General features: G+C 67.9%; 54 protein-coding genes (2 of these 54 cut by a window edge). 28 read left to right on the forward strand and 26 right to left on the reverse strand.

All coding sequences use genetic code 11. The features are described from left to right. The 4 genes from H6900_06305 to H6900_06320 all read left to right on the forward strand — a co-directional run. Positions 1-231, forward strand: the 3' end of a protein-coding gene (locus tag H6900_06305; protein ID MCC0072887.1) for a GTP cyclohydrolase I FolE2. The gene continues 876 nt to the left of window position 1, outside the view; 231 of the gene's 1,107 nt are visible here — the last part of the coding sequence; its start codon lies beyond the left edge, outside the window; its stop codon occupies positions 229-231. Between the two features lie 7 nt (positions 232-238). Further along, positions 239-1,198 (forward strand): hexose kinase, encoded by a 960-nt coding sequence (locus H6900_06310; GenBank protein ID MCC0072888.1) that lies wholly within the window; start codon positions 239-241, stop codon positions 1,196-1,198. Positions 1,199-1,230: 32 nt separating this feature from the next. Then, positions 1,231-2,679 (forward strand): TrkH family potassium uptake protein, encoded by a 1,449-nt coding sequence (locus tag H6900_06315; GenBank protein ID MCC0072889.1) that lies wholly within the window; start codon positions 1,231-1,233, stop codon positions 2,677-2,679. A gap of 72 nt (positions 2,680-2,751) precedes the next feature. Further along, positions 2,752-3,336 carry a DUF1203 domain-containing protein gene (locus tag H6900_06320; GenBank protein ID MCC0072890.1) on the forward strand — a complete coding sequence of 195 codons (585 nt, stop codon included), beginning with the start codon at positions 2,752-2,754 and terminating at the stop codon, positions 3,334-3,336. A gap of 111 nt (positions 3,337-3,447) precedes the next feature. On the opposite strand, the gene deoD is transcribed toward H6900_06320, so the two are convergent. The 8 genes from deoD to H6900_06360 form a co-directional block, all read right to left on the reverse strand. Beyond that, positions 3,448-4,155, reverse strand: a complete 708-nt coding sequence (gene deoD, locus H6900_06325) for a purine-nucleoside phosphorylase (GenBank protein MCC0072891.1) — start codon at positions 4,153-4,155, stop codon at positions 3,448-3,450. A 63-nt stretch (positions 4,156-4,218) separates the two neighbouring features. Beyond that, positions 4,219-5,463, reverse strand: coding sequence for a Tm-1-like ATP-binding domain-containing protein (locus H6900_06330; GenBank protein ID MCC0072892.1), 1,245 nt, complete (start codon positions 5,461-5,463; stop codon positions 4,219-4,221). Next, positions 5,456-6,400, reverse strand: a complete 945-nt coding sequence (locus H6900_06335; protein MCC0072893.1) for a phosphotransferase — start codon at positions 6,398-6,400, stop codon at positions 5,456-5,458. The genes H6900_06330 and H6900_06335 overlap by 8 nt, the downstream gene beginning before the upstream one ends. Continuing rightward, the gene (locus H6900_06340; GenBank protein MCC0072894.1) at positions 6,397-7,635 is read right to left on the reverse strand and encodes an aminotransferase class III-fold pyridoxal phosphate-dependent enzyme; all 1,239 of its coding nucleotides are present in this window, start codon (positions 7,633-7,635) and stop codon (positions 6,397-6,399) included. Before H6900_06340 ends, H6900_06335 begins: the two co-directional genes overlap by 4 nt. 44 nt (positions 7,636-7,679) lie before the next feature. Next, positions 7,680-9,164 (reverse strand): aldehyde dehydrogenase family protein, encoded by a 1,485-nt coding sequence (locus tag H6900_06345; GenBank protein ID MCC0072895.1) that lies wholly within the window; start codon positions 9,162-9,164, stop codon positions 7,680-7,682. Next, positions 9,145-10,641, reverse strand: coding sequence for a tripartite tricarboxylate transporter permease (locus tag H6900_06350; GenBank protein ID MCC0072896.1), 1,497 nt, complete (start codon positions 10,639-10,641; stop codon positions 9,145-9,147). The genes H6900_06345 and H6900_06350 overlap by 20 nt, the downstream gene beginning before the upstream one ends. Positions 10,642-10,652: 11 nt before the next feature. Continuing rightward, positions 10,653-11,201 (reverse strand): tripartite tricarboxylate transporter TctB family protein, encoded by a 549-nt coding sequence (locus H6900_06355; GenBank protein ID MCC0072897.1) that lies wholly within the window; start codon positions 11,199-11,201, stop codon positions 10,653-10,655. A gap of 58 nt (positions 11,202-11,259) precedes the next feature. Further along, on the reverse strand, positions 11,260-12,201 hold the full coding sequence (locus H6900_06360; GenBank protein ID MCC0072898.1) for a tripartite tricarboxylate transporter substrate binding protein: 942 nt from the start codon (positions 12,199-12,201) through the stop codon (positions 11,260-11,262). Between the two features lie 144 nt (positions 12,202-12,345). On the opposite strand from H6900_06360, the gene H6900_06365 reads away from it, so the two are divergent. From H6900_06365 to rnr, 3 genes are all read left to right on the forward strand, one after another. Further along, positions 12,346-13,116: an IclR family transcriptional regulator gene (locus H6900_06365; GenBank protein ID MCC0072899.1), complete on the forward strand. Its 771-nt coding sequence runs from the start codon at positions 12,346-12,348 to the stop codon at positions 13,114-13,116. 10 nt (positions 13,117-13,126) lie between these two features. Further along, entirely contained in the window at positions 13,127-14,482 is a 1,356-nt protein-coding gene (locus tag H6900_06370; GenBank protein MCC0072900.1) for an aminotransferase class III-fold pyridoxal phosphate-dependent enzyme, read from the forward strand. An 85-nt stretch (positions 14,483-14,567) separates the two neighbouring features. Continuing rightward, complete coding sequence (rnr, locus tag H6900_06375; protein ID MCC0072901.1) at positions 14,568-16,790, forward strand: ribonuclease R; 2,223 nt, start codon at positions 14,568-14,570, stop codon at positions 16,788-16,790. Positions 16,791-16,906: 116 nt separating this feature from the next. On the opposite strand, the gene H6900_06380 is transcribed toward rnr, so the two are convergent. The 5 genes from H6900_06380 to H6900_06400 form a co-directional block, all read right to left on the reverse strand. Next, the gene (locus tag H6900_06380) at positions 16,907-19,831 is read right to left on the reverse strand and encodes a valine--tRNA ligase (protein ID MCC0072902.1); all 2,925 of its coding nucleotides are present in this window, start codon (positions 19,829-19,831) and stop codon (positions 16,907-16,909) included. Positions 19,832-19,893: 62 nt separating this feature from the next. Continuing rightward, positions 19,894-20,487 (reverse strand): TetR/AcrR family transcriptional regulator, encoded by a 594-nt coding sequence (locus H6900_06385; GenBank protein ID MCC0072903.1) that lies wholly within the window; start codon positions 20,485-20,487, stop codon positions 19,894-19,896. An 80-nt stretch (positions 20,488-20,567) separates the two neighbouring features. Next, positions 20,568-21,878, reverse strand: a complete 1,311-nt coding sequence (gene paaF / locus H6900_06390) for a phenylacetate--CoA ligase (protein MCC0072904.1) — start codon at positions 21,876-21,878, stop codon at positions 20,568-20,570. 3 nt (positions 21,879-21,881) lie between these two features. Continuing rightward, positions 21,882-22,316, reverse strand: a complete 435-nt coding sequence (paaI, locus tag H6900_06395; GenBank protein ID MCC0072905.1) for a hydroxyphenylacetyl-CoA thioesterase PaaI — start codon at positions 22,314-22,316, stop codon at positions 21,882-21,884. Beyond that, positions 22,313-23,119, reverse strand: a complete 807-nt coding sequence (locus H6900_06400) for a 2-(1,2-epoxy-1,2-dihydrophenyl)acetyl-CoA isomerase (GenBank protein MCC0072906.1) — start codon at positions 23,117-23,119, stop codon at positions 22,313-22,315. The genes paaI and H6900_06400 overlap by 4 nt, the downstream gene beginning before the upstream one ends. Before the next feature lie 129 nt (positions 23,120-23,248). Between H6900_06400 and H6900_06405 the strand changes: the two genes are divergently transcribed. Together H6900_06405 and H6900_06410 are read left to right on the forward strand one after the other, a co-directional pair. Continuing rightward, complete coding sequence (locus H6900_06405; protein MCC0072907.1) at positions 23,249-24,067, forward strand: NAD-dependent epimerase/dehydratase family protein; 819 nt, start codon at positions 23,249-23,251, stop codon at positions 24,065-24,067. Beyond that, positions 24,064-24,669: a sugar transferase gene (locus tag H6900_06410; protein MCC0072908.1), complete on the forward strand. Its 606-nt coding sequence runs from the start codon at positions 24,064-24,066 to the stop codon at positions 24,667-24,669. Before H6900_06405 ends, H6900_06410 begins: the two co-directional genes overlap by 4 nt. A gap of 91 nt (positions 24,670-24,760) precedes the next feature. On the opposite strand, the gene H6900_06415 is transcribed toward H6900_06410, so the two are convergent. Together H6900_06415 and H6900_06420 are read right to left on the reverse strand one after the other, a co-directional pair. Then, positions 24,761-25,399, reverse strand: coding sequence for a GntR family transcriptional regulator (locus tag H6900_06415; GenBank protein ID MCC0072909.1), 639 nt, complete (start codon positions 25,397-25,399; stop codon positions 24,761-24,763). Continuing rightward, positions 25,396-26,397 carry a phosphotransferase gene (locus H6900_06420; GenBank protein ID MCC0072910.1) on the reverse strand — a complete coding sequence of 334 codons (1,002 nt, stop codon included), beginning with the start codon at positions 26,395-26,397 and terminating at the stop codon, positions 25,396-25,398. Before H6900_06420 ends, H6900_06415 begins: the two co-directional genes overlap by 4 nt. Positions 26,398-26,521: 124 nt before the next feature. Between H6900_06420 and H6900_06425 the strand changes: the two genes are divergently transcribed. From H6900_06425 to H6900_06440, 4 genes are all read left to right on the forward strand, one after another. Then, the gene (locus H6900_06425) at positions 26,522-27,793 is read left to right on the forward strand and encodes an acyl-CoA dehydrogenase family protein (GenBank protein MCC0072911.1); all 1,272 of its coding nucleotides are present in this window, start codon (positions 26,522-26,524) and stop codon (positions 27,791-27,793) included. 173 nt (positions 27,794-27,966) lie between these two features. Beyond that, positions 27,967-28,749 (forward strand): SDR family oxidoreductase, encoded by a 783-nt coding sequence (locus H6900_06430; protein ID MCC0072912.1) that lies wholly within the window; start codon positions 27,967-27,969, stop codon positions 28,747-28,749. A gap of 14 nt (positions 28,750-28,763) precedes the next feature. Beyond that, positions 28,764-29,189, forward strand: coding sequence for a heme-binding protein (locus tag H6900_06435; protein ID MCC0072913.1), 426 nt, complete (start codon positions 28,764-28,766; stop codon positions 29,187-29,189). Positions 29,190-29,256: 67 nt separating this feature from the next. Continuing rightward, positions 29,257-30,015, forward strand: coding sequence for a gamma-glutamyl-gamma-aminobutyrate hydrolase family protein (locus tag H6900_06440; protein ID MCC0072914.1), 759 nt, complete (start codon positions 29,257-29,259; stop codon positions 30,013-30,015). A gap of 70 nt (positions 30,016-30,085) precedes the next feature. Here the strand turns inward: H6900_06440 and hemN are convergent, their stop codons facing one another. Next, entirely contained in the window at positions 30,086-31,441 is a 1,356-nt protein-coding gene (gene hemN, locus H6900_06445) for an oxygen-independent coproporphyrinogen III oxidase (GenBank protein ID MCC0072915.1), read from the reverse strand. Positions 31,442-31,492: 51 nt separating this feature from the next. Between hemN and H6900_06450 the strand changes: the two genes are divergently transcribed. The 3 genes from H6900_06450 (at position 31,493) to H6900_06460 (ending at position 33,209) form a co-directional block, all read left to right on the forward strand. Next, the gene (locus H6900_06450) at positions 31,493-32,248 is read left to right on the forward strand and encodes a Crp/Fnr family transcriptional regulator (GenBank protein ID MCC0072916.1); all 756 of its coding nucleotides are present in this window, start codon (positions 31,493-31,495) and stop codon (positions 32,246-32,248) included. A 144-nt stretch (positions 32,249-32,392) separates the two neighbouring features. After that, positions 32,393-32,935, forward strand: coding sequence for a hypothetical protein (locus tag H6900_06455; GenBank protein MCC0072917.1), 543 nt, complete (start codon positions 32,393-32,395; stop codon positions 32,933-32,935). Between the two features lie 130 nt (positions 32,936-33,065). Continuing rightward, complete coding sequence (locus H6900_06460) at positions 33,066-33,209, forward strand: hypothetical protein (GenBank protein ID MCC0072918.1); 144 nt, start codon at positions 33,066-33,068, stop codon at positions 33,207-33,209. A gap of 196 nt (positions 33,210-33,405) precedes the next feature. On the opposite strand, the gene H6900_06465 is transcribed toward H6900_06460, so the two are convergent. Then, positions 33,406-35,373 carry a bifunctional 2',3'-cyclic-nucleotide 2'-phosphodiesterase/3'-nucleotidase gene (locus H6900_06465; protein MCC0072919.1) on the reverse strand — a complete coding sequence of 656 codons (1,968 nt, stop codon included), beginning with the start codon at positions 35,371-35,373 and terminating at the stop codon, positions 33,406-33,408. Between the two features lie 360 nt (positions 35,374-35,733). Here H6900_06465 and H6900_06470 point away from each other — a divergent pair, with 360 nt between their 5' ends. Beyond that, on the forward strand, positions 35,734-36,222 hold the full coding sequence (locus tag H6900_06470) for a hypothetical protein (protein MCC0072920.1): 489 nt from the start codon (positions 35,734-35,736) through the stop codon (positions 36,220-36,222). A gap of 105 nt (positions 36,223-36,327) precedes the next feature. Here the strand turns inward: H6900_06470 and H6900_06475 are convergent, their stop codons facing one another. Continuing rightward, the gene (locus H6900_06475; protein ID MCC0072921.1) at positions 36,328-37,167 is read right to left on the reverse strand and encodes a universal stress protein; all 840 of its coding nucleotides are present in this window, start codon (positions 37,165-37,167) and stop codon (positions 36,328-36,330) included. 241 nt (positions 37,168-37,408) lie between these two features. Here H6900_06475 and ccoN point away from each other — a divergent pair, with 241 nt between their 5' ends. From ccoN to H6900_06520, 9 genes are all read left to right on the forward strand, one after another. Continuing rightward, positions 37,409-39,004: a cytochrome-c oxidase, cbb3-type subunit I gene (gene ccoN / locus H6900_06480; protein ID MCC0072922.1), complete on the forward strand. Its 1,596-nt coding sequence runs from the start codon at positions 37,409-37,411 to the stop codon at positions 39,002-39,004. A 12-nt stretch (positions 39,005-39,016) separates the two neighbouring features. After that, complete coding sequence (gene ccoO / locus H6900_06485; protein MCC0072923.1) at positions 39,017-39,742, forward strand: cytochrome-c oxidase, cbb3-type subunit II; 726 nt, start codon at positions 39,017-39,019, stop codon at positions 39,740-39,742. A 15-nt stretch (positions 39,743-39,757) separates the two neighbouring features. Then, the gene (locus H6900_06490) at positions 39,758-39,970 is read left to right on the forward strand and encodes a cbb3-type cytochrome c oxidase subunit 3 (protein ID MCC0072924.1); all 213 of its coding nucleotides are present in this window, start codon (positions 39,758-39,760) and stop codon (positions 39,968-39,970) included. Then, entirely contained in the window at positions 39,970-40,842 is an 873-nt protein-coding gene (gene ccoP, locus H6900_06495; GenBank protein ID MCC0072925.1) for a cytochrome-c oxidase, cbb3-type subunit III, read from the forward strand. Before H6900_06490 ends, ccoP begins: the two co-directional genes overlap by 1 nt. 187 nt (positions 40,843-41,029) lie before the next feature. Then, positions 41,030-42,523 carry a cytochrome c oxidase accessory protein CcoG gene (ccoG, locus tag H6900_06500; GenBank protein ID MCC0072926.1) on the forward strand — a complete coding sequence of 498 codons (1,494 nt, stop codon included), beginning with the start codon at positions 41,030-41,032 and terminating at the stop codon, positions 42,521-42,523. Beyond that, positions 42,520-42,996, forward strand: a complete 477-nt coding sequence (locus H6900_06505; protein ID MCC0072927.1) for a FixH family protein — start codon at positions 42,520-42,522, stop codon at positions 42,994-42,996. Before ccoG ends, H6900_06505 begins: the two co-directional genes overlap by 4 nt. A gap of 7 nt (positions 42,997-43,003) precedes the next feature. Next, positions 43,004-45,202 carry a cadmium-translocating P-type ATPase gene (gene cadA, locus H6900_06510; GenBank protein ID MCC0072928.1) on the forward strand — a complete coding sequence of 733 codons (2,199 nt, stop codon included), beginning with the start codon at positions 43,004-43,006 and terminating at the stop codon, positions 45,200-45,202. Positions 45,203-45,210: 8 nt separating this feature from the next. Then, positions 45,211-45,369, forward strand: coding sequence for a cbb3-type cytochrome oxidase assembly protein CcoS (gene ccoS / locus H6900_06515; protein ID MCC0072929.1), 159 nt, complete (start codon positions 45,211-45,213; stop codon positions 45,367-45,369). A gap of 80 nt (positions 45,370-45,449) precedes the next feature. Further along, the gene (locus H6900_06520; GenBank protein MCC0072930.1) at positions 45,450-46,061 is read left to right on the forward strand and encodes a superoxide dismutase; all 612 of its coding nucleotides are present in this window, start codon (positions 45,450-45,452) and stop codon (positions 46,059-46,061) included. 71 nt (positions 46,062-46,132) lie between these two features. Here H6900_06520 and H6900_06525 read toward each other — a convergent pair whose 3' ends face one another. From H6900_06525 to H6900_06540, 4 genes are all read right to left on the reverse strand, one after another. Then, positions 46,133-47,029, reverse strand: coding sequence for a hypothetical protein (locus H6900_06525; protein ID MCC0072931.1), 897 nt, complete (start codon positions 47,027-47,029; stop codon positions 46,133-46,135). Positions 47,030-47,060: 31 nt separating this feature from the next. Continuing rightward, entirely contained in the window at positions 47,061-49,970 is a 2,910-nt protein-coding gene (locus H6900_06530) for a hypothetical protein (GenBank protein ID MCC0072932.1), read from the reverse strand. A gap of 125 nt (positions 49,971-50,095) precedes the next feature. Continuing rightward, the gene (locus tag H6900_06535) at positions 50,096-51,025 is read right to left on the reverse strand and encodes a DMT family transporter (GenBank protein ID MCC0072933.1); all 930 of its coding nucleotides are present in this window, start codon (positions 51,023-51,025) and stop codon (positions 50,096-50,098) included. Next, positions 51,022-51,885 carry a LysR family transcriptional regulator gene (locus H6900_06540; protein ID MCC0072934.1) on the reverse strand — a complete coding sequence of 288 codons (864 nt, stop codon included), beginning with the start codon at positions 51,883-51,885 and terminating at the stop codon, positions 51,022-51,024. The genes H6900_06535 and H6900_06540 overlap by 4 nt, the downstream gene beginning before the upstream one ends. A 135-nt stretch (positions 51,886-52,020) precedes the next feature. On the opposite strand from H6900_06540, the gene pncA reads away from it, so the two are divergent. Next, positions 52,021-52,632, forward strand: a complete 612-nt coding sequence (gene pncA, locus H6900_06545) for a bifunctional nicotinamidase/pyrazinamidase (GenBank protein ID MCC0072935.1) — start codon at positions 52,021-52,023, stop codon at positions 52,630-52,632. 3 nt (positions 52,633-52,635) lie between these two features. Here pncA and H6900_06550 read toward each other — a convergent pair whose 3' ends face one another. Further along, complete coding sequence (locus H6900_06550) at positions 52,636-53,238, reverse strand: septation protein IspZ (GenBank protein ID MCC0072936.1); 603 nt, start codon at positions 53,236-53,238, stop codon at positions 52,636-52,638. Positions 53,239-53,303: 65 nt separating this feature from the next. Next, positions 53,304-54,275 carry a threonine dehydratase gene (locus tag H6900_06555; GenBank protein MCC0072937.1) on the reverse strand — a complete coding sequence of 324 codons (972 nt, stop codon included), beginning with the start codon at positions 54,273-54,275 and terminating at the stop codon, positions 53,304-53,306. 169 nt (positions 54,276-54,444) lie between these two features. Here H6900_06555 and H6900_06560 point away from each other — a divergent pair, with 169 nt between their 5' ends. Beyond that, positions 54,445-54,762, forward strand: a complete 318-nt coding sequence (locus H6900_06560; protein MCC0072938.1) for a DUF1311 domain-containing protein — start codon at positions 54,445-54,447, stop codon at positions 54,760-54,762. Here the strand turns inward: H6900_06560 and H6900_06565 are convergent. Together H6900_06565 and H6900_06570 are read right to left on the reverse strand one after the other, a co-directional pair. Then, a complete protein-coding gene (locus H6900_06565; GenBank protein ID MCC0072939.1) occupies positions 54,759-55,475 on the reverse strand; it encodes an NAD(P)-binding domain-containing protein in 717 nt (238 codons plus the stop codon). The two genes, H6900_06560 and H6900_06565, sit on opposite strands and share 4 nt — an antisense overlap. Then, on the reverse strand, positions 55,475-55,660 hold the end of the coding sequence (locus H6900_06570) for a cytochrome b/b6 domain-containing protein (protein MCC0072940.1). Its footprint extends 297 nt past the window's final position; 186 of the gene's 483 nt are visible here — the last part of the coding sequence; its start codon lies off the right edge, out of view; it ends in the stop codon at positions 55,475-55,477. Before H6900_06570 ends, H6900_06565 begins: the two co-directional genes overlap by 1 nt.

A 55,660-nucleotide genomic window follows, 5' to 3' on the forward strand; every position in this document is an offset into this window, starting at 1 on the left:
CAGGCCTTTGCCGAACTCAACGCCGCCAACCCGATCTTTGTCGAAGACGCGGCGCGGCTGTTCTGCCAGGTGCTGCAAGATGACCCGCGCGTGGGCGATTTCCGCATTGTCGCCAGCCATCAGGAAAGCCTGCACAGCCATGACGCGGTGAGCGTGCTGACCCAGGGGCCGACCTTTGCCGCCGACAGTCTGGACCCGCGCCTGTTCGCGACGCTGATTCACGTCGGCTGACCCGGGCATGACCGCGCTGCTGACCGTGACCTTGAATCCCGCGCTGGATATCGGGGCCTCGGTCGCGCGGATGCAGGCCGGACCAAAGCTGCGGCTGGACGATCCGGTGGCCGAACCGGGCGGCGGGGGTATCAACGTGGCCCGCGCGGCGGTCAAGCTGGGTGGCCGGGCCCGCGCCATCGCGGCGCTGGGCGGGGCGGCCGGGCAACGCATCGCGGATTTGCTGGCCGACAGCGGCGTCGAACTGGTCGCGGTTCCCGTGCCCGGCGAAACGCGCCAGAACCTCGCCGTGCTGGACCGCGCGGACGGTCAGCAGTATCGCCTGCAATTTCCGGGCCCTGTCTGGACCGAGGTTCTGGCCGCGTCGATGCTGGACCGCCTCGTGGCCGAGGTCCGATCGCTGGACCCCGGCGCCATCGTCATTTTGAGCGGCAGCCAGCCGCCGGGCCTGTCGCCCGCGTTTCCGCAGGATGCGGCGCGCCGGCTCGGGCCAGGGGCGCGGCTGGTCGTCGATACCTCGGGCCCGGCGCTGGCGCGGCTGATCGAAGCGCCGCAGCCCGGCGCGCGACCGCATGTGCTGCGCCTCGATCAGGCCGAATCCGAATCCGCCGCCGGCCACCCCTTGCCCGGGGTGCGCGAAAGTCTGGATTTCGCGCAGGTGCTGGTGGCGCGCGGGGTGGCGGATTGCGTCGTGCTGGCGCGCGGGGCCGAGGGGTCGGTCCTGGCCACCGCCATCGACCGCCTGCACGCCGCCCCGCCCCGCGTGTCCGTCGAATCGCGCATCGGTGCGGGCGACAGCTTCACCGCCGGCTTTTCCCTGACGCTGGCTGCGGGCGGCGACTGGGGCGCTGCGATGATTGCCGGCACTGCGGCGGCGGCGGCGGCGGTGATGACCCCCGGCACCGAACTGTGCCGCGGCGAGGATGCCCGCGCCCTGGCCGCGCGCTGCACCCTGAGCGTGGCTTGACACCGTCGGGTGCTGCGGCCAAGGGTTTGGCCATGATCGACGTCCGACCTGTCGCGAATATCATTGGCTGGCTGCTCGTGGCGCTGGGCACGATCATGCTTGTGCCACTGTGCGTGGACTTGTGGACCGACTCGCAGGATTGGCGGGTGTTCCTGGTTTCGTCGATCCTGACGGTGGTTGCGGGCGGGCTGCTGGTGCTGGCGACCGCCAACGCGCGCGGCACCGGGCTGACGATCCGCCAGAGCTTTCTTTTGACCACCGTGTCGTGGATGGTGATGCCGCTGTTCGGCGGCATTCCCTTTCTTCTGGCGCTGGACCACCTCAGCTTCGTCGATGCGATGTTCGAGGCCATGTCGGGCATCACCACCACCGGCGCGACGGTGTTTTCCGGGCTGGACTCGATGCCCCCGGGGGTCCTGCTGTGGCGTTCGACCCTGCAATGGCTGGGCGGTCTGGGGATCGTGCTGGTCGCACTGATCTTCCTGCCGGTGATGAAGGTCGGCGGGATGCAGCACTTCCGCTCGGAAGGGTTCGACACGATGGGCAAGGTGCTGCCGCGCGCGGCCGACATCTCGTGGATGCTGTTGCAGATCTATGCCGGGCTGACGATCCTGTGCGCGGCGGCGTTCCTGGTGTCGGGGATGAACGCCTTCGATGCGATCAACCACGCGCTGACGACGCTTTCGACCGGCGGGTTCTCGACTCGCGATGCGTCGTTCGGGGCCTATGGCCCCGGGGCCCATTGGGTGGGCGTGATCTTCATGTGGCTGGCCGGGCTGCCGTTCATCCGCTACCTGCAATTCATCAACGGCGCCTGGCAGCCGCTGTTCCGCGACATCCAGATTCGCGCCTATTTCCGCTGGACGCTTTACGCGGTCGGTGCGGTGGTGGGGTACCGGCTGCTGCACGAAACCGGCGATGTCGAGGAGATCGTGCGCGACACGGCCTTCAACGTGGTGTCGATGTTCTCGGGCACGGGATACGGTTCCGCCGACGTCGAGGCCTGGGGCGATTTCCCGATCCTGGTGCTGATCGTGACCGGCTTCATCGGCGCCTGCACCGCCTCGACGGGGTGCTCGATCAAGGTGTTCCGCTACCTGGTGCTGTTCGAGGCGATCAAGGCGCAGATCCGGCAACTGGTCTATCCCAACCGGGTGATCCCGCTGCATCTGGACGGCCGTCGGCTGGACGACGAGGTGGTGGTTTCGGTGGTGGTCATGTTCACGGCCTTTGTCGTGGGCTTCGGCGTGCTCACGGTCCTGATGTCGCTGACCGGGCTGGACATGCGGTCGGCCTTTACCGGCGCCTGGACGGCGATCTGCAACGTTGGCCCGGCCTGGGGCGCCGAGGTGGGCGAGACCGGCGCCCTCGATGCCTTTCCAGAGCTGTCGAAATGGCTGATGATCCTGGCCATGCTGATGGGGCGGCTGGAGATGGTCGCCGTGCTGGTGCTGGTGCTGCCGCGCTTCTGGCGGGGGTGATTGCGCAAGCTTCGGGTCGCGGGCGCGGAGGCTCGCGGGCAGACTGAGGCCCTCACCAACGCCGAGGGTCCCATGCGTCCGATCTTCCTGCCCCTGCCCGATGCCACCGCCGCCCATTACCGCTCTGGCGGTCCCGATGCCTATGGCCTGCGCCCCGAACGCCGCGTGGCGGATGGCGGCGCCATACCCTGCCGCCACAGCCTGCGCCTGCTGCCGGCCGGCACGCCCTACCTGATCGTTGCCCACCGCCCTTTTGCCGGGCTGAATCCCTATGCCGAAACCGGGCCGATCTTCCTGGCGGCCGAGGATACCCCGGGCGCCGCGCCCACCACCGAACTGCCGCCGTTTCTGACGGCGGCCGCGTATATCGTGCGCGGCTATTCGCTCGACGAGCGTATCGTCTACGGGACCGGCGCGGTCACGCCGACCGACAGGATCGTCGCGGCCTGCGCCAATCTTCTTGCGTGCGACGCGATCGCTTTCGTGCATGTCCGCTCGGCTACGAACAACTGCTTTCACGTTCGCGTCCAGCGCGACCACCCGGCGGAGGGTTTCGCCCTCGGCCGGGAGGCTTCCAGCCTCCAGCCCTCGGGCGACCCGGTGGGGGGCGCTGCCCCCCACACCCCCCGGGATATTTCGGGCACAAAGATCGGGTAATTCCTGGCTCAAGGCCCCCAATCATCTTGTCCGAAATACGCACGGGGATTTTCAAGGGGGGCGTGCCCCCCTTGAAGCGGGGGTGCGGGGGCGGCAGCCCCCGCCGCCTCGTCAACCCGCGAAAGCCGCGGCCAGCGCGATCTCGATCATGTCGCCGAACGAGCGTTCGCGATCCGCCGAGGGCAGCGATTCGCCCGTTTGCAGGTGGTCCGAGACCGTCAACACCGCAAGCCCGCGCCGGCCATGGCGGGCACAGAGGTTGTAGAGTTCCGCCGCCTCCATCTCGACCGCGAGGACGCCGTGCCGCGTCATGATCTCGTTCAGGTCGGGGCGTTCGTCGTAGAACACGTCGGACGAGTAGACATTGCCCACATGCACCGTGACGCCCTTGTCCGTCGCTGCCCGATGCGCGGCGCTGAGCAGGCCGAAATCGGCGCAGGGGGCGAACCCGAGGTCGCGGAAGATCCCTTTCGACGGGGTCGAGAGCGCGCTGCAGCTCATAGCCAGCACCACGTCGCGGATCCGGACCTGCGGTTGCATCCCGCCGGCCGATCCGACCCGGATCAGGGTCTGTGCCCCAAAGTCGCGGATCAGTTCGTTGGCGTAGATCGAAAAGGACGGCATTCCCATGCCCGAGCCATGGATTGTCACCGCTTGGCCCCGCCATGTGCCGGTATAGCCCAGCATGCCGCGCACCTCGTTCACCAGGCGCGGCTGGTCGAGAAAGGTCTCGGCCGCCCAGCGGGCGCGATAGGGATCGCCGGGCAAAAGCACGGTGGGGGCGATGTCGCCGGGTTTCGCGCCGATATGGACGGTCATGCAAAGCCTCCTGTTCGCAAGGTTCCCGAGGCTAGCAGTTTGACCGCCCGATAAAAAGTGTCCTCAGCGTGTCAGAACCCCTTCGGCGATCCAGTCGTCCACCACCGAGAGCGCGCTGTCCGAGAACAGGGGATCGTTGATATGTGCGTCCATCTCGATCAGCGTGACATTGGCGGGGCAGAAATCGCGCACCCCCTGGACAAAGGCCGCCAGCCCCTCGGGGTCGCTGAGGGGCCCCCCGGGGCGGTCCCATTCGTTGCCGCCCTGCGTGGGCAGCAGGAACACCACGGGCGCCCGGGCCAGGGCCAGCCGCTCGCACATCACGCGCGCCATTTCGCGGCGTTCGTCGGGGGTCATGATGACCGAGGTGAGCAGCCGGTTGTGGGCATGGGCCGGGCGGTCCTTCAGATGCGCGGGCATCTCGTGCCAGCCGACCAGGTCCACCAGGTCATAGCACCCGATGGACACGATCTGCGGGATACCTGCCTTGCCGGCGTTGGTCATGCGGTCGGGGCCGGCGCTGATGGCCGATCCGTGCAGGTGGTTGCCCACCTCTTGCGGGGCGAAATCCAGAACGGCGGCAAAGGCTCCTTCGGCGGCCAGCGATTCGAACGCCCGCCCGCCCATGCCGGTGGCGTGGAACACCGCGACCTCGAATCCGCGCGCTTCCAGCGCGGGTTTCAGCGTCACCATGTAGCGCAGCACGGTCTTGCCGAAACTGGTCATGCCGATCAGGGGCCGGTCGCGGGTTGGCCGTTCCACCGCCCGCGCGGCACCCAGCACTGCCCCCGCCGCCTGGCTGAGCGACGCCTTGCAGACCGAGTTCAGCCCGTAAAGCCCGCCGGCCCAGAGGATCATCTGCACATCCGCCGCCAGCCGTTCGGGCGGGATCATCGGCGAGAAGGACACCGTCGAGACGATGTATTTCGGCACGCCAAGGGGCAGAGCCGCGCAGAGATCCAGCGCCAGATCCGTGCCCATCGAGCCGCCCAGCACGACGACCCCGTCGAACGCCCCCTCGGCGAAGAGCCGCGCGGCCAGCGCCGCCGATCCGCGCGCCATGATCTGCATGGCCAGGTTCTCGTCCTCGCCGGCGATGGCCTCGGCGATCGACGATCCGCCCGCGTCGGCGACCTGGTGCTTGGAATAATCCACGGGTTCGCGCGGGTCGCCCAGGACGCTGACATCCATGGTCCTCACCGCGCCGCCCTGGGCGCGGATCACCTGGGCCAGATAGCCCAGTTCGTCCTGTTTGGTGTCGTAGGTGCCGACGATGAGGATGGTGCGGTCTGTGGTGGTCTCAGGCATCGGGGCCTCGCAGGTAAGCATGGACAAGGGGCATCGCGGTGCGGACGGCGCGCAATGAGCGCGCCCGCCCGCCGGGTTCGGTCATCCGGGGAATGATCCAGCCCAGATAGGTCAGCGCGCGCAACATCAGCATCAGGTCCAGCGTCGCCGCATCCACCGCGCGGCGGGTGGCATAGCCTGCGATCAACGCGGCGCGCAGGGCCGGATAGTCGGGGGCGGCAAGCTGGCGCAGCAGCACGGTTGCCAGGTCGAAATCGCGGTAGCCCCATCCGCCGTCGTCAAAGTCGATCAGGCTCAGGCTCTGGCCATCGACCATCACGTTCTCGGTGATCGCGTCGGCGTGGATCAGGCCGAAATCCAGCGCGTCGTGACGCGCGGCCAGGTCGGCCTGCGCGCGGTCCCGCGCGGCGTCCACGGCGGCACGGTCGGCGTCGGACAGATCCGGGTTCGTCTGGAACGGCCCCCACAGCGGTGCGTCGCCCAAAAGCCCGGGCCGGTCCCAGCGGGGGCGGGTGAACCACGCAGGCGGGGTCCAGCCGTCGGAGAGGTCGTGCAGGCGCGCCAGCAGCCCGCCCAGCCGGTGCATGTGGCCCGCGCGGTCCCCGATCCCGTCCAGGGCGCCCTGCTTGCCGACCATCTGTCCGGGCAGCCAGGTCAGCAGATCCACGGCGGTGCCGCCGACGTCTTCGACCAGGCGGCCATTCCGCGACGGCACCGGGCGCGGCACGGCCAGCCCCCCCCGGGCCAGCATCGCCATCCATTCCAGTTCCGAGCGCAGTTCATCGGCCGTGCGATACCCGGGGCGGTGCAGCCTGAGCGCATAGGGGCCGCCCGCACCCTCGGCGCGCCAGACGGCGTTCTCGCGCTGGGCGGCCAGCGTGATCGCGTCGGGCGAGAGGCCCCACAAAGGCGCCGCCTGATGCGCGAGGCCCGTCATGCCAGCGGTGTTGCGGTCATCACCGCATCCAACGTGTCGATCAACTGATCGACATGGGCCCGCGCGAAGGGCATCGGCGGGCGGATCTTCAGCACGTTGTAGTGGATTCCCAGGAAGTTCAGCAGCACGCCGCGTTGGCGCATCCCGTTGGCCAGCGCCTTGACATAGGCGGTCGCGGGGGCCTTTGTGCCCCGGTCCAGCACCATTTCGGCGCCGAAGAACAGGCCCGAGCCTCGCACATCGCCGATCGCCGGATGCCGCGTGGCCAGTTCGCGCAGTCCTGACAGGGCGTAGGCGCCGACCTCGGCCGCGTTGGCTTGCAGCCCTTCGTCCTGCACGACGCGCAGGGTGGCCATGGCGGCGGCGGCGCTGACGGGGTTGCCGCCAAAGGTGTTGAAATAGCGAAACCGGCTGCGAAACGCCTGCATCGTCTGGGCGGGCGCGACCACGGCGGCGACCGGGTGGCCGTTCGCCATCGGCTTGCCCAGGGTCACGATGTCGGGCGTCAGGCCGATCTTCTGGTGCCCCCAGAAATGACTGCCGACGCGGCCAAAGCCGGGCTGAACCTCGTCCGCGATGATGACGCCGCCGGCCTTGCGCACCACGGCGACCACGGGGTCCAGCCAGCCATGGGGCAGGGTGGGGAAACCTTCATTGGCAAAGAACGGATCGAGGATCAACGACGAGAACCCGCAGCCGCGGTCCTCGAGCACCGCGATCTGCTTCGCGACCTCGGCGGCAAAGGCGTGGGCGTGGGCCATGCCCGGCTCACCGCCCAGGGGGCGATAGCTGTCGGGCGCGGGCACGAATACGACGGAATCCCAATACCCGCCCGGCGGCGGGTTGGTCTGCGAAAGCTGGTGCACGGCGGTGGTGTTGCCGTGATAGGTGTGGTCGGTGGCGATCACGCCGGTCTTGCCGGTCAGCGCCTGCGCCATGCGCAGCGCCACGTCGTTCGCCTCGGAGCCGGTGCAGCACAGGAGCGCGGTGTCAAAGGGCGCGTCGAAGGTCGCGGTCAGGGCTTCGACATAATCGAGGATCCCCTCGTGCAGATAGCGGGTGTGGGTGTTCAGTGTGCCCGCCTGCCGGCAGATCGCCTCGACCACGCGGGGGTGGCAGTGGCCGACATGCGGGACGTTGTTGTAGCAATCCAGATACTGACGCCCGTCGGCGTCCCACAGCCACACCCCCTGACCCCGCACCAGATGCACGGGGTCTGTGTAAAACGTGGACATGTTGGGCCCGAGCAGCCGCGCCCGCCGTTCGATCAGGGTTTCGCTCACAACTGGATCCACGCGGTTTTCAGGTTCACGTATTTGTCCATCGCGTGCAGCGACTTGTCGTGCCCGTTGCCCGACTGCCGGTGCCCGCCCAGCGGCACGGTGTTGTCCGCCCCGCCATAGGTGTTGACGTGCACGACGCCCGCGTCGATGGCCCGCACCATGCGATGCGCGCGGCTGAGATTGCCGGTCCAGACGGCGGCGGCGAGGCCATAGTCGGTTCCGTTGGCGATGCGGACCGCGTCGGCCTCGGTGTCGAAGGGGATGACCCCCAGCACCGGGCCGAACACCTCTTCGCGGGCGATGGTCATGTCGGGGGCGACCCCGGCAAGGATCGTCGGCGCGAAATAGCTGCCGCCGGTCTCGGGCAGCAGGCGTTCCCCGCCGGTGACCAGCGCGGCGCCTTCGTCGGTGGCCTGCGCGACCATGCCGGCGACGCGGGCAAGCTGCATCTCGGAAGCGATCGCGCCCGCCTGGGTGTCCAGCCGCAAGGGGTTGCCGACCTTCATGGCGCGGGCCTCGGCGGCCAGAAGTTCGGTGAATTCCTCGGCCACGGCGCGTTCGACCAGCAGCCGCGAGCCCGCCACGCAGACCTGCCCCGAGTTGCGGAAGATCCCTGCCGCGCTGATCCTGGCGGCCTGTTTCAGATCGGGCGCGTCGGCAAAGACCACGTTGGGCGATTTGCCCCCCAGTTCCAGGTAGACGCGCTTCAGATTGGACCGCGCGCTATAGTCCAGCAACCGCCGCCCGACGCCGCCCGAACCCGTGAAGACCAGCACATCCACGTCGGGATGCAGGCCCAGGGCCTCGCCCGAGACCGCGCCCATGCCGGTGACGACGTTCAGCACCCCCTCGGGAAGGCCGCATTCGGCACAGATCTCGGCCAGCCTGAGCAGCGACAGCGACGCCACCTCGGAGGGTTTCAGCACCACCGAGTTGCCCGCCGCCAGCGCCGGCGCGATCTTCCACGCGCCGATCATCAGCGGGAAGTTCCACGGCACGATCGCGCCGACCACGCCCACGGGTTCGCGATGCACCAGGCCCAGAACGTTTTCGGCCGTGGGCGCGATCTCGCCGGGGATCTTGTCCAGCGCCTCGGCGTAATAGCGGAAGGTGCCGGCGGCGCTGCCGGGTTCGGCCTTGATCGCCATGGAGATCTCGGTGCCGTTGTCGCGCACGCCCAGCACCGCCAGCGCCAGGGCCTCGCGTTCGATGGCGTCGGCGATCCGGTGCAGGACCTTCTTGCGCTCGGCAGGTGCGGCGCGCGACCACAGCCCCGCGTCGAACGCGCGCCGGGCCGCGGCGACCGCGGCGTCCACATCGGCGGCGCCCGCGTCGGCGATGGTCGTCAGCCGCTGGCCGTCGATGGGCGAGGTGACCGGCAGAACGGCGCCGTTCGCCGCCGCGACCCACCGGCCGCCGATGAACAGCCCGCGCGCCGCGACCGGCGCCGCGGCAAGCGCGTCAATGCTGGATTGATCCATTCCGTTTTCCTTTCCAATCGCGCCACAGTCCCCAGACGTGCAGGCCCAGGACGATGCATATGAGAGAGAAGATCGCCATTGCAACCGGGCGGTCAATCCAGTCCGTCAGGCCGCGGATGCGCGGCAACGAGGTGCGGAACTTGGTTTCCATGATGCCGCCCAGCACCATCCCCAGGATGATCGGCACGATCGGCAGGTTCAGCCGCTTCAGCATCACGCCCAGCAGTCCGAACAGCGCCGCCAGCACGCAATCGATGGCCGAATTCCTGAGCGAATAGATCCCGACGAAGCTGAGGGTCAGGATGATCATCCCGAGATAGCGGTTCGGGATCAGCAGGACCTTCAGCAAGGGTTTTGTCGCCACCAGCAGGAACCCCAGCGCCAGAATGTTCAGCAGCGCCAGACAGATGTAAAGCGCCACGATGAAATCCATGTGGTCGCGGAACAGGCCCGGCCCGGGGATGACGTTGTGCACATAGAACACGCTCAGCATCATCGCCGTCAGCGCCTCGCCCGGGATGCCCAGCGCCAGCAACGGCACCATGGCGGCCGGCGGGACCGAGTTGTTGGCGGTTTCCGAGGCGATCAACCCCTCGGGGCTGCCCTTGCCGAACAGCTCGGGCGTCTTCGAGACGCTGCGCGCATGGCTGTAGGACAGGAACTGCGACGTGAACTCGCCCACGCCCGGGATGATCCCCATGATCGTGCCCGACAGCGACCCGACCACGGCGACGCGCAGGTTGCGGAACACCTCGGTCACGCCGTTCCAGACACTGCCGCTGATCGTTGGCGCGGCCTCCTGGTCGTCCTTGCCGACCAGCAGGACAAAGGCCTGCGACACGGCGAACAGGCCCAGCACCACGACGATCAGGTTCACGCCCTGATCCAGGAACGTCAGCTCAAAGGTGAACCGGCGGGTGTAGTTGTTGGCCTCCATCCCGATGGTGTTCAGGAACAGGCCGAACATCAGCAGCGCGCCCGCCGCCAGCGATTGGCCGCGATGCGCGACCACCACCAGAACGCAGCCCAGCAGCGCGGCCAGGAAAATCTCGCGCGAGCCGAACATCGGCGCGACCCGCGCCAGCACGGGCGACAGCAGGATCAGCGCGACGACCGCGAAGATGCCGCCAAAGAACGAGGCGCCAAAGCTCAGCCCCAGCGCGCGCGGCGCCTGGCCCGCTTGCGTCATCGGATATCCGTCATAGGTGGTCAGCGCGTTGACCGGCGTGCCGGGCGTGTTGATCAGGATCGACGGGATCGACCCCCCGAACAGCGCCGAGCCGTAGATGCCCAGCAGCAGCGTCAGGCCCACGATCGGGTCCATGCCAAAGGTCGCGGGCAGCAGGATGGCGATGGCGACCGCCGGACCCACGCCCGGGATCGCGCCGATGATGACGCCGCCGACCGATCCGACCAGCAAGGCCGCGATCACGTCCCAGCGCGACACGATGGCGAGGGCGGCTAGAAGGATGTCCACGGCCGGGCCCCCTATAGATAGATGACGAGGAAATTGCGCACGGCCTGCGGAAACACGTCATAGATCGCGCCCCCCGGGATGCGCACCGCGAGCACCGCCTTGAACATCACCACGATGACCACCGCGACCAGCGGCGCCAAGGCCAGACTGCGCCCGCGATAGCCCAGCCGCCAGGCCAGCGCCGTCATGAAGATCGCCGTCGCCGGCAGGTAGCCGATCCAGGGCGTCGCCAGCACATAGACCAGGAACCACGCCAGGTATTCCCCCGCGCGGGCCCACAAGGCGACCTCGGCCAGCACGTCGCCGCCGCCATTGCGGAGGTTGCGGATCAGGCAGGCGACCAGTTCGCCGATGCCAAAGACCAGCATCCCCACCACGGCGATCAGCGGCCACAGGCCCGGCTGGCGGCTCCAGGCCTGGCCGTCGATCCATTGCGTTTCGGTGGACCAGGCCAGCGCCAGCGCCACCGCGATCAGGAACGAGACCACCGCGAACACGATCTCGGCGCGATGGTGGGGCGGGTGCGTCAACTCGGACAGGTCGTGCTCGGGGTCGGTCATCGGCATCTCGTGTGGCCAACGGAAAACCCCGGCGCGCTGGGCGCCGGGGCCGGGATGGTCACTCGGCCAGCATCGCGCCGATATGGCCGACGGTGGCGATGTCGGCCTGGATCCGCGCGGCGGAATCGGCGGCGTTCATCCAGTAGATCTGCGCGCCGGTTTCGGCCGCGAATCGCTGCGCGCGATCGCTGGCGATGGTTTGCTGCGCGACGGCGGCGATGCGGTCGATCACCTCTTGCGGGGTGCCACGGGGCACGAACAGGCCGTTCCACAGCGAGATGCCCAGATCGGGGGCCAGTTCCGCCACGGTCGGCGCATCGGGGGCCAGCGCCAACCGGTCGCCGGTGATCGCGGCCAGGATCGTCACCTGATCGAGGCAGGGCATGATCAACTGGATCGTGGTGTTGATGACATCCACATCCCCCGAGGCCAGCGTGTTGCAATCGAGCGCGTCATAGGCCGCGTCCGCCCCCCAGGCGAAGCCCATCTCATGCGCCAGCGCAAAGCTGACCTGCGTGGGCGTCAGTTGCGCGCCGAAATGGCCCAACAGCACATCGTTGTCCTGCGCATAGGCGGCCAGTTCCTGCATCGTGTGATAGGGCGCGTCGGCCGAGGTCGCCATCACGAAGGGATAGGTCAGGAAGATGCCGACGGGCGCGAAGGGGTCGGGGTTCAGTTCCGGGATGCCGATGGTCGGCCCGACGACCGGCACGCCGATCACAAACGAGCCCACGGTCGAACCGTCAGCCGGCGCCGCCGCCACCTCGACCGCGCCGGGGAACGGGCCGCCACCGCCGCCCGGCCGGTTCAGCACCGCCGCCGGCTGGCCATAGGCGGCTTGGAAATCCTCGGCGATCATGCGGGTCAGCACGTCTTCCAGATCGCCCGGGGGCCACGGCACGACAAAGGTGACCGGGCCTTCCGGGTATTCGGCCAACGCCCCGCCGGCAGGGATGGCCAGCGCCGCCGCAAGGGCCAGCGTGAGGGGGGTTCTGTTCATGCGATCCTCCGAATTGGGTTTTGTGCTCATCGGTTCATTATTTACACCGATGTTTCAAAAACAGCTTGCGCGACCGATCGGATTCGGTCAAGACTTTTCTTGCACCTGCAATGAGCGTTTTTTCAGCGACCCGGGATCACCCCCATGCGCACTGTCGAGAAGGCCCTGAGATTGCTGGATTTTTACGATGGCCAGAACCCTGAGTTCGGGCTCAGCGATCTGGCGCGCCTGTCGGGAATCGACAAGGCGACCGTTCTCAGGATGCTGGGCGACATGGCCGCGACGGGGTTGGTCGATCAGGATCCCGAAAGCCGCAAATGGCGCCTGGGCGCGGGAATCCTGCGGCTGGCGCGCCTGCGCGAGGCGACGTTTCCCGTCACCCGCGTGCTGACGCCGATCCTGGAACGGCTGGCGTCTCTCACGGGCGAGACGGCCCATGCCTCGCTGATTTCGGGGCGGCAACTGGGCACCATCGGCATCGTCGAAAGCACCCGCTCGAACCGGGTGTCGCTGGAGCCCGGCCAGGTCCTGCCGTTGCACGCCACGGCCTCGGGTCTTGCCTACACGGCCTTTGCCCGGCCCGAGGTTCGCGCGCAACTGTTGGCCGCGCCGTTGACCGCCACGACCACGACGACGCCCACCGAACGGGCCCGCCTGGTGGACCTGCTCGATGCCGCCGGGCGCAACGGCTATGCCACCGCCGACCAGACCTTTGAGGACGAGGTTTTCGGCATCGCCGTGCCGATCTTCGGCGCCGACGGCTTTGCCACCGGCGCGCTGGCCGTGGCCAGCCCCATTTCCCGCATTACCGCCGACCACATGGCCGCGATCGTTTCCGCGCTGGCCCCCGCCGCCCGCGAGGCGACGCTGGGACTGGGTGGCCGTGTCCCCCCCAACCACCGTATCGCAATCTGAGGAGCCCACCATGCCGCGCGACGAGAATTTTCTGAAAGCCAACAACGCCCGCCACCTGTGGCACCCGATGGCCCATCCGGCCGAGAGTCAGGCGAACCCGCCGACCATCATCACCGGCGCGCAGGGCGTGCGCATCACCGACATCGACGGACACCAGGTCGTGGACGGCGTGGGCGGGCTGTGGAACGTCAACCTGGGCTATTCCTGCGAGCCGGTGAAGGCCGCCATCACCGCCCAACTCGATGCGCTGCCCTATTATTCGATCTTTCGCGGCACCTCGAACGACAAGGTCATCGAACTGGCCGAGGAGTTGAAGGATTTCTTCGCCCCCGACGGGCTGACGCGAGCCTTCTACACCTCGGGCGGGGGGGATTCGGTGGAGACCGCGCTGCGCCTCGCCCGCCAGTATCACAAAATCCGCGGCGAGGCCGGCCGGGTCAAGTTCCTGTCCCTGAAAAAGGGCTATCACGGCACCCATTTCGGCGGCGCATCGGTCAACGGGAACGCGAACTTCCGCACCGCCTACGAGCCGCTTCTGCCCGGCTGTTTCCACATCACCGCGCCCTATCCCTATCGCAACCCGTTCAACGAATCCGACCCCGCGAAACTGGCGCAACTGATCCTGGCCGAGCTGGAGGACGAGATCGCGTTCCAGGGCGCGGGCACCATCGCGGCCTTCATCATGGAACCGATCCTGGGCGCGGGCGGCGTGATCCCGCCGCATGAAAGCTTCATGCCCGGCGTGGCCGAGATCTGCCGCCGCAACGGCATCCTGCTGATCGCGGACGAGGTCATCACCGCCTTTGGCCGCACCGGCGCCTGGTCCGGCAGCCGGTTGTGGGGCGTCCAGCCCGACATGATGTCCACCGCCAAGGCCATCACCAACGGCTATTTCCCCTTTGGCGCGCTGATGATCGCCGAACACGTCGCCGAGGTCTTTGAAAAGGACGAAACCGGCAAAGCCGCCATCGGTCACGGCTATACCTATTCAGGCCACCCGGTCGGCGCCGCGGCCGCGCTGGCCTGCCTGGCCGAAACCCGCCGCCTGAAGGTGAACGAGAACGCCGCCGCGCGCGGGGCCGAACTCTTTGCCGGTGTGCAGGCGTTGCAGGCCAAACATGACGTGGTGGGCGACGTGCGCGGCGGCCACGGGCTGATGATCGCGCTGGAACTGGTCAGCGATCGCGCGACCAAGGCCGCACCGCCGAAAGCGGTGCCCGGCCAGGTGCAGAAGGTCGCCTACGAGGCCGGCGCGATGGTCCGCGTGTCGGGGCCTAACGTGATCCTGTCGCCCTCGCTGGTGCTGACCTCGGCGGACGTGCAGACCATCCTGACGGCGCTGGACGCCGGTCTGAAATCCGTCTGACCTGACGGGTTCCCGGGGGGCGTGCACGGCGCGCGCCCCCCGCTTTCCGCGTGACCTGTCCGGCAGCGCGTGGTAGCGGCTGGGCATGAGCCGATTGCCCTCGAAACCCGATCTGATCCGCTGGCTGTCCGAACAGGAAGGCCGCCCGACGCTGCGCGACATCGCCCGTGCCCATGGTATCAAGGGCGGCGCGGACAAGGTGGACCTGAAGCGCCTGTTGGCCGAGCTGGAATCCGAGGGCCATTATGTTCGCCGCAAGCGCCACTTCATCGACGGCGCGCTGCCGCCGGTGGGGATCGTGCGCGTGACCGGGCCCGACGCTCAGGGCGACCTGCTGGCCGAACCCGCCGAGTGGCGCAGCGACGCGCCGCCGCCCCGCATCCAGGTGATCGAACGCGCCGGGCAACCCGCGATGGGCGCCGGCGACCGGGTGCTGGCCAAGCTGACCGAGGTCAAGGGCGGCTATCACGCCCACCCGATCCGTCGCCTGCAAGCCGGGCCGCGCAACGTGCTGGGCATCTACCGCGCCGGGTCCGAGGGCGGGCGCATCCTGCCGATCGACAAGGGCGCCGACATGGAATGGCGGGTCGCCAGTGCCGATGCCGCCGGCGCGAAGGACGGCGAACTGGTCGAGGCCGAGCAGACCGGCCCCGCCCGGCTGGGCCTGCCGCGCGCGCGGGTGGTGAAACGGTTGGGCGATCCTGGCGCACCGCGCGCCGTGTCGCTGATCGCGATCCACCAGCACGGCATTCCCGACCGGTTCCAGCCCGATACCCTTGCCCAGGTCGCGGCGGCGCGGGAGCTGCCCCTGGGCCGGCGCGAGGACCTGCGCGACCTGCCCCTGCTGACCATCGACCCGTCCGACGCGCGCGATCATGACGACGCGGTCTGCGCCACGCGCGACGGCGACGGCTTTGCCGTCTGGGTTGCCATCGCCGATGTCGCCGCCTATGTGCGCCCGGGTTCGGCGCTGGACCATGAGGCCCGGGTGCGCGGCAATTCCACCTATTTCCCCGACCGCGTGGTGCCGATGCTGCCCGACCGGCTGTCGGGCGAGCTGTGCTCCCTGCACGAGGGGGTGGACCGGCCGGTTCTGGCGGTGTGTCTCAGCGTCAACGCGCAGGGCGAAAAGACCGCGCACCGCTTCACCCGTGCGATGATGCGCTCACGCGCCTCGCTCAGCTACGAACAGGCCCAGGCCGCGTTCGAGGGACGCCCCGACGCCCGGACCGCGCCGCTGGCCGAGGGGCTGGCCACCCTCCATGCGGCGTGGCGCGCGACCCTGGCCGCCCGCGCCGCGCGCCAGCCGCTGGACCTCGACCTGCCGGAACGGCGCATCGTTCTGGGCGAGGATGGCGCGGTGCAATCCGTCGCGTTCAAGGACCGGCTCGACGCCCACAAGGTGATCGAGGAATTCATGGTCATGGCCAATGTCGCCGCCGCCGAAGAGCTGATCGCCCGCCGCTCGCCGCTGCTGTTCCGGGTGCACGAGGAACCGGCGCTGGAAAAGATCGACGCCCTGCGCGAGGTGGCCCTGGGCGCTGGCCTGACGCTGGCCAAGGGGCAGGTGCTGCAAACCCGCCACCTGAACAGGCTGCTCGCTGACGCCGCGAACACCGAGTTCGACGAACTCATCAACATGGCCACCCTGCGGTCCATGACGCAGGCCTACTACGCCCCCGAGAACTTCGGCCATTTCGGGCTGGCGCTCAGGAATTACGCGCACTTCACCTCGCCCATCCGGCGCTATTCCGACCTGATCGTGCACCGCGCGCTGATCGCGGCGCATCGCTGGGGCGATGACGGGCTTTCCGATCGCGACATCGAATCCCTGGCCGAGACCGCAAAGCAGATATCGGATACCGAACGCCGCTCGATGGCTGCGGAACGCGACACCACCGACCGCTATCTCGCGGCCTTTATGGCCGACCGCATCGGAGCCAGCTTTGCCGGGCGGATCGCCGGCGTGGCGCGCTTCGGGCTGTTCGTGAAACTCGATGAAACGGGGGCCGACGGCCTGGTGCCGATCCGCTCGCTGGGCGACGAATACTTCCGCCACGACGCCGACACCCAGACGCTGACGGGCGAGAAGACCGGCACCACGCTGGGGCTGGGCCAGCGCGTCACCGTCAAACTGGCCGAGGCCGAGGCCCTGACCGGCGGCCTCGTCCTCGAACTGGTCGAGGTCGCCGGACAACCGCTCGCCCGCGCGCGGCGCGGCAAGGGCGGCCGCACCGCCCCCCGCAAGAGCTCGGCCGCGAAATCCGCAAAACACAATGCCAGGCGCAAACGCGAACGCCAGCGCTGAGCGGGTGCGCGGACGGCGCCCTTCTTTGTGCCGGAAATATCCTCCGGGGGTATCCAAAGGGGGTGGAAAACCCCCTTTGGCGGGGGGTGCGGGGGGCTGGCCCCCCGCCGCGCCCGTCACACCATCGCGCTGAGCTTGGCCAGAACCTCGCGCAGTCGCGCCGCCTCGTCGGCCTTCTCGGCCAGTTGGCCGCGCGCCTCCTCGACGACCTCGTCGGCCGCATTGGCGACAAAGCGCGGGTTGTTCAGCCGCCCTTCCAGGCCGCCGATGTCCTTTTCCAGCTTCTCCAGACTCTTGCCCAGACGCTGCGCCTCGGCGGTGATGTCGATCACCCCCTCCAGAGGCAACGCATAGGTGGCGCCCTCGACGGCGACGGTCAGCGCGGCCTTGGGCACCGTCTGGCCCGCGTGCAGCCCGTCGATCCGCGCCAGCCGCTCGATCAGCACCTGGTTGCGGGCATAGGCGGCCGTGGCGGTCGCATCCTGATCCACCACCAGCATCGGCAGCTTCAGCCCCACCGGCACGCGCATCTGCGCCCGCGACGAGCGCACGCTTTCGATGAGGTTCAGCACCCAGCCCATTTCGCGGTCGGCCTCGGGGTCGGCCACATCCAGCCCATAGGTCGGCCAGTCGGCGTGCACGCACATCGTGTCGCGCGGCCCCGTCAGCGACCACAGTTCCTCGGTGATAAAGGGCATGATCGGGTGCAACAGGATCACGCATTGATCCAGAACCCAGCGCATCGTCGCGCGGGTTTCCGCCGCCTCCGCGCCGTCGAACAGCGGCTTGGCGAACTCGACATACCAGTCGCAGACCTTGCCCCAGACAAAGCCGTAAAGCGCCTGGGCGGCATCGTTGAACCGGTAGCTGGCAAAGGCCTCGTTCACGGCCGCCAGGGTGCGCGCGGTCTCGCCGACGATCCAGCGGTTGACCGTGGCGGTGGCCTGCGGCACGCCGGGCTGCGGCGCGCCCTCGAACACGCCGTTCATTTCGGCAAAACGCGTGGCGTTCCACAGCTTGGTGGTGAAATTGCGATAGCCCGTGATCCGCTGGGTGTCCAGTTTCAGAACCCCGCCCAGACTGGCCATCGCCGCGTTGGTGAACCTGAGCGCATCGGCCCCGAATTCGTCGATGATCTCCAGCGGATCGACGACATTGCCCAGCGACTTGGACATCTTCTTGCCCTTGGCGTCGCGCACCAGGCCGTGCAGATAGACCGTGTGGAAGGGCACCTGACCGACCACGGCCAGCTGCATCATCATCATCCGCGCGACCCAGAAGAACAGGATGTCCTGGCCGGTGATCAGCACATCGGTGGGGAAGTATTTCGCCAGTTCCGGCGTCTGTTCTGGCCAGCCCAGCGTGCCGATCGGCCACAGGCCGGACGAGAACCAGGTGTCCAGCACGTCGGGGTCGCGGGTCAGGATTGCGCCGGGCGCCATGGCCTGCGCTTCGGCCTCGGAGGCGGCGCAATACTGGTTGCCCTGGTCGTCATACCACACCGGAATCTGATGCCCCCACCAAAGCTGGCGCGAGATGCACCAGGGTTCGATGTTCTCCAGCCAGTGGTAATAGGTCTTTTCGCCCGATTCCGGCAGGATGCGGGTCATGCCGGCGTGTTCGTCAAAGGTCCCCTCGCGGTCGGCCGCGCAGCCCTTGCGCACGGCGTCCAGCGCCGGGCCGACCAGTTTCGAGGTATCGACGAACCATTGCCAGGTCAGGAACGGCTCGATCACCACCTTCGAGCGGTCGCCAAAGGGCTGCATGATCGGCTTGTCTTCGACCAGGGGCACGCGTTCGAGATGTTCGGCGCGGGTCTCGGGGTCGATCGACTTGCGCAGCACGGTGACGGCCAGCCCCTCGGCGGTGACGGCCTCGATCACCGCCTCGCGCGCGGCGTAGCGGTCCAGGCCGCGCAGCTCGTCGGGCACCAGGTTGATCTGGCTGACATCGCCGGCCGGGTGTTCGCCGCGCGCGATCTGCCCGGCGATGGCCGCGCTTTCCGCGTAGGACAGGCCGTCGGCGCGCATCCGCGCCTTGGTATCCATGAGGTTGTAAAGCGGGATTCCGTTGCGCTGCGCCACGGCGTAGTCGTTGAAATCATGCGCGCCGGTGATCTTCACGGCGCCCGAGCCGAAATTCGGATCGGGGTATTCGTCGGTGATGATCGGGATCAGGCGGCGGTGTTCCCTGGGCCCCACGGGGATCTCGCACAGCATCCCGACGATGGGCTGGTAGCGCGCATCCGACGGATGCACCGCGACGGCGCCGTCGCCCAGCATGGTTTCGGGCCGCGTGGTGGCGATGCTGATGTAGTCGCGCGTCTCGCGCAGGGTGACGCGGCCGTCCTCGTCGCGCTCGACGTATTCATAGGTCGCGCCATTCGCCAGGGGATACTTGAAGTGCCACATGTGCCCGGCGACTTCGGTGTTCTCGACCTCGAGGTCCGAGATCGCGGTCTCGAAATGCGGGTCCCAGTTCACCAGCCGCTGGCCGCGATAGATGTAGCCCTTGTTGTAGAGGTCCACGAAGACCTTGATGACCGCGTCGTGGAAATTGCCCTCGTCGCCGGCGGGGGCGCCCGGGGCGCCCGACATGGTGAAGGCGTTGCGCGACCAGTCGCACGAGGCCCCCAGACGCTTCAACTGGTTGATGATGGTGCCGCCCGACTGCGCCTTCCAGTCCCAGACCCTGGCGGTAAAGGCCTCGCGGCCCATTTCGCGGCGGGTCGGGTTCGTCTTGTCCCTGGCCAGTTCGCGTTCGACGACCATCTGCGTGGCGATGCCCGCATGGTCCTGACCGGGCTGCCAAAGGGTGTCGAAACCGCGCATCCGGTGCCAGCGCACCAGGATATCCTGCAACGTGTTGTTGAAGGCGTGGCCCATGTGCAGGCTGCCCGTGACGTTGGGCGGCGGGATCATGATGCAGAAGGTCTCGTCGCGGCTGGCGTTCGCGCCCGCGCGGAAGGCGCCGGTGGCTTCCCATTGCGCGGCGATGCGCGCTTCGGCCTCGGCGGCGTTGAAGGTCTTGTCCATCGTCATCGGTCGTGTCCCCAGGGCTTTGGCCGGTGTTTAGCCAAGCGCGCGCCAAAGGGAAAGGGCGGCTAGCGCCCGACCCCGCCAATCCCGTCCAGGAGCAGGCGCGTGGCGATCTCGGCGTAATCCTCGCGCGTGACGGGGCCGCCCTCGCGGAACCACATGTAGACCCAGTTCAGCATCCCGAACAGCGACATGGTCACCGGCATCAGCAGCGGCGCGGGCAGGTCGGCGCGCACCAGCCGCAGCACATCCGAGAAGCGCCGCACGATCCGCCGCTCGATGGCGTGGATCTCGTCCTTTTGGGCGGCGGGCAGGGTGGGGGTGCCGTTCAACTGAACGACATGAAAGTTGTCGGCGTCGCGATAGGACTCGAGCACCGCCCCGACCAGCGCCCCAAGCCGCGCGCGGGGTTCGAGCGCGGGGTCGTCGGCCGCCGCGACGGCCTCGTCCAGTTCGCTCAGATGGGTGCGGATGATGTCGAAGATCAGCGCGTCCTTGCCGGGGTAATAGTGATAGAGCAGCGCCTTGGACACGCCCGCCTGGGTGGCGATCTGCGCCATCGAGGCCTTGTCCATGCCCTGTTCGGTCAGCACCGCGGCGGCGCTGGCCAGGATGGCACGTTGCTTGTCCTCGAAATCGGCGGCGCGGGTGCGGGCCATGGCCTCGGCTCCTGTTGGAACGGTGCAAGGGGGGCCGCGCCCCCCTTGCACCCGGGTGTCTGTGGGGCACGCCGGCGGCGTCAGCCCTTGGGCCGGTTGTCAACCACGCGCTTGGCCTTGCCCTCGGATCGCGGCGCGCCTCCGGGTTCATGCACGGTGATCCTGGTGGACACGCCGACCACCGACTTGATGTGATGCGCCAGTTCCTTGCTCGAGGCGGCGCGCGCGTCGTTTCCGGCGGCGGCGGCCGTCGCCTCGCAATGGACGATCATCGCGTCCATGCGGTCGTTGCGCACCAGTTCGATCTGGAAATGCGGTGCCAGGCCCGCGCATTTCAGGATCTGTTCCTCGATCTGGGTGGGGAAGACGTTGACACCGCGCAGGATGATCATGTCGTCCGACCGCCCGGTGATCTTTTCCATCCGCCGCATCGAGCGCGCCGTGCCGGGCAACAGCCGCGTCAAATCGCGGGTGCGGTAGCGGATGATCGGCAGACCTTCCTTGGTCAGCGAGGTGAACACGAGTTCACCCATTTCGCCGTCCTCGACGGGTTCGCCGGTCTCGGGGTTGATGATCTCGGGGTAGAAGTGATCCTCCCAGATATGCAGCCCGTCCTTGGTTTCCACGCATTCGTTGGCGACGCCCGGGCCCATCACCTCGCTGAGCCCGTAGATGTCCACGGCATGCATGTCGAAAGCGTCCTCGATCTCGCGGCGCATGGCGTTGGTCCAGGGTTCGGCGCCAAAGATGCCGACGGCCAGCGAGCTGTCTCGCGGGTCAATCCCCTGGCGGCGGAATTCATCCAGGATCGACAGCATGTAGCTGGGTGTCACCATGATGATGCGCGGCTTGAAATCCTGGATCAGCGTCACCTGGCGCTCGGTCATCCCGCCCGAGACGGGCACCACGGTGCAGCCCAGCCGTTCGGCCGCCGAATGGGCGCCCAGGCCCCCGGTGAACAGCCCATAGCCATAGGCCACGTGCACGATGTCCCCCGCGCGCCCGCCCGAGGCCCGGATCGACCGCGCGCCGCAATCGGCCCAGACATCGAGGTCGTTCCTGGTATAGCCCACCACCGTCGGTTTGCCCGTCGTGCCCGAGGACGCGTGAATCCGCAGGATATTTTCGCGCGGAACGGCAAACATGCCGAACGGGTAATTGTCCCGCAGGTCGGTCTTGACCGTGAACGGGAACCTGGCCAGATCCTTCAGGCTTTTCAGGTCGTCGGGATGCACGCCGTGGGCGTCGAATTTCTGCCGGTAGAAGGGCGAATTCGCGTAGGCGTGGTTCAGGGACCACTTCAGCCGTTCCAGTTGCAGCGCCGTGATCTCATCGCGCGAGGCGGTTTCGATCGGTTCCAGATCGCCGGGGCGGGGGGACAGGTCTTCCATGGGTTACTCCGTGGGTTCGGGCAGGTGGGTGCCCTTGACGGTGCGGGAATGGCCGCGGAACTCGGCAATCGGGGTGCCGGACTGATTGGTGACGCGCACGTCGTAGATGCCGCCGCGCCCCTGGCGCCAGACCTCTTGCGCGGTGGCGGTCAGCAGGTCGCCCTCGAACGCCGGGGCCAGGAAGCTGACCGCGGCCATCTGCGCCACGGTCCGCTGGTTGTAGGTGTTGCAGGCAAAGGCAAAGGCGCTGTCGGCCAGCGTGAAGATATAGCCGCCGTGGCAGGTCTTGTGGCCGTTGGTCATCTCGGGCCTAACGGTCATCGTCAGCGTCGCCTGACCGGGCGCGACGAAATCCAGCGACATGCCCAGATGTCGGCTCGCGTTGTCATCGGCCAGCATCGCCTGCGCGCTGGCCCGGGCAAGGTGATCGGGGGTCATCGTCCCGTAAACTCCGCTGGGCGTTTGTCGAGGAAGGCGGCCACGCCCTCGGCATAGTCGGCGCTTTCGCCGCAGGCTTTCATCAACTGTTCCTCCAGGTCCAGATGCGTGTCCAGCGACTGGTTCGCGGCGGCCTGGATCGCGCGCTTGGTCTGGGCATAGCCAAAGGTCGGCCCCTGGGCCAGGCGCGCGGCCAGGGCCCGCGCCTCGGTCATCAGCGCCGCGTCGGGCAGGCATTGCCAGATCAGCCCCCAGGATTCCGCCTGCTTCGCTCCGAGGGGCATCGCGGTCAGCGCCAGCCCCTTGGCGCGCTGTTCGCCCAGAAGCCGCGTCAGGTTCCAGCTGCCGCCGGTGTCCGGGATCAACCCCACCTTGGAAAACGACTGGATGAATTTCGCGCTTTCGGCCGCCAGCACCAGATCGCAGGCCAGCGCCAGAGACGAGCCCGCCCCGGCCGCGACCCCGTTCACGGCGGCGATCACGGGCTTGTCCAGCGCGCGGATCTGGCGCACCAACGGTGCCCAGAAATTGCGCACCGTCGCCCCCAGATCGGGCGGGCCATCCATCTTGCGTGGGTCGCGGTCGCCCAGGTCCTGCCCGGCGCAGAACCCGCGCCCCGCACCCGTCAGCAGGACAGCGCGCACCGCCGCATCCCCGGCGGCGCGGGTCAGCGCGGCCCGCAGCCCAAGGTGCTGGGCCTCGTTGAAGGAATTCAGCCGCTCGGGGCGGTTCAGCGTGATTTCCATCACGCCGTCGGTCAGGGTCACCAGAACAGGGGTGGCCGCGTCGTGCGATTCGCTCATGATCTCCTCCGGGCGCCGAGCCTGCGCTGCCTTGATCTTGCATAGGCCGACCGAGCGGTCAATCAATTTTCCGCCGGGTGCGGCGGTTCGGGATGGTGTTGCACCGGTCCGCGTGGCATCACCCCGGACATGCGACCGACCCCGCCGCCCCTGATGATCGCCGGAGCCAACAGCCGTGTCGGGCGGCTGCTGAAGGGCGCCGGTCTGCCCGCCGCCTGGGCCCAACGTGGCCCCGGCGCCGATCTGGACTGGCCGATCCTGGACGGGCCTGCGCCGCTGACGGACTGGTGCGCGCGCTACGGGGCGCCGGGCGCGCTGGTCGTGCTGGCAGGCGTCACACCGGGGCAGGGGGCGGCGATCGATGACAACCGCGCACTGGGCCTGGCGGCATTGCAGGCGGCGCGAGCGGCGGGGATCGGACGGGTGCTGCTGGCCTCGTCCTCGGCGGTCTATGGCCGGCACCGTGCCGAGCCCTGGGCCGAGGACGCCGCCTGTGTCCCGCCCTCGGCCTATGGGCAGGCCAAGCTGGCGATGGAACGTGCCTGCGCAGGGCCTGGCGTCACCATGCTGCGGATTGGCAATGTCGCCGGCGCGGACGCGCTGCTCACCAATCCGCGCCGGCCCCTGCTGCTGGACCGGTTCGCCGACGGCAGCGGCCCGGTGCGCAGCTATATCGGTCCGCAGACCCTCGCGCGGGCGCTGACCGCCCTGGCCCTGGCCCCCGCGCTGCCGCCGGTTCTGAACATCGGCGCGCCGCGGCCCGTGGACATGTCCGACCTCGCGCAGGCGGCGGGCCTGCCTGTCGAACGCCGTCCCGCGCCGCCGCAGGCCATTGCCCGGCTGACCCTGTCCATCGACCGGCTTGAAACCCTGATGTCCTTCGCTGATACGGACAGTTCCGCGCAGGGCCTGATCGCTCAATGGCGCGCCTGCCAGGAGGACCGATGACCCCGCTCAAACGCGCCTTCGACCTGTGGACGGCGGCCATGATCACCCCGTTCGTGGTGCCCATGGTGATCGTCTTCGGTCTGATCGTGCTGATCCGCGACGGCCGCCCGGTGTTTTACGGCGGCGAGCGGATGAAAACCCCGACCCGGGGCTTCCGGTTGTGGAAATTCCGCACCATGCGCGTCGATGGTGCGGACCGCGGCGTCTCGGGCGCGGACAAGGCGGACCGCATCACCCCCTTCGGCGCCTGGCTCCGGCGGCGGCGCTTCGACGAATTGCCGCAGTTGTGGAACCTCTGGGTGGGGGACATATCGGTCGTCGGCCCGCGCCCGCCGCTGCGCGAATACGTGGAACGCTTTCCGGCGATCTACAACCAGGTGCTGAAGAACCGGCCGGGACTGACCGGCCTCGGCTCCATCTATTTCAGCCGGCATGAAAGCCGGCTGCTGGCCCGCTCGACCTCGGCCCAGGAAACCGATGCGATCTATTGCCGGGCCTGTATCCCCAGAAAGGCCCGGCTCGACCTGATCTACCAGCAGAACCAGAGCTTTTGCCTGGACCTCGAGGTGATCCGCCGGACGCTCTTTCCTTCGGCCCGCTGACGCCAGCACAGGGCGCCGCGCACGGGGTTTCCAAAGGGGGGCGTGGCCCCCTTTGGCGCGGGGGTTTGGGGGGCGCGCAGCCCCCCAACGCTCACTCGCTTGCAAAGGCCGCGTCCGGCATCCCCGGCAAGGCGGCGATCAGCGCGCGCACATGACCCCGTGCCGCCGCCTCGGCCTCGTCTGGCCGCCCCGCCGCCACCGCTGTGACCAGCGCCCGCCGCGCCGCGCGCCCGGGCGGCCGGCTCGCCCTGAGCTGGGCCCGGATCAGATGCACCTGAAGCATCGGCAACAACCGCTCCAGTTCGGCATTGCCCGCCAGAACCGTCAGCGCCCGGTAATAGCGCGCCCTCGCCCGGGGCCGCTCGTCGTCGGCGGCCGCGTCGTAGTCCGCCGCGGCAGCGACCAGCGCCGCCGCATCCGCACCGCCCAGGACCGCCTCGGCCGCCTGCCGGGCGGCCAGGCCCAGCAGGGGATCCGTCACCCGCAGCACGTCGCAGGTCGCCCGCCGCGTGAGGTGGCGGATCTGCGCGCCCCGGTGCGGCGCCTGCACCACGATCCCCGAAGCCGCGAGCCGCCCCAGCCCCTCGCGCACCGTGGACCGCCCCAGCCCGGTGCGCGCCATCAGGTCGGGTTCGGCCAGTCTCTGGCCGGGCACATAGCGCCCCTCCGCCAGCCCCTGCAACACCTCGCGCACCAGCACCTCGGGCCGCGAGGGAGGGAGCGCGCTCACCGTTGCACCATGGCCCAGGCGATATCGGCCAGCGGCGCGGCAACCTTGCCCATCTCGGCCGCCTTGGGGTCGTTTGCGGTGCCTTCCTGCGCGCGCTTGGCGATGCCCTGGACGATGGCGGCAATGCGGAACAGGCTGAGGATGACGTAGAAATCGAAATTCGCCGGCCGCTGGCGGCCTGTCTTGCGGCACCACAGGTCGATATAGGCGTCCTCGGTCGGGATCCCGGAGCCGGCAAGATCGGTGCCGCCCAGCCCCCGGAAAATCCCCGGCACGATCCGCCAGACCATGACGTTATAGGCGAAATCCGCGAACGGATCGCCCAGCGTGGCCAGTTCCCAGTCCAGCACGCCCAGAACGCGCGGCTCGGTGGGGTGGAACATCAGATTGTCCAGACGGAAATCGCCGTGCGCGATGCGCACCTCCTCGGGCGCGGTCGGCAGGTTCTGCGGCAACCAGTCGATCAGCCGGTCCATCGCCTCGATCCGCACCGTTTCCGACGCGCGATACTGTTTGGACCAGCGCGTCACCTGCCGCTCCACATAGCCGCCCTGGCGGCCGAAATCGCCCAGCCCGATCGCCAGCGGATCGACCAGCGAGATACGCGCGATCGTGTCGTTCATCGCCTCGAAGATCGCGCCGCGCTGGGCCGGGGTCATGTCGGGCAGCCGCGGGTCCCACAAGGTGCGCCCTTCAAGATGCTCCATGACGAAGAACATCGACCCCATGACGCTGTCGTCCGTGCACAGGCCCAGCATCCGGGGCACCGGCACATCCGTCTGCCCCAGGGCCTGCATCACCCGGAATTCGCGGTCCACCTGATGGGCCGAGGGCAACACCTTGCCCACCGGCTTCTGCCTGAGAACGTATCGCCCCGATGCGGCGTCGATCCGCCAGGTCGGATTCGATTGCCCCCCCGTCAGCCGTGTCAGCGTGAGAGGTCCCCGGAACCCCGCGACATGCGCTTTCATCCAGCGGGTAAGGTCTGCTTCGGCCATCGCGCGCTCCTGCTGCTTTGCGGCAGGATGCCCGCAGCGGGTGGCTTTCGTCAAGCCGGATCGTCAGACGATCTTGTCAGATGCGATCCGGCGCGCTAGGCTTGCCCCAGCACAGGAGGAAACCATGGTCCCCGACAAATCCGCCCGCGTCCTCGATTACGAAGCCCGGCTCAAGGCCTTCATGGACGACCATATCTATCCCAACGAAGCGCAGTTCCTGCGCGAGGCCGAGGAACTGGGCCCCTTCGCGGTCTATCCGATGTTCGACCGGCTCAAGCCCAAGGCGCGCGAGGCCGGGCTGTGGAACCTGTTCCTGCCCGAGTCCGATCGTGGCGCCGGCCTGTCCAATGTCGAATACGGCTACCTGTGCGAGATCATGGGCCGCAGCCTGCTGGCGCCCGAGGTGTTCAACTGCAATGCCCCGGACACCGGCAACATGGAGGTGATCGAACGGTATGGCACCGACGAACACCGCGAACGCTGGCTGAAACCCCTGCTGAACGGCGAGATCCGCTCGTGCTTTGCGATGACGGAACCCGGCGTGGCCTCGTCCGACGCGACGAACATCGAAGCCGAGATCCGGCGCGACGGCGACAGCTATGTCATCAACGCCCACAAATGGTACACGACCGGCGCCTCGAACCCCAAGACGAAGATCTGCATCTTCATGGGCAAGACCGATCCCACCAACCCCGACCGTCACCGCCAGCAGTCGATGATCCTGGTGCCCATGGACACGCCCGGCATCACCGTGACCCGCTCGCTGCCGGTTTTCGGTTACTACGGTGTGCCCGACCGCGCGTCGGAAGTGCTGTTCGAAAACGTCCGTGTGCCGGCCTCGAACATCCTGCTCGGCGAGGGGCGCGGCTTCGAGATCGCGCAAGGGCGCCTCGGACCGGGCCGCATCCATCACTGCATGCGCACCATCGGCCTGGCCGAACGCCTGCTGGAAACGATGATCGACCGCACGCTGCAACGCGTCGCCTTCGGCAAGCCGGTGGCCGAGCAGGGCGTGACCCGCGAACGCATCGCCCAGGCGCGGATCATGATCGACCAGTGCCGTCTGCTGACCCTGCACGCCGCCCACAAGATGGACACCGTCGGCAACAAGGAAGCCAGGGCCGAGATCGCGATGATCAAGATCGCGGCGCCGACCATGGCCTGCCAGATTGCCGACTGGGCCATCCAGGCCTGCGGTGGCGGCGGCACCGGCAATGATTTCGGCACCGCGCTGGCCTATGCGGGCCTGCGCACCCTCAGGCTGGCCGACGGCCCCGACGAGGTCCACCGCGACCAACTGGCCCGCATGGAGATCAAGAAGCGCAAGGGCCTGAACCATCCGGGGTGGGAACCCATGGTCACCAGCCGCGGCCGCAACCCCGCGCTCGATGCGTAAGCGCGCGCCTGAGGGCCGCGTCGATTGCGTATTTGCAACAAGGTGAGGGGGCAGTTGAGAACAATTTGATTCAAAGTGTTCATCATCTTGTCCAAAATACGCTCGGGGGGTGAGCCCGAAGGGCGAGGGGGGCAGACGGCCCCCCTGACCGGGTTTCCACAAGGAGAGGCGTCATGACAGAGTTCACCGGCAAGACCGCCATCGTCACCGGCGCCGCTGGCGGCATCGGGCGGGCCACCGCCTTGCTGCTGGCACGCAAGGGCGCGTCGGTGGTGGCTGCGGATGTGAACCCGGCGGTGCGCGACACCGCGTCGATGATCCGCGACGCGGGCGGCCGGGCCGAGGCGGTGGTGACCGATGTCGCCACCGACGCCGGGGCCGAGGCCTTTGTCGGCGCCGCCATCGACCGCTTCGGCGGGCTCGACGTCCTGCACGCCAACGCCGGCATCACCGGCGGCCTGGTGCCCCGCCTGGACGAGGACAGCGCGACGTTTCTCGAGGTGTTGCGAGTCAACCTGCTGGGCCCCTGGGTGGCGATCCGCACGGCGCTTCCGCACATGACGCGGGGCGCGGCGATCGTGTGCACCGCTTCGGTCGCGGGGTTGCGGGCCGGCGCGGGGCCGATCGCCTATTCGGCCTCGAAGGCGGGGGTGATCAATCTGGTGCAATCCACCGCCATGGCGCTGAGCGGTCGCGGCATTCGCGTGAACGGAGTGGCGCCAGGGCTGATCGATACGCCGATGACCGCCTTGCTGTACGATGACGCCCGCGCCAAGGGGCGCGAGGACCGGATCGGGCAGTTGAATCCCACCCGTCGCGGCGGTCAGCCCGAGGAAATCGCCGAAGCGGTCGCCTGGCTGGCCTCGGATGCGGCCGGATATGTCAACGGGCAGGTTCTGGCCGTTGACGGCGGATTGTCGGCGCAGCATCCCTTTACGCCGAAGTGGTCGTTATAGAAAGGGGGGCGGACATGAGTCTGACACGGGACCAGGCGCGCGCCGCAATGGCGGCGGTCTTTGCGGCGGGGCGCGCCGGCGGGATGCGCCCGCTGGCGGTTGCGGTGGTGGACGCAGGCGGCCATGTGGTCGCCTTCGAACGCGAGGACGGCGCGCCCGTCGGCCGATTCGAGGTCGCCCGCGCCAAGGCCCATGGCGCGGTCATGATGGGCATGGGCGGGCGCGCGCTGGCCCGCCTGGCCGAGGGGCGGCCGGTCTTTGCCCAGACCCTGGCGGGGGTTTTTGACGGCAAGCTGCTGCCGGTGCCGGGTGGCGTGCTGTTGCGCGACGCCTCGGGCGCCATCGTCGGCGCGCTGGGCGTCAGTGGCGACACCTCGGACAACGACGCCGAGGCCGGGCTCGAGGGGGCCGTCGCGGCAGGGTTCACCGGCGAGGCGTGAGCCCCCTTTCCTTCACCCGTTCAGCGCATTAGGTTGGCCCCAACGCAGTCAGCCGCAGGAACGAGACATGCCGCGCAAGCGTCCGGTCGTCGGGGTTATCGGGAACAGCGCCCTCCTGAACGAATCCTACCAGGTGCACGCCGGGGGCACGATGAACTCGGTCGCCGTGGCCGAGGTCGCGGGCGCCATGCCGTTGCTGATCCCTGCCGATCCGCACTACGTCTCGGTCGAGGAACTGCTCGATGTCTGTGACGGCTTCCTGCTGACCGGCGGGCGGCCCAACGTCCATCCCGAGGAATACGGCGAGGAACCGACGCCCGCGCATGGCGATTTCGACCGGTGCCGCGACGCGATCACGCTGCCGCTGGTGCGCGCCTGCGTCGAACGGGGCCAGCCCTTTCTGGGTGTCTGCCGCGGCTTTCAGGAGGTCAACGTGGCCATGGGGGGCACGCTGTATCCAGAGATCCGCGACCTGCCGGGCCGGATGAACCACCGGATGCCGCCCGAGGGCACGCTCGACGAGAAATTCGCCCTGCGCCATACCGTCACCTTTACCGAAGGCGGGCCGTTCCACGGCCTGTTGGGCGCGCGCGAAGTGATGACCAACACGCTGCACGGGCAAGGGATCAAGGACCCCGGTGCGCGCATCGTCATCGATGGCTATGCCCCCGACGGCACGCCCGAGGCGATCTATGTCAAGGATGCCCCCGGCTTCACGCTGGCGGTGCAGTGGCACCCCGAATACAACGCCGCCGCCGACCCGGTCTCGCGCCCGTTGTTCGCGGCCTTTGGGCAGGCGGTGCGCGCCTGGGCCCAGGCGCGCTAGGCGCGTCCAGCACCCGTCGGAACCGCGTCGCGGTGGGGATCGGCAACCCGGACCCGGGGGTCCGCCCCCCTCAGATCGCCGAAGAATGCCCGGTTTTCGCCATCGCGTAGGCATCGAAATGAGTGGCGATCATGCGCGTCAGGGCGCGGCCCTCGGGGGGGATGGACAGCCCTTGCGAATCCACGGTGACGAAGCGGCCGAATTTCTCGGCCACGGGGGCGAACAGCGCCGACAGCGCGGCGCGCGTCAGGCCGAAATCGCGGGTGATCTCATCGGCCGAGATGCGAAAATCGCACATCAAGGCCTCGATGATCCGGGCGCGCAAGCGGTCCTCGCCCCGGAATGCGTGGCCGCGCGCCGTGGCAAAGACCCCCTCGCGCACCGCCTTGGTCCAGCCCGAGGTCGCCGCGTTCATCTGCGCATAGCCTTGCGGGAACCGCGAGATCGACGACGCGCCCAGCCCGATCAGCACCTCGGCGGTGTCGTCGGTGTAGCCCTGGAAATTCCGCCTGAGCGTGCCGTTGCGCGCCGCCACCGCCAGGCCGTCGCCGGGCCGTGCGAAATGGTCGATGCCGATGGCCTGATAGCCGTCCCAGGTGAACAGCTCCTGCGCGGTCTCGAACAGTTCGAGCCGTTCCTCGGGGCGGGGCAGGGTGTCGGACGGGATCATCTGCTGGCGCCGCGCCATCCAGGGCACATGCGCATAACCGTAAAGCGCCACCCGGTCGGGCGACAGCGACATCAGCTTCTGCACCGAATCGGCCAGCCGGATGCGGCTTTGTTGCGGCAGGCCATACAGGATATCGGCGTTCAGACTGTGAACGCCGCGCGCGCGAATCGCCTCGACAGCGGCCTGCGTGACCTCATAGCTCTGGTCGCGGCCGATGATCGCCTGGATGTCGGGGTCGAAATCCTGCACCCCGATCGAGGCCCGGTTCATGCCGAATTCGGCCAGCGCGTCCAGCCGTGCGCCGTCAATTTCGTTCGGGTCGATTTCGACCGAGAATTCGGCATCCTTGCCCAGCGGCACCACGTCGAAGATCGCCGCCGCCAACGCGCGCATCGCGGGCGCGGGCAACAGCGTCGGCGTGCCGCCGCCCCAGTGCAGGCGCGACAGGGTGATGCCCTCGGGCAGGGTGGCCTTCAGCAGGGCCAGTTCCTGCTTGAGCGTTTCCACATAGGCCAGCACCGGATCGTCGGAACTGGTGCCCTGCGTGCGGCAGGCGCAGAACCAGCAAAGCCGGCGGCAGAACGGCACATGCAGATACAATGAAATGCGGCTTCCCGGCGCGATCGCGGCGATCCATCGGGCGAATTGCGCGGCACCGACCTCGGTCGAGAACTGGGGCGCGGTGGGATAGCTGGTGTAACGCGGAACGCGCGCGTCAAAGAGACCCAGTCGGGCGAGTTGCGATACGGTGTTCATTGCCCTAGATTGTCGCGCGACCGCCGACAGGCCTTGACATAGATCAATTCGATGCCGAAATCCCAGCTTGCTCCCTTGAAATTTACACATGTGCAATGTGGCGACTGCCCCATTCGGCACCGCGCGGTCTGCGCACGCTGCGACGAGGACGAACTCTCGCGCCTCGAAGAGACGAAATATTACCGCAGTTTCGAAGCCGGGCAGACGGTCGTGTGGTCGGGCGACCGCATGGATTTCGTCGCCTCGGTGGTGTCCGGCATCGCCACGCTGACCCAGACGATGGAGGACGGGCGCCGCCAGATGGTCGGCCTGTTGCTGCCGTCGGATTTCGTCGGCCGCCCGGGCCGCGAGACCGCGCCCTATGACGTCGTCGCGACCACCGATCTGGTGATGTGCTGTTTCCGCAAGAAACCCTTCGAGGATATCATGGTGACCACGCCGCATGTCGGGCAGCGGTTGCTGGAGATGACGCTCGATGAACTGGACGCGGCGCGCGAATGGATGCTGCTGCTGGGCCGCAAGACCGCGCGCGAGAAGATCGCCAGCCTGATCGCCATCATCGCCCGGCGCGATGCCTCGCTGAAGATGGCCAAGAGCGAGGGGCGCGTGGTGGTCGATCTGCCGCTCACGCGTGAGGCGATGTCCGAGTATCTGGGCTTGACGCTGGAAACGGTGAGCCGCCAGATCAGCGCCTTGCGCAAGGACGGCATCATCGAGATCGAGGGCAAGCGCCACATTATCATTCCCGATTTCGACCTGCTGGTCGAAGAGGCGGGCGACGACAGCGACGGCGGTTTCCTGGTTTGATCCGGCTAGGCCCGCTGTCGGCCGCCGGTCGCCGCGTGTCGGGCTGCATGGCCGTGCCCGGAAATGGTCTGGCCCGCGTCGTAATTCTGCCGCCGATTTCTGATACAACCACAAGGTGATTCTAGAAACGGGGACACCTTGAAGATGAGCTCGGCTGGCGCCTTTGACTGGGATCAGGATTTCGATACGCTCGTGCACGCGCCGTCGCGCATCCCGCGCAGCCACGCTTTGGACGAATACCCGGCGCGCATCGCGCGGACCGGGGCGGACGCAGCCGTGACGCGGGCGCAGGCCCGTCCCGAGGCCCGCGCGGTCTCACCCTTGCGGTCCTGGGTGCGGTCCTCGCTGCCCTTCGTGGCGGGGCTGGTGATCGGTCTGGGCGCGGCGTGGCTGGCGACGGACCGGATGGGCCTGATCGCGCGGCCGGGAACGGCGCACGCGCCGTCGGCCCTGACGATGCCCGCCGGGCTGGTCACCTACGATCAAAGCCAGTTTGACAACTTCCGCGCGGGGATCGTCGGGTTCAGCGACATCGAGCTGCGCGCCTATGCCCGCCGCACCTTGCAAGACATCCGTGCGGTGGACAATCCGATGTCGGCCTCGATGCTGGATGCGCTGGTGCTGGTGCGTCAGGAAATGGATCGCCGTGGCCTGCGCACGGCCGCCGATCTGCCGCGCGTCCACTAGGCGATATATCGCTAACATACTGGCGCGCCACAAATTCTCCACGCTTCGCCCCTGATGCCGCCACGCTTATTGCGCAGGCTTGGCTGGACGCGGGCGGCACCGGGCCCCCGCCGATCGGAGGAGAACCGCCATGAGCAAGACCCGTCGCCAGAAACGTGCCCTGCGTCGCAGCCGCGAAAACGTGACCCTCTATCTCTATGGTTCGGACCGCGAAGGAGCGATGCGCAGCCCCGCCGCCTTTGGCGGAGGCGGGGCCGGCGGCGTCGCCTGCTGAGCCACGGCATCCACCACGCACCGGCAAGGGCCTTGCCGGAACGCGCGCGCCGTGACCGCGGCCCGCCACATCCGCGCGGCGCCGATCCCGTCGATGCGCGGCCCCCGTGCAGCCGGGCCTTCAAGCGGCAAGTCCGTCCGGCAAAGGGCAGGGGCGCCGCGTCGCCGCGCCCCCGCCAGGTTACGCCGGCGCCAGATTACAGCGCGATGCGATACAGCGCGAAGCCGTTTGCGCCGTCGCCTGCCGGCTCCACCTGCAAACCGCGCGCCCGCAGATCATCGACGTATTGCGCCGCCGCCGGGCCGGTCTCGAACAGGACCGAGGTGCCGGGCATGGGCGCAAAGCCCCAGTTGCCATCCGCCGCCGGCGCGATGGTTCCCTGTTCGACGATATAACGCACGATGATGTCGCGGTTGGTGTCCGGGGCGCGGAACACGATGGTCGATCCGTCAGCGCCCGGGAAATGCCCGCCGCCGCCGGCCCGGTAGTTGTTGGTGGCGACGATGAACTCGGCCGTTTCATCGATCGGCGCGCCGTCGAACATCAGGTTGACGATCCGGTGCGCATCGGGCGCGACGATGTTGCCGTCGTTGTCGTAGCGCGAGGGTTGGCCCAGGTCGATCTGATAGGTGACGCCGTCGATCACGTCGTAATTGTAGGACGGGAACGAGGGGTTGAGCAGGATCTGGTCGGCGCCGCCGGGGGTGATCTGGTTGAACATCCCGGCCGAGCGTTCCAGCCACTCGCGCACCTGCGCGCCGGTGATCCGCACCGCCATCAGCGTGTTGGGATAGAGATAGAGATCGGCCACGTTCTTGATCGCGACCGGCCCCACCGGCACATCGGTATAATACTCGGGCCCGCCGCGTCCGCCCGCCTTGAAGGGCGCAGCCGCCGACAGGACCGGAAGCGCGGCGTGTTCGGTGCCCGACAGGATGTCGGAGACATACCATTTCTGCGCTTCCGACACGATCTGCACCGAGGGATCGTCCGCCACCAGCGCGAAATAGGAATAGAGCGGCACCGAGGTCTGCCCCACCTCGGCCCGGACATAGGCGAGGGTCGATTCATGCGCCGATTCGGTCGCCTCGACGATGGGTTGCCAATCCGACACCAGCGCCGTGATCGAGCGGTCCTCGTTCCGCTGCGAGATCGGCCGGGTCGAGCTTTCCGACGTGTCGATGCGCCAGGAATTGCCGTCGCGCGTCAGCATCAGGTCCAGAATCCCCAGATGCGAGCCCCAGAACCCGGCCATGACCGCGGGTTTGCCCATCAGCGTGCCGGCGTCGGCGTCAATCCCCTCGCCCGAGAAGGTGGCGGACGGGAACACCAGGTGCTGGTGGCCGCAGACCAGCGCGTCGATACCGTCCACGCCCGCCAGATAGAGCGCGGCGTTTTCCATATACTCGTCGAACGTCGAATCCGAGATGCCGGTATGCGCCAGCGCGATGATGATGTCGGCGCCTTCCTCTTTCATCTGCGGCACCCAGGCGCGGGCGGCCTCGACGATGCCGCGCACGGCAAAGTTGCCCTCGAGATGTGCGCGGTCCCACTGCATGATCTGCGGCGGCAGGAAGCCGATGAAGCCCACCTTGATCGGCAGCGCGGCGCCCGCGCCGTCGGTCAGCATCCGGTCGAGGATCACATAGGGCGGCAGGTGCAACTGGTCCTCGCGCGGGGTCGGCCCCAGCGAGCGGGCAAAGTTGGCGCAGACGATGGGGAATTCGGCGCGCGCATTCACCAGGTCCAGGAACCCGACGCCATAGTTGAATTCGTGGTTGCCCAGCGTGCCGGCGTCATAGCCCAACGTGTTCATCGCGGCCATGATCGGGTGCAGGTCGCCCTCGTGCATCCCGTGCGAATAGGCCATCCAGTCCCCCATCGGGTTGCCCTGGAAATAGTCGCCGTTGTCCACGGTCAGGGTGTTCGTAGCCTCGGCCCGGATCGCGGTGACGATCGACGCCGTGCGCGCCAGCCCCAGCGTGTCCGAGGGGCGGTCGGCGTAATAGTCATAGGCCTGCGCGTGGCAGTGCAGGTCGGTCGTGGTCAGGATGCGCAGATGCGCCTGCCCTGCGGCGGCCCGGGCCGAGAACGGGTGCAACAGAATCAGGCCGGCGGTGGCGGTGGTCGAGGCCAGGAAAGCCCGGCGCGAAAGGCGGTGCATGGTGAACTCCGGAATGAGTGAGTCGTTTCTGCGGCGAAGGCGCCATGGTGAACCCGGCACGGGATTGCGGCAAGGAATTTGACCGCCGGGTCCAATTCTGTGTTGGCACGCCCGCGATTCCGTCATCGCGCTGCCGCGTGTCACGGCCATGACACCGCCCGAATCGTGTCCCGTTTCTTGCCATATTCCGCACGCATTCTGATTCCGTGCAAATCAAGTGGAGTGCTTCCGATGCGAATTCAGGCTTACGACAGCGACCCGGCCACGGGGTCGCGGCGCTGGGCGCAAGCCCATTCCCATCATCGCGCCCGCCCTGTCGCGGTTTCCCGCAAGTCATGGCTCTGTCCGAGAAAGAATACCATGTCCCCCTTTCATTTCCTGAAAGACCAGTCCGGCGCCGTTACCGTGGATTGGACCGTTCTCGCCGCAGCCATCGTCGGGCTGGGCATCTCTGCCGTCAGCGCGGTTCGCACGGGGGTGATCGACCTGGGCGACGATATCGAGGCCGCGCTGTCCTCGACCACCGTTGCCAGCCTGGGTATGCTGGGGGGCAATGGCTGGAGCTATTCGCCGCTCTATGCCGGGATCACCATGGACTGGATGACCGGCGACAGCGGGCTCATCGCGCAGATTTCGGCGTGGAACTATACGTCCACGCAGTTGCAGTCAGCCTATGACAGCTATGCCAACGCAGCCCGCAGCTACATCAGTTCCGGCAATGCCAGTTTCGCCGGGTTGATGGTCGATCACATGTATGCCGTCGAGCAGGTTCTGGCCAACCAGGGCGCCAGGCCGAACGACAGCTCCACCTCGGTTCAGACGATGTATTTGGCCGTGACGTCGATGTAACGCCGCCAGCCGGGCAAGCCACCACCGACACCCGAACCACCAGGCCCGGCAGGCCCCCGGGGCCGCCGCGCCCGTGGTCTGCGTGGGCGCCCTGCGCCCGGGCGATCAGTGCGCCAGGAACACCGCGTGCCGTGCGTTTTCCAGCACGTTGCGGGTGGCGCCGCCCAGGATGGCCTCGCGCAGGCGCGAGTGGCCGTAAGCCCCCATCACCATCACCGAGGCATCGGTATCGTCCATGTGCCGCATCAGCACATCGGACACGCGCGGCATCGTCTTGGCCAGCACCGAGACTTCGGCCCGGACCCCGTGGCGCGACAGCATCTGCGTCAGCAACCCGCCCGGGTCTGACCGTTCGGGGCTGTGCACCGGCGGGTTGACCACCACGACCGAGACGTGATCGGCCGCCTGCAACAGCGGAAGCGCGCGGCGCACGGCCGAAAGGGCCTCGTTCGACTGGTTCCAGGCGATCATCACGCGCTTGCCGAAATCGGGCACCAACCCCTGCGGCGGCAGCACCAGAACGGCGGCCTGCCCCTCGAACAGGGCGGCCTCGATCACGGCCTCCTGCGTCGGCATGGTGTTTTCGCCATAGGGCTGCTGCTGGATCACCAGATCGGAAAAGCGTGCCCTGAGGCCGACCAGCGCGGGCAGGCCGCCGAACTGGACCACCGCCGATTCCGCGCCCCAGCGCAGCGCCTGCCCCTCGAACAGGCGGCGCGTCCGTGACTCGAGGACCGACGCATCGGCCTGGGCCCGTTCCAGCGTCTCTTGCAGCAGGATCGGCGAGGCGCCCATGTAGAACCCGCCCGCCGGCGTCATGTCCACGCCCAGGCAGCAGGCCGTCAGGTGGGATTCGTGCCGCGTGGCGAAACGGATGGCTTGCGGCAGCGTCGCGTCGATTTCCGCTTCGCTGCCAAGGAAGGTCAGGATAGACTTGTAGTCCATTGCGCATTCTCCTCTCCGGGGCCGATTTGGCGGGTGCGGCCGGGCCCCGTGTTTCCTGCTGTAGCCTTGGCGGCGAGTCGGCGCGCCGCCATGATCTCAATCAACCGTTGCGCTCACGATGACTTGACCTGAATCAAGGTTTCGGTAAGGCCAAGGCCGGATAACGGCAACGGCGGAACAGGCCCCGAGTCTACCCAGACGAGGGGGAAACGCCAACGAATTGAACAAAGGGACGCAAACAATGTGGGATTACGTCAAGCTGATCGTGCTTGCCGCCGTCGCGGTTCTTGCCGCGGTGGCAGCCAGTCACGCGCGTGACCTCGCCTACCTGACGCACATGATCATCTTCATGGGCGCCGCGGTGGTGTTTTTCCTGTGGCAAATCCGCCACATGGGGGAAACGGTTCATAATCAAAACGAATATCTGGACGGCGTCGTGCGCTATGGCGTGGTGGCGACGGCGTTCTGGGGGGTCGTCGGCTTTCTGGTCGGCGTGGTCATCGCGTTCCAGTTGGCGTTTCCGTCGCTGAACCTGGAACTGCTGCAAGGCTTCGGCAACTTTGGCCGTCTGCGCCCGCTGCACACCTCGGCCGTGATCTTCGCCTTTGGCGGCAACGCGCTGCTGGCGACGTCGTTCTATGTGGTGCAGCGCACGACCGCGGCGCGCCTGTTCGGCGGCAACCTGGCGTGGTTCGTGTTCTGGGGCTATCAGGTCTTCATCCTGATGGCGGCGACCGGCTATGTGCTGGGCTCGACCCAGGGCCAGGAATACGCCGAGCCCGAATGGCTGACCGACCTGTGGCTGACCATCGTCTGGGTCGCCTATCTGCTGGTCTACATGGGCACGCTCATCAAGCGCAAGGAACCCCACATCTACGTCGCCAACTGGTTCTACCTGTCGTTCATCGTGACCATCGCGATGCTGCACGTGGTGAACAACGTCCAGATACCCGTGTCGTTCTTCGGCTCGGATTCGGTTCCGGTCTGGTCGGGTGTGCAGTCGGCGATGGTGCAGTGGTGGTATGGCCACAACGCCGTGGGCTTCTTCCTGACCGCGGGCTTCCTGGGGATGATGTATTACTTCATTCCGAAACAGGCCGAACGCCCGGTCTACAGCTACAAGCTGTCGATCATCCACTTCTGGGCGCTGATCTTCCTGTATATCTGGGCGGGTCCCCACCACCTGCACTATACGGCGCTGCCGGACTGGGCGCAGACGCTGGGCATGACCTTCTCGATCATGCTGTGGATGCCGTCCTGGGGCGGGATGATCAACGGCCTGATGACGCTGTCGGGGGCCTGGGACAAGCTGCGCACCGACCCGGTGATCCGCATGATGGTCGTGGCCGTGGGCTTTTACGGCATGGCGACCTTCGAGGGTCCGATGATGTCGATCCGCGCCGTCAACTCGCTGTCGCACTACACCGACTGGACCATCGGGCACGTTCACTCGGGCGCGCTGGGCTGGAACGGCATGATCACCTTCGGCGCCCTCTATTACCTGGTGCCGAAACTGTGGAAGCGCGAGCGCCTCTACAGCCTGTCGCTGGTGAGCTGGCATTTCTGGCTGGCGACCATCGGGATCGTGCTTTACGCCGCCTCGATGTGGGTGACCGGCATCATGGAAGGTCTGATGTGGCGTCAGGTTGACGCGCAGGGCTTCCTGGTCAACTCGTTCGCCGACACCGTGGGCGCCAAGTTCCCGATGTATGTCGTCCGTGCCCTGGGCGGAACGCTGTTCCTGACCGGCGGTCTGATCATGTGCTACAACCTGTGGATGACCGTGCGGAAGGTGGGCGAAGCAAAGCCCTCGACCGCCACGGTTGCCGCTGAATAAGCGGAGGGTGAAATGGGTATTCTCAATCATCACAAGAAAATCGAGACGCACGCCACCCTTCTGCTGGTTCTGAGCTTTCTGGTCGTGACGATCGGTGGCCTGGTTCAGATCGTGCCGCTGTTCTACCTGCAGAACACGATCGAGGAAGTGCAGGGGATGCGTCCCTATTCGCCGCTGGAATTGGCCGGCCGCGAGATCTACGTCCGCGAAGGGTGCTATGTCTGCCACAGCCAGATGATCCGCCCGATGCGCGACGAGGTCGAGCGTTATGGCCACTACTCGCTGGCGGCGGAGTCGATGTATGACCATCCGTTCCAGTGGGGGTCCAAGCGCACCGGGCCGGACCTGGCCCGCGTCGGTGGCCGCTATTCGGACGAATGGCACGTCGCCCACCTGCGCAACCCGCGTGACGTGGTGCCGGAATCGGTCATGCCGCCCTATGCGTTCTTGCTGAATCGCCCGATCACCGGGCAATACATCCAGGACCTCATGAGCACCTATCGTCTGGTCGGCGTTCCCTACACCGACGAGGAGATCGCGGCCGCGCCCGAGGATTTTGTCAACCAGGCGGATGCCTTCGCCGATCATACCGGTCTGCTTGAGCGGTATCACGGCGCCCAGACCCGCAACTTCGACGGTCAGCCCGAACTGACCGAGATGGACGCGCTGATCGCCTACATGCAGATGGTCGGCACGCTGGTGGACTTCAATACCTTCGTGCGCGATGCGAGCCGCTGACAGGGAGGGCAGGGCATGGAACTCTACACTCTCCTTCGGCACTTTGCCGACAGTTGGTATCTGCTGTTCATGACGATGTTCTTTGTCGGCGTGATTGCCTGGGCCTGGCGCCCCGGCAGCCGCCCGACGCAGGACGAAGTGGCGACCAGCATCTTCCGCAATGACGACAGACCGGCTCGGGAAGGGGGGGACACCCCCGCCCGCAGCCTGAGCCAGGGGGCACAGTGATGGCCACACCGAACAAGAAACAAGACCAGCAGACCACGGGCCACTCCTGGGACGGCATCGAGGAGTTCGACAACCCGCTGCCGCGGTGGTGGTTGTGGATCTTCTACGCAACCATCCTGTGGTCGATCGTCTACTGGGTCCTGTATCCGGCCTGGCCGATGGTCAGCCGCGCGACCGCCGGGGTGCTGGGGTATTCCTCGCGCGCCGACGTGGATGCCGAGATGGCCACCTGGGACGCGGAAAACCAGGTCTGGTATGACCGCCTGGTGTCCACCGCGCCCGACCAGATCGCCGCCGATCCCGAACTTCAGCGGTTCGCGGTGAACGCGGGGGCCGCGGTGTTCCGCGCGCAGTGCTCGCAGTGCCACGGTGCCGGTGCGGATGGCGTGCGGATGGGCTCGGGTTTCCCGAACCTGCTGGACGACGAATGGATGTGGGGTGGCACCATGGACGACATCGTCCAGACCGTCACCTACGGTATCCGGAACGAGGATTTCCCGGATACGCGCTATTCGGAAATGCCGTCCTTTGGCCGCGACCAGCTGCTGACCGAAGACCAGATCAACGAGGTCGTCCAGCATGTGCTGGCGCTCTCGGGGCAGCCGCATGACAACGCTCTCGCGACGGCCGGTGAGCAGGTGTTCCTGGACAACTGTGCCTCGTGCCACGGCGACAACGGCGCCGGCGACACCTTTGTCGGCGCGCCCGCGCTGAACAACGCGATCTGGCTCTACGGTGGCACCGAGGCCGATATCCGCGCGACGGTGACGAACGCCCATTTCGGCATCATGCCGGGCTTTGCCAACCGTCTGCCGGAAGCGCAGATCCGCGCTGTGGCGGCCTATGTGCACCAGCTGGGCGGCGGTCAGTAAGGTTTGAGAATCTGGCGTCCCGGGCAACCGGGGCGTCAGGGGCTGCACCGGCTCCGTTCCTGTTCGCGCGTTTCCCGGGGCCGGTGCAGTCACAAGATCGACAAGGCGCGCCCGGTCGTCCCGCCGGTGCGCGCCTTTGCCGCATTTATTCGGTTTCCTCGATTCGGATTTTTGATGCAAGTCAAGGATGCGTGTCGCGCGCCGTGCGATTGACCATCAAGGCCACCCCGAAGGGAGCGATTCCGTGAGTTCCACCGACCCGCACAATGAACCCGAGATTCTCTATGCTGCCCGCGAGCCGGTCTTTCCGCGCCGCGTCAAGGGCAGCTTCCGCACCCTCAAGTGGTGGCTGATGGGGCTCATGCTGGGCCTTTACTACATCACCCCATGGATTCGCTGGGATCGCGGCCCGGCGATGCCCGACCAGGCGGTGCTGGTGGATCTGGGGAACCGCCGCTTCTTCTTCTTCATGGTCGAGATCTGGCCGCACGAATTCTATTTCGTCGCGGGCCTGCTGATCATGGCCGGGATCGGGCTGTTCCTGTTCACCTCGGCGCTGGGGCGCGTGTGGTGCGGGTATGCCTGCCCGCAAACCGTCTGGACGGACCTCTACATCCTGGTGGAACGCTGGGTCGAGGGCGACCGCAATGCGCGCCTGCGGCTGTATCGTCAGTCCTGGGGCGCCGAGAAAATCCGCAAATACGGCACCAAATGGTTGCTGTGGCTGCTGATCGGCATGGCCACGGGGGGCGCCTGGGTGTTCTATTTCACCGACGCGCCCACGCTGCTGCACGATCTGGTGACGCTGAATGCCCACCCGGTCGCCTATGGCACGATCGCGGTGCTGACCGGCACGACCTTCCTGTTCGGCGGGTTCTTCCGCGAACAGGTCTGCATCTACGGTTGCCCCTGGCCGCGCATCCAGGCCGCCATGATGGACGAGGACACGATCACCATCAGCTACCGCGAATGGCGCGGCGAGCCGCGCGGCAAGCAGCGCAAGGGCGAGGCCGAGGACGCCCACGGCGATTGCATCGACTGCATGGCTTGCGTGAACGTCTGCCCGATGGGGATCGACATCCGCGACGGCCAGCAACTGGCCTGCATCACCTGCGGGCTGTGCATCGACGCGTGCAACGACATCATGGACAAGATCGGCAAACCGCGCCACCTGATCGGCTACATGGCCCTGACGGACGAGACCCGCGAGCGCGGCGGCGAGGCGCCCAAGTCGATCTGGAAACACGTCTTCCGTCCGCGGACCATCGTCTACACGACGCTGTGGGCCGGTATCGGGCTGGGCCTGCTGGTGGCGCTGTTCCTGCGCACCGATATCGACATGTCGATCTCGCCGATCCGCAACCCGACGCATGTCGTGCTGGGCGATGGCTCGGTTCGCAACGCCTATGACATCCGGCTGCGCAACATGTTTGCCGAACCGCGGCAGTTCTTCCTGACCGTCGCGAACGATCCGTCGATCACCTTGACGATGGAGGGCGTGCAGGGCCAGATGGTCACGGTCGGACCGGACGAGCAGTTGAACCAGCGCGTCTATCTGACGGCCTCGGCCGGCACCGATCCCGCCCGCGAGGCGACGACGCCGGTGCGCATCTGGGTCTCGGTCACGGGCGAAACCGCCCGCATCTATGGTGACACGGTCTTCAATGGGAGCGGCCAATGAGCGCGCAACGGACACAGGGTCGCGAGCTGACCGGCCGGATGGTGCTGGCCATCACGGTCTCGGCCTTCGCGGTCATCATCGGGGTGAACCTGGTCATGGCCTGGTTCGCGATCGAAACCTTCCCCGGGCTCGAGGTCGAGAACACCTATGTCGCCAGCCAGGGCTTCAACCAGCGCCTGCGCGAGCAGCAGGCGCTGGGCTGGACCACGGACGCCGAGCTGGTCGGCGGGCACCTGACCGTGCGCATCACCGATCCGACCGGCGCGCCCGCGCGGATCGCCTCGTTGAGCGGCATCCTGGGCCGGCCGACGACCGAACGCGAGGATACCGTGCCGCAATTCCGCTACGAGGGCGGCACCTATGTCGCCGACGTCGATGTCGATTACGGCAACTGGGACCTGCGGCTGACGGGCCACGCGATGGATGGCACCGAATACGACCTGCGCGTGGGCCTGATCCACCGGCAGGGATGATCCGACCATGACCGACACCCTGCACGGTCCCGCCCCGATTTCGGCCTGCCCGGCCTGCATCGCCACGCCTTCGGCGTTGGACCGGGCGCAGGCGGCCGCGAACGCGATCGGCGCGCGGATCATGCTGTCGGTGCCCGACGCCCATTGCGCGGTCTGCATCACCACCATCGAAAGCGACCTGGAAAAGATGCCCGGCGTGAAGAGCGCGCGCCTGAACCTGACCCTGCGCCGCGTCTCGGTCGAGGGCAACGCCGAGGTGACGCCCGCCGCCGTCATCGCGAAACTGGAATCGCTGGGCTATCCGGCCTTCGAGCTCGACTCGGGTCAGTTGTCGATGACCGAAACCGACCGGCAGGGGCGCGACCTGCTGATGCGGCTGGGGGTTGCCGGGTTCAGCATGATGAACATCATGCTGCTGTCCGTGGCGGTCTGGTCGGGCGCGACCGACGCGACGCGCGACCTGTTCCACCTGATTTCCGCGATCATCGCCGTGCCGACCGTCGCCTTTTCCGGCCAGCCCTTTTTCCGCAAGGCCTGGGCCGGGGTCAAGGCGCATCGCCTGGACATGGATTTCCCGATTTCGCTGGCGATCCTGCTGGCGACCGGCATGTCGCTTTTCGAAACGTTGAACGGCGGCGCGCACGCCTATTTCGACGCCGCGGTGATGCTGACCTTTTTCCTGCTGGCGGGGCGGTATCTGGACTTTCGCACCCGTGCCGTCGCGCGCTCGGCCGCGCAGGAACTGGCGGCGCTGGAAGTGCCGCGCGCGATCCGCCTGACGGGCAGTGACGAAGAGACCGTCTCGGTCGCCGATCTGGTGCCGGGCGATCTGGTGCTGGTGCGCCCCGGCGGCCGCATTCCCGTGGACGGCGTGATCGTCGCCGGGCAATCCGAACTGGACCGTTCGCTGCTGACCGGCGAGACGCTGCCCGTCTTTGCCGGCGCGGGCCTGGTGGTTACGGCGGGCGCGGTCAACCTGACGGGGCCCCTGACGGTGCGCGTGACGGCGGCCGGAAAGGACAGTTCGCTGCACCGCATGGCCGATCTGGTGGCGGTGGCGGAAAACGCCCGCAACAAATACACCACCCTGGCCGAACGCGCGGCGCGGCTCTATTCGCCATCGGTGCATATCCTGGCCTTTGGCGGCTTCCTTGTGTGGATGTGGCTGACCGGGGGCGACGCGCGCCACGCGCTGAACATCGCCGCGGCGACGCTCATCATCACCTGTCCCTGCGCGCTGGGGCTTGCGGTGCCGGCGGTGGTCACGGCGGCCTCGGGCCGGCTGTTCCGGCAAGGGCTGCTCATCAAGGATGGCTCGGCGCTGGAACGCCTGGCCGAGGTGGACACCGTCGTCTTCGACAAGACCGGCACCCTGACCATGGGCACGCCGGAACCCGTGTCGCTGGACGATATCCCCGACCAGGACCTGGCCATCGGCGCCGCGCTGGGGGCTGCGTCCTCGCATCCTTTGGCGCAATCGCTGGCGCAGGCGGCGCGGGCGCGCGGCGTGATCCCCGTGCTGCTCGAGGATGTGGCCGAGGTTCCCGGCCACGGTGTTCAGGCGCACTGGAACGGGATGCGCGTGCGTCTGGGGCGCGCGAACTGGGTGGGCGCAGAGCCGCTCGAGGTGACCGCCGCCTATCTGGCCATCGGCAACCGCGCGCCGCGCGCCATCGCCTTTGCCGACCGCTTGCGCGACGGCGCGGCCGAGGCCGTCACCGCGCTGAAGGCGCAGGGCCGGCGGGTGGTGCTGATCTCGGGCGACGTGCCCGGCGCGGTGCGCGATCTGGCCCTGCGGCTGGGCATCGACGACTGGCAGGCCGAGGCGCTGCCGCAGGACAAATCCGACGCCATCGCGGCCATGCAGGCGCAGGGGCACAAGGTTCTGATGGTGGGCGACGGGCTGAACGACACGGTGGCGCTGACCACGGCGGATGTGTCGATCTCGCCGGCCTCGGCGCTGGACGCGGCGCGGGTCGCGTCGGACATCGTGTTGCTGGGGCAATCGCTGGCGCCAATCCCCGTGGCGCATCGCATCGCCACCCGCGCCGTGCGCCGCATCCGCGAGAATTTCGCGATCTCGTTCGGCTACAACATCATCGCCGTGCCGATCGCCCTGGTGGGGCTGGCCTCGCCGCTGATCGCCGCCTTGGCAATGTCGGCCTCGTCGATTACGGTCGCGCTGAACGCCTTGCGGCTGAGGTAGGATAGGTCATGGACATTCTGGCTGTGCTGATCCCCGTGTCTCTGTTGCTGGGGCTGGGGGGGCTGTTCGGGTTCTGGTGGACGCTCAGGCGGGGCCAGTACGAGGATCCCGAGGGCGACAGCCAGCGCATCTTGCGCGGCGACTACGACGACCACCCAAAGGCGTGAAGCGCCTGACCCGGGGTTGACCTTTGCCCGGTCCGGGCCCTTATTACCCTCAACGGGAACCCCAACGAAAAGAGGACACCATGTCGTTCACCCTGCCCGATCTGCCCTATGCCCACGATGCCCTGGCCGCGCTCGGCATGTCCAAGGAAACGCTGGAATACCACCACGACCTGCACCACAAGGCCTATGTGGACAACGGCAACAAGCTGATCGCCGGCACCGAATGGGACGGCAAGTCGCTGGAAGACATCGTCAAGGGCACCTACAAGGCCGGCGCGGTGGCGCAGAACGGCATCTTCAACAACGCCTCGCAGCACTGGAACCACATGCAGTTCTGGGAGATGATGGGCCCGGGCGAGACCAAGCTGATGCCCGGCGCGCTGGAAGCCGCGATCGTGGACAGCTTTGGTTCGGTGCAGAAATTCAAGGACGATTTCGCCGCTGCCGGCGCGGGTCAGTTCGGCTCGGGCTGGTGCTGGCTGGTCAAGGACACCGACGGCGGCCTCAAGGTCACCAAGACCGAAAACGGCGTGAACCCGCTGTGCTTTGGCCAGACCGCTCTGCTGGGCTGCGATGTGTGGGAACATTCCTATTACATTGACTTCCGCAACAAGCGCCCGGCGTATCTGACCAACTTCCTGGACAAGCTGGTCAACTGGGAAAACGTCGCGGCGCGCCTGGCCTCGGCCTGATCGCTTTCGACCGGCGCATGTGCGCAACGGAATGGGAAAGGGGGCCTTGGGGCCCCCTTTCTGTATCGTGATTATTTCGACGGCTCGGGGGTTGGCGCGGGGGCCGGAGCCGGAGCCGGAGCCGCGGACTGGGCGGGCGCATAGACGAAGCTGTAGCTGCCCGTCCACGAGCCATAGTTCGACGAGCGCACCCCATTCGCAGCCGAGGCCTGATAGCTCTGCTGCCCGGGAAGGATCGTCACCTGCACCGTGCCGGTTTCCCCCACGCGCAGCACGCCGGCATGGACCGCCGCCGCCGCCAGCGAGGAATCGTCGGTGTAAACCCCGCTGCCCCAGACCGACCCCGAGGCCGTGCCTGTCACCGTGAAGGCCAGCGTCTGGCCGACCTGGTTGCGGTAGTTCACCAGGTTGCCGGGGTCGGGCATGGCCTGGACCTGGGGTTGCTCGGCCTGGCCGCCGGGTTCCTTGCCCGCGTCCTGTCCGCCCATCGCGGCGGCACCATAGCTTTGCAGCTCCAGCGCGGCCTGGCAGGTCTGCGTGCCAAAGGTCCCCACCCACACGTCATAGGCCCCGGCCGGCGCATCGGTCAGCCGCACCGCCGGGTTGACCCCGTTGGTGTCGTCGTTGAAATGCCACTGGCCGTTGGCGTCGTTCACCAGAAGGACGGTGTCGCAGGCGGCGTTGACCCGGATCTCGAGATCGTTGTGCCCGCTGTTGTCGGTCACGGTGAGGTCGAAATCGGGTTGGGTAACGACGTAGCCCCAGCCGTCAAGACCGCATTGCGAAAGGTCCACATTGCCCCCGGCGACGACCGGATGGCTGCGCGGCATCGCCAGGTCGGCGGTGGAATAGGCGATCTGGGCGCCGGTCAGGCTCCAGTCCGGGCAGGATTGCGCCGCGGCGATCCCGCCCGAGGTCCCCAGCGCCGCAAGGGCCATGGGGATCAGGCGCAAGGTTTTGGTCAGCATCGGTAATCTCCTGTTTTGAAAGGGTCTGTGGTCAGGGCATGGCGCTCCAGGGATAGACGAAATCGCCGCCCCCCTGGTTGAACATCCCGTTGATCTGGCCGTCTGTCAGCGTGCCGCGATAGATCTGCACGGCGCCGGGAATCGCACGCGTGAACTGCACGATGCCGGTGACGGGGTCGTAGCTGATGTCCTGCAACGGCTCGGGCGCGCCCAGCGCGGCAAAGGCCAGCGTGCCCTGCCATTCGGTGCCGTCCCAGGACAGGGTCAGCACGCCGGGAAAGGCGTTCGCGCTGATTTGCCAGGTTCCGGCGGCCGCCAGGCCCGGCGTCGGTGCGGCGCCGTCCACAAAGGCGTAGCTGCCGTTCCAGCGCCCGTAGCTGGCGGAATGCGCGCCGTTCTGGTCGCTGCCCTGATAGCTGTCCTGTCCGGGCAGGATCTGCACCGTCACCACCCCGGACTGACCGACATGCAGCAGCCCCGCGTGGACCGCCGCCCGCGCCAGCCGCGAATCGTCGGTGTAGGTGCCTGTGCCCCACAGGCTGCCCGTCTCGGCGCCGGTGACACCAAACCGGAAGGTTTGTCCCACCCGGTCGCGGTAGCCTGTCAACCCGCCGGGGTCCGGCAGCACGTCGGGGTCGGCCGCCACCACCGGATGCAGTTGCGCGAGCAGGGTCGCCTGGCAGGTCTGCGCCCCAAAGGTCCCGGCCCAGACATCATAGACGCCCGCCGACGGCTGTTCGAGGATGACGCGGCTGTTCAGGTCGGCGGCATCGTCGTTGAAGCTCCAGACGCCGCGCGGGGAATAGACCAGCATCACCGGATCGCAACTGCCGTCGAGGCCCAGCTCCAGTGTATAGCCGGACAGATCGCCCGTCACGTTGAGCGAGAAGTCCGGCGCCTGGATGACATGCCCGTGCCCGGGAACCGCGGCGCATTGCGCAAGATCCACATTGCCGCCCGCGACCACGCCGAAACTGCGCTGCGTCATCAGATCGGCCGCCGTCAGGGTGATCGCCTGACCGCTGGCCGCCGGATCCGGGCAGGTGACGGGTTGCGGCGGGGGCGGCGGGGGGGGCACAGGCGCCGGTGGCGGCACCGGCTGGCCGCCGATCGCCTGCACGGCCATCGTGGCCTGGCAGGTCTGGGTGCCAAAGGTTCCGACCCAGATGTCATACTGGCCGACCGCCGCCTGGGGCAGGTCGATCGCCGGGTTCAGCCCGTTCGAATCGTCGTTGTAGTGCCACTGCCCCAGCGCGTCGTTGATCAGCAGGACCGTGTCGCACGCCCCGTTCACCGTGACGCGCAAGCCCGCGCCCTGGGGGTTGGCCGTCAGGTTCATCGAGAAATCGGGCGCCTGAATGATGTGCCCGTGCCCCGGCACCACGCCGCAAGCCGCCAGATCCAGGGTGCCGCCCGCGATCACGCCCTGGGTCTGTGGCAGGCCCAGCTGCGCGGCCGAATAGGTCAGCAACTGCCCGGGCAGGTGATAATCGGGGCACAGCGCCGGCTGGGGTGGCTGCGGGGGTTGCGGCGGCTGGGGCGGTGGCGCGTTGCCCAGCGTGTCGGCGATCAGCGTCGCCGGGCAGGTCTGCGCGCCAAAGGTTCCGACCCAGATGTCATAGAGCCCGGTCTGCGCGGCCGGGATCACCAGCCCCGGGTTCAGCCCGTCGCTGTCATCGTTATAGGACCATTGCCCGTTCGGCCCGTTGACCAGCAGCACCGTGTCGCATTGCCCGTTCACCCTGAGTCTGAGGTCGCGCCCGGGCGCGTTGTGCGTCAGGTTCAGCGTGAAATCCGGGCCCTGCACGATGTGACCGTGCCCCGGAACGCTGCCGCAAGCGCCCAGATCCAGTGCGCCGCCGGCGGTCACGCCGTGGCTGTGCGCGGTGGTCAGTTGCTGGCTGGAATAGACCAGCATCTGGCCGTTCTGCCCCGGGTCCGGGCAGGCCGCGGGTTGCGGCGGCTGGGGCGGCTGGGGGATGACCTGCCCGCCAAAGGTCTCGGCTGTAAAGGTCGCGGCGCAGGTCTGCGCGCCAAAGGTGCCGACCCAGACGTCATAGGCGCCGGTCGCGGCATGGGACAGGCGGATCGCCGGGTTCACGCCGTTGCTGTCGTCGTTGTAGGACCACTGCCCATTGGGCCCGCGCACCAGCAGCACGGTGTCGCATTGGCCCGCGACCCGGAACTCCAGATCGTATCCCGGCAGATTGTGCGTGAAATTCAGCGTGAAATCGGGTTGCACGGCGACATGGCCATGCCCTGGAACCGACGCGCAATTGGCCAGGTCGGCGTTGCCGCCGGCCGTCACGCCATGCGATTGCGGGGTCCACAACTGCTGGCCGGAATAGCTGAGTCCCTGGCCATTCAGATTCGGGTTGGGGCACAGCACCAGCTGCGGCGGTTGCAGGACCGGCGGCAATGGCAGCGGCAACTGAGGCGGCAGCGGCAGTTGCGGCAACCCGCCCCCGCCGGTGGTGCGCGCGCTCAAGGTCGAGCCGCAGAGCTGCGCGCCGAACGTGCCCACCCAGATGTCGTATTCGCCGGTCGCGGCGGCGGGGATCGTGATCTCGGGGTCCAGCCCGTTGCTGTCGTCGTTGAACAGCCATTGCCCGTTGGGCCCGCGCACCAGCAGCACCGTGTCGCATTGCCCGTTCACGCTCAGCACCAGCGCGCGGCCGGGGGCGTTGTGGGTCAGGTTCAGCGTCACATCGGGTTGCACGGCGACACGGCCCTGACCCGGCACGCCGGGGCAGGCGCCCAGGTCCTGGCCGCCTCCGGCCGTGATCGAGCGGCTGAGGCCCGACGTCAGTTGCTGGCTGCTGGCGCTCACCATCTGGCCGTTGGCGTTCGGATTGGGACAGCCGAGGGCGGCGCCCGCGACCAGGGAAAACAGCATCGCGGTCAGCGCGCGGATGACGAAAAGACCGGGGGTCGGGGACATGGACTCCTCCGTTCAGGAAATGGCCGGGCGCGGGGACGTCCGGGAACGCGATTAATAAAAACGCGGAAATGCTGCGCCGGCCCGGCCGCGAAATCAAGGCATTTGCGCGTGATCGCGCGGGGCGGTCAGTCCGCGCGCAGCAAGATCAGCAAGGCCGCGACGATCAGGAAAACCCCCGGAAAGACCGCCAGACCGGGCGCGCCATGGCCCAGCGCCAATTCCCACAGGATGATCCAGACGGGCGTCGCATAGGTGTAGGCCATGACCTTGGACGCGGGGAGCCGCTGCGCCGCGAACTGCATGGCCGAGGCCGAAAACGCGGTGGCGAGGATCACCAGGTAGCCCAGCGCCACCCAGACCAGCAGCGGCAGGCCCAGCCAGTCGGTCGCCAGAACCGCGCGCCCGTCATAGACCATCAGCACCGCGAAGCCGGCCAGCGTCACCAGCGACGCGGTGACCATCGCCCCTTCGCCGCGATTGAGGCGCCGCAGCATCGGCGTGTAGAACGCATGCAGGATGCAGCCGAGGAAATAGATCGCCTCGCCCTTGCCGATCTGGAAACCGACGAGCGCGCGCAAGTCACCGCGAAAGATCACCCAGACCGCCCCCGCCGCGCCGACCGCCAGCGCCGCCGTGACATAGGGCAAGGGGCGCTGACCCAGCAGGGGCCAGGCGATCAGCGCGGTCATCAGGGGCGTCAGCGTGAACACCGCACCGGCCGAAACCGGGTGCGCGGTCTTCAGGCCTTCGAACATCAGGACGAAATACCCGCCATACAGCACCGCCAGCAGCCCATAGCGCCAGGGCTGGGCGAGGTCCGCCCGGCTGAACCCGTGGCGCCCGCCGCGCCCGCCGCCGGTCAGCACCACCAGCAACGCCAGCACCGCCGAGGCCAGCAGGAACCGCGCAGCGGTCAGCGCCACCGGGGGGATGTCGTTCGCGACCATCACCCCAAGGCTGAAACTGCCTGACACCGCGGCCGAAAAGCCCAGCATCGCGGCATGGCCCCGCAGCGCCTGGGCCCGCCCGCGGGTGTCGGCATAGGCGTCGCTCATGCGCTGAACGTGTCCTTGATGATGCGCACGGCCGCCTGGACCTTTGGCGTGCGGTGCAGATCGACATGCGTGACCAGCCAGACCGGCGCCTGCCATTCCGGGCGCGGGGGCAGGACTTCGATCAGGTCGGCCGGGTCGGTTTCGCCGTAGTGAAAGCCCAGGCCCAGCCCATCAGCGATGGCCGCGCGCCGCGCCGCCGCCTCGTTCGAGCGGAAAACGACGCGCGGCGCCGGGCTGCGCCCGGCCAGCCATTGCGCAAAGGGGGCGCGGCTGTCGTCCAGTTCCTCGGTCACGAAACGGTGGTTGACCAGATCGGCATCGTCGCGCGGCGCGCCGTAGCGGTCCAGATAGGACTGGCTGGCGTAAAGCGCGACCGACAGTTTGGACAGCGGTTGCACGACATTGTCGGGCTCGGACGGGCGGGTGCCGGCGCGAATGGCGACATGGGCCTCGCCGTATTCCAGGCGGAACAGCCGCCGGTCGGTCTGGATGCGCAGCGCCAGGTCGGGGAATTCCGCGCAAAGCTGCCGTGTCGCCGGCCGCAGCAATGGCACCAGGCCGGGCAGGGTGGTGATGACCAGTTCGCCCGAGATGGCGCAATCCGTGCCCGTCAGCCGGGTGCCGAGCTGCGCGAACTGTTCGTCCGTGACCCGGCCCACCTGCGCCAGCGCGGCGCCGGCCTCGGTCGGGGTGTAGCCGCGGGCGTGGCGCTGGAACAACTTGACCCCCAGCCGCGATTCCAGCGCGTCGATATGACGGATCACGGTGGCGTGGTGCACGCCCAGGGCCTCGGCCGCGCCGCTGACGGTTCCCGCGCGGGCGACCTGCCAGGCGGTGCGGATTTCGTCCCAGGACTCGATACTCATGCGGCGCTGCCCCGTCGGTTCGGCCGCATCTTGTGGGATTGGCCGAAGTGGCGCAAGGGGCGATCCTTGCCTTGACCTGGGGGCGCGGTGGCCGGCATAACACCCCTTGAGCGGACAGGAGGTTCCCGGATGCAGCCCGCCGAACATGCGCTGATCGCCATCGACATCCAGAACGATTTCTGCCCCGGCGGCGCCTTGGCGGTGGACGAGGGCGATGCCGTTGTCCCCCAGGTCAACGCGCTGATGGACGATTTCGCGGTGCGCGTCCTGACCCAGGACTGGCACCCCGAGGACCACCTGTCCTTTGCCGCGAACCACGCGGGCGCCGCGCCGTTTTCGATGACCGAGATGCCCTATGGCCCGCAGGTGTTGTGGCCGCGCCATTGCGTGCAGGGGACCGAGGGCGCGGCCTTTCACCGTGCGCTGCGCACCAATCCGGCCGATCTGATCCTGCGCAAGGGCTTTCGCCCCGAAATCGACAGCTATTCGGCGTTTTTCGAAAACGACCGCACCACGGCGACCGGGCTCGAGGGGTATCTGCGCACCCGGGGCGTCACGCATCTGACACTGGTCGGCCTGGCGACCGATTTCTGCGTGGCCTATTCCGCGCTCGACGCCGCGCGGCTGGGGTTCACGGTCGTGGTGCGACTCGATGCCTGCCGGGCGATCGACCTGAACGGGTCGCTCGACGAGGCGCTCAGGCAGATGCGCGCGGCCGGGGTGACGCTGGCGAACGGCTAGGCGTCACTTCTCGCCGGTCCAGTGCTTTTCGATCAGGCGATAGTTCCCCATCAGAAAGACGAACATCACGGCCATCTGCCCGAATGTGTCCCATAGGACATAGACGTCGGTGGAAAAGTTGCGCCAGATCACCTCGTTCATGGCGGCAAAGGCCAGGAAGAACCAGGCCATCCGCCGGGTGAGGATCATCCAGCCCTCGCGGTCCAGGGGCAGGGCCTGGTCCAGCACGAAGGCCAGCCAGGACTGGCCGCGCCACAGGCCGATGAACAACAAGATGCCGAACAGGCCAAAGATGAAGGTGCTCTTCATCTTGAACACCCGCTCGTCGTTGAACAACACCGTGCCCAGGCCCAGCACGATCACCAGCCCCAGCGTGACGATCTGCATCCGGTTCAGCCGTCCGGTCAGCAGCCGCAGCGCCACCGTCGCGGCGATCTGAAGCGGCACGAACAGGACGACCGCCACCACGAAACCCGCATACTCGGTGCCGCCCAGGGTCACCGTGGCGTGGCGCATCCACAGGTAGACCGCCAGAAAGACCAGCAGGGGGCCGAACTCGAGCGCCTGTTTCACCAGGGCCGAGGGTTGCTTTCGGGTGTCGGACATGGGGCCTCCTGCGTTGCGGGCGCCATCTGACCCGGAACGCCCCCGCTGCGCAAGATGGGGCGGTGTCAGACGGCGGGCACACCACCGGCCAGCACCTGTGCATACCAGGCGCGGTCGATGTTGCCACCCGACAGGACCAGACCGACCTTGCGGCCGGCGAGTTGCCCGGTCTCGGCCATCGCCAGGGCCAGCGCGGCCGCGCCGGCACCCTCGGCCAGGTTGTGCGTGGCGGTGAAGTAGAGGCGAATCGCGTCGGCCACCTGGGCATCGCTGACCGCGCCCAGATGGTGCGCGCCCGGTCCGTAGATGGCCAGCGCCTCGGGCACGGGAACGCGCACGGCCATGCCGTCGGCAAAGGTGCGCGCTTGCGGGGTTTCCACGGCGTGGCCCGCCCGCACCGACCTGAGCGCGCCGTCCGCCCCCGTGCTGACCACGCCGACCACTTCGCAGGTCAGGCCCAGCGCGTCGCGGGCGGCGATCACCCCGCAGATGCCCGACCCGCAGCCGATCGGCACATAGACCCGGTCGAGATCAGGGTGCGCGTGGAACAGCTCCAGCCCGTAGGTGGCGACGCCGCGCACCAGTTCACGGTGAAAGGGCGGGACCGGATACAGCGGTTCCTGGCCGGCCAGGCGCATGGCCTCTTCGCGGGCTTCGTCGAAATCCGCGCCGTGTTCCACCAGTTCGCCCCCATAAGCGCGCATCGCGGCGTTCTTTTCCACCGAGTTCCCCTGCGGCACCAGGATCTTCGCCCGCAGCCCCAGCGCGCGGGCGGCGCGGGCCTGCGACTGGCCGTGATTGCCGCGCGTGGCGGTGATGACGCCCTGCATGTCGGGATGCGCGCGCCTGAGCCAGTCCAGAAAGGTCACACCGCCACGCACCTTGAAGGCGCCGGTGGGGGCGTGGTTCTCGTGCTTGACGATGACCTGCCGCGCGCCCAGCGCCTGCGCCAGCAGCGGCCAGTCCAGCGCCGGGGTGGGCGGCACATGGGCGCTGACCAGGCGTTGCGCGGTCTCCAGTTCGGACAGGGTGAACATGTGGCGGCTCCTTTGTCGGGCAGCTTGGAGTCCCGGGCTGGCGGGCGCAAGGGGGGCGGGCCTATGCTGCGCCCAGAACCCGGAGGTCCCCATGATTCGCCCGCTCGCCCTTGCGCTGACGCTTGCCGCGCCGTTCCTTGCCGCCACGCCCCTGCTGGCCGACCCCACCATGGAATGCCCCGGCGGCAGCCAGGTCGAAATCTCGGTCTGCCTGGGCGACACGCTGGACCGCGTCGATCAGGCCATCGTGGTGGCGCTGGGCTATGCCCAGGCCTCGGCCAGCGATCTGGACGAGACGACGGGACGCGAGGACGCGCTGCCGGCGATCGACGCGGCGCAGGCCGCCTGGAGCGCCTATCGCGATGCCCAGTGCGAGGCCGTGGGCGCGGGATTTGGCGGCGGATCGGGCACGACCATCGCCATACGCGCCTGCCGGATCGCCCTGGGCCGCGCCCGGGTCGATGCGCTTCTGGCGATGGCGCACTAACCCTCGAGCGAGTCGAGCCCCTGGCGCAAGGTTTGCGCCATGCCCGCGCGCTCAAGGTGCTGCCTGAGCCGCTGGTTGTAGCCGCCGGGCGTGTCCAGGGCCCGCAACAGCGGCGCGGTGGGCGAATCGATCAGGCTGGAGCCGACCAGAAGACGCAGGAAATCCGCGCCGTCGTAGCCGCGCTCGGCCAGCCAGTCGCCAGCCGCGCCGACCAGCGCGGCAGCGGGTGACAGCACCGCCTGGGCGCAGAGAAAGGCGTCCAGTTCGGCGGCGTCGCGCAGGACAAAGAGGGTGTTGCGGGCGCCAAAGAGGGAATCGACCGGGGCCCGATCGCCCAGCACCAGCAAGGGTGAGCCGCCCCGCGCGATCCCCGGGAACGGCAGCACGATCGCCGCCGCCCGGGCCGGGGCGACCAGGTCCGCCAGGACCTCGAGCGGGAGGTCCGCCATGAACGAGATCACGGTCTGCTCAGGCCGGAAGCGCAGGGCGCGCAGGACCTCGGGTGCGACCGCGGGCAACAGGCCCAGAAAGAGGGTGTCGCTGGCATCGACCACGCCCTGATTGGGGGCCACCCGCACGCAGTCATGGCGGGCGGCCAGCGCCGCCGACTGCGCGGCGCCGCGTTCGGACACGGTGATGACGTGCCCGTCGTCGGCCAGTCCCTGCACCACCGCCGAGGCGATGGTGCCGGTTCCGACAAACCCCAGGCGCATCAGCGCATCCGGGCGATCAGATTGTCCTTGAGAACGAACTGGTGATAGAGCGCGGCCACCACATGCAGCGCGGCCAGAACCCAGGCGATGTTGAACATCACCTCGTGCACGTCGCCAGCGTCGGTCACGCCAAAGAACCAGGCCATGATCCCCGACAGCGGCAGCAGCAGCAGCACCAGATACAG

The organism is Rhodobacter sp. (assembly GCA_020637515.1).
GTDB lineage: Bacteria > Pseudomonadota > Alphaproteobacteria > Rhodobacterales > Rhodobacteraceae > Pararhodobacter.

Coding starts and splice junctions, on each gene's coding strand:
- ccoG (MCC0072926.1), top strand. CDS start 41,030: ATGCGTGTCGCGCGCCGTGCGATTGACCATCAAGGCCACCCCGAAGGG.
- ccoP (MCC0072925.1), top strand. CDS start 39,970: ATGGCCACACCGAACAAGAAACAAGACCAGCAGACCACGGGCCACTCC.
- H6900_06535 (MCC0072933.1), bottom strand. CDS start 51,025: ATGAGCGACGCCTATGCCGACACCCGCGGGCGGGCCCAGGCGCTGCGG.
- H6900_06400 (MCC0072906.1), bottom strand. CDS start 23,119: ATGAGCGAATCGCACGACGCGGCCACCCCTGTTCTGGTGACCCTGACC.
- H6900_06505 (MCC0072927.1), top strand. CDS start 42,520: ATGAGCGCGCAACGGACACAGGGTCGCGAGCTGACCGGCCGGATGGTG.
- rnr (MCC0072901.1), top strand. CDS start 14,568: ATGAGCCGATTGCCCTCGAAACCCGATCTGATCCGCTGGCTGTCCGAA.
- H6900_06430 (MCC0072912.1), top strand. CDS start 27,967: ATGACAGAGTTCACCGGCAAGACCGCCATCGTCACCGGCGCCGCTGGC.
- H6900_06380 (MCC0072902.1), bottom strand. CDS start 19,831: ATGACGATGGACAAGACCTTCAACGCCGCCGAGGCCGAAGCGCGCATC.
- H6900_06330 (MCC0072892.1), bottom strand. CDS start 5,463: ATGCCTGAGACCACCACAGACCGCACCATCCTCATCGTCGGCACCTAC.
- H6900_06370 (MCC0072900.1), top strand. CDS start 13,127: ATGCCGCGCGACGAGAATTTTCTGAAAGCCAACAACGCCCGCCACCTG.
- H6900_06455 (MCC0072917.1), top strand. CDS start 32,393: ATGAGCTCGGCTGGCGCCTTTGACTGGGATCAGGATTTCGATACGCTC.
- H6900_06475 (MCC0072921.1), bottom strand. CDS start 37,167: ATGGACTACAAGTCTATCCTGACCTTCCTTGGCAGCGAAGCGGAAATC.
- H6900_06360 (MCC0072898.1), bottom strand. CDS start 12,201: ATGAACAGAACCCCCCTCACGCTGGCCCTTGCGGCGGCGCTGGCCATC.
- H6900_06550 (MCC0072936.1), bottom strand. CDS start 53,238: ATGTCCGACACCCGAAAGCAACCCTCGGCCCTGGTGAAACAGGCGCTC.
- H6900_06465 (MCC0072919.1), bottom strand. CDS start 35,373: ATGCACCGCCTTTCGCGCCGGGCTTTCCTGGCCTCGACCACCGCCACC.
- H6900_06425 (MCC0072911.1), top strand. CDS start 26,522: ATGGTCCCCGACAAATCCGCCCGCGTCCTCGATTACGAAGCCCGGCTC.
- H6900_06365 (MCC0072899.1), top strand. CDS start 12,346: ATGCGCACTGTCGAGAAGGCCCTGAGATTGCTGGATTTTTACGATGGC.
- pncA (MCC0072935.1), top strand. CDS start 52,021: ATGCAGCCCGCCGAACATGCGCTGATCGCCATCGACATCCAGAACGAT.
- H6900_06335 (MCC0072893.1), bottom strand. CDS start 6,400: ATGACGGGCCTCGCGCATCAGGCGGCGCCTTTGTGGGGCCTCTCGCCC.
- ccoO (MCC0072923.1), top strand. CDS start 39,017: ATGGGTATTCTCAATCATCACAAGAAAATCGAGACGCACGCCACCCTT.
- H6900_06520 (MCC0072930.1), top strand. CDS start 45,450: ATGTCGTTCACCCTGCCCGATCTGCCCTATGCCCACGATGCCCTGGCC.
- H6900_06345 (MCC0072895.1), bottom strand. CDS start 9,164: ATGGATCAATCCAGCATTGACGCGCTTGCCGCGGCGCCGGTCGCGGCG.
- H6900_06470 (MCC0072920.1), top strand. CDS start 35,734: ATGTCCCCCTTTCATTTCCTGAAAGACCAGTCCGGCGCCGTTACCGTG.
- H6900_06435 (MCC0072913.1), top strand. CDS start 28,764: ATGAGTCTGACACGGGACCAGGCGCGCGCCGCAATGGCGGCGGTCTTT.
- H6900_06560 (MCC0072938.1), top strand. CDS start 54,445: ATGGAATGCCCCGGCGGCAGCCAGGTCGAAATCTCGGTCTGCCTGGGC.
- H6900_06410 (MCC0072908.1), top strand. CDS start 24,064: ATGACCCCGCTCAAACGCGCCTTCGACCTGTGGACGGCGGCCATGATC.
- cadA (MCC0072928.1), top strand. CDS start 43,004: ATGACCGACACCCTGCACGGTCCCGCCCCGATTTCGGCCTGCCCGGCC.
- paaF (MCC0072904.1), bottom strand. CDS start 21,878: ATGGAAGACCTGTCCCCCCGCCCCGGCGATCTGGAACCGATCGAAACC.
- H6900_06340 (MCC0072894.1), bottom strand. CDS start 7,635: ATGTCCACGTTTTACACAGACCCCGTGCATCTGGTGCGGGGTCAGGGG.
- H6900_06420 (MCC0072910.1), bottom strand. CDS start 26,397: ATGGCCGAAGCAGACCTTACCCGCTGGATGAAAGCGCATGTCGCGGGG.
- H6900_06530 (MCC0072932.1), bottom strand. CDS start 49,970: ATGTCCCCGACCCCCGGTCTTTTCGTCATCCGCGCGCTGACCGCGATG.
- H6900_06385 (MCC0072903.1), bottom strand. CDS start 20,487: ATGGCCCGCACCCGCGCCGCCGATTTCGAGGACAAGCAACGTGCCATC.
- H6900_06490 (MCC0072924.1), top strand. CDS start 39,758: ATGGAACTCTACACTCTCCTTCGGCACTTTGCCGACAGTTGGTATCTG.
- paaI (MCC0072905.1), bottom strand. CDS start 22,316: ATGACCCCCGATCACCTTGCCCGGGCCAGCGCGCAGGCGATGCTGGCC.
- H6900_06315 (MCC0072889.1), top strand. CDS start 1,231: ATGATCGACGTCCGACCTGTCGCGAATATCATTGGCTGGCTGCTCGTG.
- H6900_06405 (MCC0072907.1), top strand. CDS start 23,249: ATGCGACCGACCCCGCCGCCCCTGATGATCGCCGGAGCCAACAGCCGT.
- deoD (MCC0072891.1), bottom strand. CDS start 4,155: ATGACCGTCCATATCGGCGCGAAACCCGGCGACATCGCCCCCACCGTG.
- H6900_06355 (MCC0072897.1), bottom strand. CDS start 11,201: ATGACCGACCCCGAGCACGACCTGTCCGAGTTGACGCACCCGCCCCAC.
- H6900_06440 (MCC0072914.1), top strand. CDS start 29,257: ATGCCGCGCAAGCGTCCGGTCGTCGGGGTTATCGGGAACAGCGCCCTC.
- H6900_06320 (MCC0072890.1), top strand. CDS start 2,752: ATGCGTCCGATCTTCCTGCCCCTGCCCGATGCCACCGCCGCCCATTAC.
- H6900_06310 (MCC0072888.1), top strand. CDS start 239: ATGACCGCGCTGCTGACCGTGACCTTGAATCCCGCGCTGGATATCGGG.
- hemN (MCC0072915.1), bottom strand. CDS start 31,441: ATGAACACCGTATCGCAACTCGCCCGACTGGGTCTCTTTGACGCGCGC.
- H6900_06525 (MCC0072931.1), bottom strand. CDS start 47,029: ATGCTGACCAAAACCTTGCGCCTGATCCCCATGGCCCTTGCGGCGCTG.
- ccoS (MCC0072929.1), top strand. CDS start 45,211: ATGGACATTCTGGCTGTGCTGATCCCCGTGTCTCTGTTGCTGGGGCTG.
- H6900_06450 (MCC0072916.1), top strand. CDS start 31,493: ATGCCGAAATCCCAGCTTGCTCCCTTGAAATTTACACATGTGCAATGT.
- H6900_06555 (MCC0072937.1), bottom strand. CDS start 54,275: ATGTTCACCCTGTCCGAACTGGAGACCGCGCAACGCCTGGTCAGCGCC.
- H6900_06460 (MCC0072918.1), top strand. CDS start 33,066: ATGAGCAAGACCCGTCGCCAGAAACGTGCCCTGCGTCGCAGCCGCGAA.
- H6900_06565 (MCC0072939.1), bottom strand. CDS start 55,475: ATGCGCCTGGGGTTTGTCGGAACCGGCACCATCGCCTCGGCGGTGGTG.
- ccoN (MCC0072922.1), top strand. CDS start 37,409: ATGTGGGATTACGTCAAGCTGATCGTGCTTGCCGCCGTCGCGGTTCTT.